Source organism: Curvibacter sp. GW821-FHT09D12 (genome assembly GCF_059416245.1).
In genome coordinates this window covers 1-55,917 of sequence record NZ_JBWKOU010000020.1, presented here as the reverse complement: position 1 = coordinate 55,917, position 55,917 = coordinate 1, and the positions used below count along the sequence as shown (strand labels likewise).

General features: G+C 66.4%; 54 protein-coding genes, 1 pseudogene and 1 riboswitch (1 of these 56 only partly in view). Of the genes and pseudogenes, 43 read left to right on the top strand and 12 right to left on the bottom strand.

The features are described from left to right. From AC07PT_RS24100 to AC07PT_RS24045, 12 genes are all read left to right on the top strand, one after another. Nucleotides 1-1,484: the 3' portion of an FAD-dependent oxidoreductase gene (locus tag AC07PT_RS24100; protein ID WP_494658392.1), read on the top strand. It extends 829 nt beyond the left edge of the window; only the last 1,484 of its 2,313 coding nucleotides appear in the window; its start codon lies beyond the left edge, outside the window; it ends in the stop codon at nt 1,482-1,484. A gap of 51 nt (nt 1,485-1,535) precedes the next feature. After that, the gene (locus tag AC07PT_RS24095; protein WP_494658391.1) at nt 1,536-3,551 is read left to right on the top strand and encodes a cache domain-containing sensor histidine kinase; all 2,016 of its coding nucleotides are present in this window, start codon (nt 1,536-1,538) and stop codon (nt 3,549-3,551) included. 211 nt (nt 3,552-3,762) lie between these two features. Further along, the gene (locus tag AC07PT_RS24090) at nt 3,763-4,500 is read left to right on the top strand and encodes a response regulator transcription factor (RefSeq protein WP_492349815.1); all 738 of its coding nucleotides are present in this window, start codon (nt 3,763-3,765) and stop codon (nt 4,498-4,500) included. Between the two features lie 197 nt (nt 4,501-4,697). Beyond that, nucleotides 4,698-5,909, top strand: coding sequence for an ABC transporter substrate-binding protein (locus tag AC07PT_RS24085; protein ID WP_492349816.1), 1,212 nt, complete (start codon nt 4,698-4,700; stop codon nt 5,907-5,909). Nucleotides 5,910-6,011: 102 nt separating this feature from the next. After that, nucleotides 6,012-6,872, top strand: coding sequence for a branched-chain amino acid ABC transporter permease (locus tag AC07PT_RS24080; protein ID WP_492349817.1), 861 nt, complete (start codon nt 6,012-6,014; stop codon nt 6,870-6,872). A 92-nt stretch (nt 6,873-6,964) separates the two neighbouring features. Next, the gene (locus AC07PT_RS24075) at nt 6,965-7,870 is read left to right on the top strand and encodes a branched-chain amino acid ABC transporter permease (RefSeq protein WP_492349822.1); all 906 of its coding nucleotides are present in this window, start codon (nt 6,965-6,967) and stop codon (nt 7,868-7,870) included. Beyond that, the gene (locus AC07PT_RS24070) at nt 7,867-8,637 is read left to right on the top strand and encodes an ABC transporter ATP-binding protein (protein WP_494658390.1); all 771 of its coding nucleotides are present in this window, start codon (nt 7,867-7,869) and stop codon (nt 8,635-8,637) included. The genes AC07PT_RS24075 and AC07PT_RS24070 overlap by 4 nt, the downstream gene beginning before the upstream one ends. Beyond that, entirely contained in the window at nt 8,634-9,335 is a 702-nt protein-coding gene (locus tag AC07PT_RS24065) for an ABC transporter ATP-binding protein (RefSeq protein ID WP_492349819.1), read from the top strand. Before AC07PT_RS24070 ends, AC07PT_RS24065 begins: the two co-directional genes overlap by 4 nt. 10 nt (nt 9,336-9,345) lie before the next feature. Next, nucleotides 9,346-10,818: a M81 family metallopeptidase gene (locus AC07PT_RS24060; RefSeq protein ID WP_494658389.1), complete on the top strand. Its 1,473-nt coding sequence runs from the start codon at nt 9,346-9,348 to the stop codon at nt 10,816-10,818. A gap of 40 nt (nt 10,819-10,858) precedes the next feature. Then, nucleotides 10,859-12,103, top strand: a complete 1,245-nt coding sequence (locus AC07PT_RS24055; protein WP_494658388.1) for a Zn-dependent hydrolase — start codon at nt 10,859-10,861, stop codon at nt 12,101-12,103. Nucleotides 12,104-12,209: 106 nt separating this feature from the next. Beyond that, nucleotides 12,210-13,361, top strand: a complete 1,152-nt coding sequence (locus tag AC07PT_RS24050; RefSeq protein ID WP_492350303.1) for an AAA family ATPase — start codon at nt 12,210-12,212, stop codon at nt 13,359-13,361. Then, nucleotides 13,358-13,957 (top strand): hypothetical protein, encoded by a 600-nt coding sequence (locus tag AC07PT_RS24045; RefSeq protein ID WP_492350302.1) that lies wholly within the window; start codon nt 13,358-13,360, stop codon nt 13,955-13,957. The genes AC07PT_RS24050 and AC07PT_RS24045 overlap by 4 nt, the downstream gene beginning before the upstream one ends. On the opposite strand, the gene AC07PT_RS24040 is transcribed toward AC07PT_RS24045, so the two are convergent. Further along, complete coding sequence (locus AC07PT_RS24040; protein ID WP_492350304.1) at nt 13,952-14,935, bottom strand: LysR family transcriptional regulator; 984 nt, start codon at nt 14,933-14,935, stop codon at nt 13,952-13,954. The genes AC07PT_RS24045 and AC07PT_RS24040 overlap by 6 nt on opposite strands. A gap of 153 nt (nt 14,936-15,088) precedes the next feature. Between AC07PT_RS24040 and AC07PT_RS24035 the strand changes: the two genes are divergently transcribed. From AC07PT_RS24035 to AC07PT_RS23985, 11 genes are all read left to right on the top strand, one after another. Further along, entirely contained in the window at nt 15,089-16,099 is a 1,011-nt protein-coding gene (locus AC07PT_RS24035) for a TRAP transporter substrate-binding protein (RefSeq protein ID WP_494658387.1), read from the top strand. An 85-nt stretch (nt 16,100-16,184) separates the two neighbouring features. Continuing rightward, nucleotides 16,185-17,966: an IlvD/Edd family dehydratase gene (locus AC07PT_RS24030; RefSeq protein WP_494658386.1), complete on the top strand. Its 1,782-nt coding sequence runs from the start codon at nt 16,185-16,187 to the stop codon at nt 17,964-17,966. Nucleotides 17,967-17,985: 19 nt separating this feature from the next. Further along, nucleotides 17,986-19,221 (top strand): fumarylacetoacetate hydrolase family protein, encoded by a 1,236-nt coding sequence (locus AC07PT_RS24025; RefSeq protein WP_494658385.1) that lies wholly within the window; start codon nt 17,986-17,988, stop codon nt 19,219-19,221. Between the two features lie 83 nt (nt 19,222-19,304). Beyond that, a complete protein-coding gene (locus tag AC07PT_RS24020; RefSeq protein WP_492350298.1) occupies nt 19,305-19,922 on the top strand; it encodes a TRAP transporter small permease in 618 nt (205 codons plus the stop codon). A 47-nt stretch (nt 19,923-19,969) separates the two neighbouring features. Continuing rightward, nucleotides 19,970-21,250, top strand: a complete 1,281-nt coding sequence (locus AC07PT_RS24015; RefSeq protein WP_494658384.1) for a TRAP transporter large permease subunit — start codon at nt 19,970-19,972, stop codon at nt 21,248-21,250. A gap of 28 nt (nt 21,251-21,278) precedes the next feature. Further along, nucleotides 21,279-22,688 (top strand): FAD-binding oxidoreductase, encoded by a 1,410-nt coding sequence (locus tag AC07PT_RS24010; RefSeq protein ID WP_494658383.1) that lies wholly within the window; start codon nt 21,279-21,281, stop codon nt 22,686-22,688. A gap of 39 nt (nt 22,689-22,727) precedes the next feature. Continuing rightward, a complete protein-coding gene (locus AC07PT_RS24005) occupies nt 22,728-23,483 on the top strand; it encodes an SDR family oxidoreductase (RefSeq protein WP_494658382.1) in 756 nt (251 codons plus the stop codon). 33 nt (nt 23,484-23,516) lie between these two features. Further along, a complete protein-coding gene (locus tag AC07PT_RS24000) occupies nt 23,517-24,380 on the top strand; it encodes a fumarylacetoacetate hydrolase family protein (protein WP_494658381.1) in 864 nt (287 codons plus the stop codon). A gap of 97 nt (nt 24,381-24,477) precedes the next feature. Further along, nucleotides 24,478-24,846 carry a hypothetical protein gene (locus AC07PT_RS23995; protein ID WP_492350293.1) on the top strand — a complete coding sequence of 123 codons (369 nt, stop codon included), beginning with the start codon at nt 24,478-24,480 and terminating at the stop codon, nt 24,844-24,846. A gap of 35 nt (nt 24,847-24,881) precedes the next feature. Then, nucleotides 24,882-27,143, top strand: coding sequence for an HD domain-containing phosphohydrolase (locus tag AC07PT_RS23990; protein WP_494658380.1), 2,262 nt, complete (start codon nt 24,882-24,884; stop codon nt 27,141-27,143). Nucleotides 27,144-27,231: 88 nt separating this feature from the next. Beyond that, nucleotides 27,232-28,398 (top strand): GGDEF domain-containing protein, encoded by a 1,167-nt coding sequence (locus AC07PT_RS23985; protein WP_494658379.1) that lies wholly within the window; start codon nt 27,232-27,234, stop codon nt 28,396-28,398. A gap of 67 nt (nt 28,399-28,465) precedes the next feature. Here AC07PT_RS23985 and AC07PT_RS23980 read toward each other — a convergent pair whose 3' ends face one another. Next, nucleotides 28,466-29,302: an inositol monophosphatase family protein gene (locus AC07PT_RS23980; protein WP_492350291.1), complete on the bottom strand. Its 837-nt coding sequence runs from the start codon at nt 29,300-29,302 to the stop codon at nt 28,466-28,468. Between AC07PT_RS23980 and AC07PT_RS23975 the strand changes: the two genes are divergently transcribed. The 15 genes from AC07PT_RS23975 to AC07PT_RS23905 all read left to right on the top strand — a co-directional run bounded on the left by AC07PT_RS23975 (nt 29,301) and on the right by AC07PT_RS23905 (nt 40,955). After that, complete coding sequence (locus AC07PT_RS23975; RefSeq protein ID WP_494658378.1) at nt 29,301-29,447, top strand: hypothetical protein; 147 nt, start codon at nt 29,301-29,303, stop codon at nt 29,445-29,447. The two genes, AC07PT_RS23980 and AC07PT_RS23975, sit on opposite strands and share 2 nt — an antisense overlap. A gap of 16 nt (nt 29,448-29,463) precedes the next feature. Next, a riboswitch (cobalamin riboswitch) is annotated at nt 29,464-29,676 on the top strand. Nucleotides 29,677-29,797: 121 nt separating this feature from the next. After that, nucleotides 29,798-30,475 (top strand): energy-coupling factor ABC transporter permease, encoded by a 678-nt coding sequence (locus AC07PT_RS23970; RefSeq protein WP_492350289.1) that lies wholly within the window; start codon nt 29,798-29,800, stop codon nt 30,473-30,475. Beyond that, nucleotides 30,472-30,828: an energy-coupling factor ABC transporter substrate-binding protein gene (locus tag AC07PT_RS23965; RefSeq protein WP_494658377.1), complete on the top strand. Its 357-nt coding sequence runs from the start codon at nt 30,472-30,474 to the stop codon at nt 30,826-30,828. Before AC07PT_RS23970 ends, AC07PT_RS23965 begins: the two co-directional genes overlap by 4 nt. 6 nt (nt 30,829-30,834) lie before the next feature. After that, on the top strand, nt 30,835-31,578 hold the full coding sequence (locus AC07PT_RS23960; RefSeq protein ID WP_494658376.1) for an energy-coupling factor transporter transmembrane component T family protein: 744 nt from the start codon (nt 30,835-30,837) through the stop codon (nt 31,576-31,578). Continuing rightward, nucleotides 31,575-32,450, top strand: a complete 876-nt coding sequence (locus tag AC07PT_RS23955) for an energy-coupling factor ABC transporter ATP-binding protein (protein WP_492350286.1) — start codon at nt 31,575-31,577, stop codon at nt 32,448-32,450. Before AC07PT_RS23960 ends, AC07PT_RS23955 begins: the two co-directional genes overlap by 4 nt. After that, nucleotides 32,443-33,252, top strand: coding sequence for a precorrin-4 C(11)-methyltransferase (gene cobM, locus AC07PT_RS23950; RefSeq protein ID WP_494658375.1), 810 nt, complete (start codon nt 32,443-32,445; stop codon nt 33,250-33,252). Before AC07PT_RS23955 ends, cobM begins: the two co-directional genes overlap by 8 nt. Further along, entirely contained in the window at nt 33,249-34,205 is a 957-nt protein-coding gene (locus AC07PT_RS23945) for a sirohydrochlorin chelatase (RefSeq protein WP_494658374.1), read from the top strand. The genes cobM and AC07PT_RS23945 overlap by 4 nt, the downstream gene beginning before the upstream one ends. After that, entirely contained in the window at nt 34,202-34,885 is a 684-nt protein-coding gene (locus AC07PT_RS23940; protein ID WP_494658373.1) for a precorrin-8X methylmutase, read from the top strand. Before AC07PT_RS23945 ends, AC07PT_RS23940 begins: the two co-directional genes overlap by 4 nt. A gap of 11 nt (nt 34,886-34,896) precedes the next feature. Then, entirely contained in the window at nt 34,897-36,135 is a 1,239-nt protein-coding gene (locus tag AC07PT_RS23935) for a cobalt-precorrin-5B (C(1))-methyltransferase (protein ID WP_494658372.1), read from the top strand. Then, nucleotides 36,132-37,469: a precorrin-6y C5,15-methyltransferase (decarboxylating) subunit CbiE gene (gene cbiE, locus AC07PT_RS23930; protein ID WP_494658371.1), complete on the top strand. Its 1,338-nt coding sequence runs from the start codon at nt 36,132-36,134 to the stop codon at nt 37,467-37,469. Before AC07PT_RS23935 ends, cbiE begins: the two co-directional genes overlap by 4 nt. Beyond that, nucleotides 37,462-38,313, top strand: a complete 852-nt coding sequence (cobI, locus tag AC07PT_RS23925) for a precorrin-2 C(20)-methyltransferase (protein ID WP_494658370.1) — start codon at nt 37,462-37,464, stop codon at nt 38,311-38,313. The genes cbiE and cobI overlap by 8 nt, the downstream gene beginning before the upstream one ends. Continuing rightward, nucleotides 38,310-39,110 (top strand): cobalamin biosynthesis central domain-containing protein, encoded by an 801-nt coding sequence (locus AC07PT_RS23920; RefSeq protein ID WP_494658369.1) that lies wholly within the window; start codon nt 38,310-38,312, stop codon nt 39,108-39,110. The genes cobI and AC07PT_RS23920 overlap by 4 nt, the downstream gene beginning before the upstream one ends. Next, the gene (locus AC07PT_RS23915) at nt 39,107-39,556 is read left to right on the top strand and encodes a cobalamin biosynthesis protein (protein ID WP_492350278.1); all 450 of its coding nucleotides are present in this window, start codon (nt 39,107-39,109) and stop codon (nt 39,554-39,556) included. Before AC07PT_RS23920 ends, AC07PT_RS23915 begins: the two co-directional genes overlap by 4 nt. Nucleotides 39,557-39,567: 11 nt before the next feature. Continuing rightward, nucleotides 39,568-40,575, top strand: coding sequence for a precorrin-3B C(17)-methyltransferase (gene cobJ / locus AC07PT_RS23910; RefSeq protein WP_494658368.1), 1,008 nt, complete (start codon nt 39,568-39,570; stop codon nt 40,573-40,575). Continuing rightward, complete coding sequence (locus AC07PT_RS23905) at nt 40,572-40,955, top strand: (2Fe-2S) ferredoxin domain-containing protein (protein WP_492350276.1); 384 nt, start codon at nt 40,572-40,574, stop codon at nt 40,953-40,955. Before cobJ ends, AC07PT_RS23905 begins: the two co-directional genes overlap by 4 nt. Nucleotides 40,956-40,998: 43 nt before the next feature. Here AC07PT_RS23905 and AC07PT_RS23900 read toward each other — a convergent pair whose 3' ends face one another. After that, nucleotides 40,999-41,925, bottom strand: coding sequence for a LysR family transcriptional regulator (locus AC07PT_RS23900; protein ID WP_494658367.1), 927 nt, complete (start codon nt 41,923-41,925; stop codon nt 40,999-41,001). A gap of 163 nt (nt 41,926-42,088) precedes the next feature. Here AC07PT_RS23900 and AC07PT_RS23895 point away from each other — a divergent pair. Then, nucleotides 42,089-42,754, top strand: a pseudogene (locus tag AC07PT_RS23895) (NADPH-dependent F420 reductase); the annotation flags it as partial. Nucleotides 42,755-42,883: 129 nt separating this feature from the next. On the opposite strand, the gene AC07PT_RS23890 reads toward AC07PT_RS23895, so the two are convergent. Together AC07PT_RS23890 and AC07PT_RS23885 are read right to left on the bottom strand one after the other, a co-directional pair. Further along, the gene (locus AC07PT_RS23890; protein ID WP_494658366.1) at nt 42,884-44,239 is read right to left on the bottom strand and encodes an FAD-dependent oxidoreductase; all 1,356 of its coding nucleotides are present in this window, start codon (nt 44,237-44,239) and stop codon (nt 42,884-42,886) included. Between the two features lie 21 nt (nt 44,240-44,260). Next, nucleotides 44,261-45,229, bottom strand: coding sequence for a Bug family tripartite tricarboxylate transporter substrate binding protein (locus tag AC07PT_RS23885; protein ID WP_494658365.1), 969 nt, complete (start codon nt 45,227-45,229; stop codon nt 44,261-44,263). A 134-nt stretch (nt 45,230-45,363) separates the two neighbouring features. Here AC07PT_RS23885 and AC07PT_RS23880 point away from each other — a divergent pair, with 134 nt between their 5' ends. Continuing rightward, nucleotides 45,364-46,245 (top strand): LysR family transcriptional regulator, encoded by an 882-nt coding sequence (locus AC07PT_RS23880; RefSeq protein WP_494658364.1) that lies wholly within the window; start codon nt 45,364-45,366, stop codon nt 46,243-46,245. 14 nt (nt 46,246-46,259) lie between these two features. Here the strand turns inward: AC07PT_RS23880 and AC07PT_RS23875 are convergent, their stop codons facing one another. The 5 genes from AC07PT_RS23875 to AC07PT_RS23855 all read right to left on the bottom strand — a co-directional run bounded on the left by AC07PT_RS23875 (nt 46,260) and on the right by AC07PT_RS23855 (nt 52,059). After that, on the bottom strand, nt 46,260-47,255 hold the full coding sequence (locus tag AC07PT_RS23875) for a Bug family tripartite tricarboxylate transporter substrate binding protein (protein WP_494658363.1): 996 nt from the start codon (nt 47,253-47,255) through the stop codon (nt 46,260-46,262). A 33-nt stretch (nt 47,256-47,288) separates the two neighbouring features. Then, nucleotides 47,289-48,539, bottom strand: a complete 1,251-nt coding sequence (locus AC07PT_RS23870) for an acyl-CoA dehydrogenase family protein (RefSeq protein WP_494658362.1) — start codon at nt 48,537-48,539, stop codon at nt 47,289-47,291. A gap of 21 nt (nt 48,540-48,560) precedes the next feature. Continuing rightward, nucleotides 48,561-50,165 (bottom strand): AMP-binding protein, encoded by a 1,605-nt coding sequence (locus AC07PT_RS23865; protein WP_494658361.1) that lies wholly within the window; start codon nt 50,163-50,165, stop codon nt 48,561-48,563. Between the two features lie 172 nt (nt 50,166-50,337). Further along, nucleotides 50,338-51,342 (bottom strand): LysR family transcriptional regulator, encoded by a 1,005-nt coding sequence (locus tag AC07PT_RS23860; protein ID WP_494658360.1) that lies wholly within the window; start codon nt 51,340-51,342, stop codon nt 50,338-50,340. Nucleotides 51,343-51,690: 348 nt separating this feature from the next. Then, nucleotides 51,691-52,059, bottom strand: coding sequence for an acyl-CoA thioester hydrolase/BAAT C-terminal domain-containing protein (locus AC07PT_RS23855; RefSeq protein WP_494658359.1), 369 nt, complete (start codon nt 52,057-52,059; stop codon nt 51,691-51,693). Between the two features lie 10 nt (nt 52,060-52,069). Between AC07PT_RS23855 and AC07PT_RS23850 the strand changes: the two genes are divergently transcribed. The 3 genes from AC07PT_RS23850 to AC07PT_RS23840 all read left to right on the top strand — a co-directional run bounded on the left by AC07PT_RS23850 (nt 52,070) and on the right by AC07PT_RS23840 (nt 53,568). After that, the gene (locus AC07PT_RS23850; protein WP_494658358.1) at nt 52,070-52,471 is read left to right on the top strand and encodes a hypothetical protein; all 402 of its coding nucleotides are present in this window, start codon (nt 52,070-52,072) and stop codon (nt 52,469-52,471) included. 420 nt (nt 52,472-52,891) lie between these two features. After that, nucleotides 52,892-53,305 (top strand): hypothetical protein, encoded by a 414-nt coding sequence (locus AC07PT_RS23845; RefSeq protein ID WP_492345614.1) that lies wholly within the window; start codon nt 52,892-52,894, stop codon nt 53,303-53,305. A 2-nt stretch (nt 53,306-53,307) separates the two neighbouring features. After that, complete coding sequence (locus AC07PT_RS23840) at nt 53,308-53,568, top strand: hypothetical protein (protein WP_494658357.1); 261 nt, start codon at nt 53,308-53,310, stop codon at nt 53,566-53,568. Nucleotides 53,569-53,951: 383 nt separating this feature from the next. Here the strand turns inward: AC07PT_RS23840 and AC07PT_RS23835 are convergent, their stop codons facing one another. After that, the gene (locus tag AC07PT_RS23835) at nt 53,952-55,667 is read right to left on the bottom strand and encodes a P-loop NTPase fold protein (RefSeq protein WP_494658356.1); all 1,716 of its coding nucleotides are present in this window, start codon (nt 55,665-55,667) and stop codon (nt 53,952-53,954) included. Between the two features lie 38 nt (nt 55,668-55,705). Beyond that, nucleotides 55,706-55,917: hypothetical protein (locus AC07PT_RS23830; RefSeq protein ID WP_494658355.1), on the bottom strand; the 212-nt coding region annotated here is incomplete at its 5' end.

Below are 55,917 nucleotides of genomic sequence, written 5' to 3'. Positions count from 1 at the left end.
TGCAGCTTGACGAGGGGGTGGTGGTCGACCGCTTTTTGCAGGCCAGCCAGCCCGGGGTGTTTGCCGCTGGCGATGTGGCCTTCTTCGACGACCCGGTGCTGGGCCGGCGCCACCGGGTGGAGCACTGGGACAACGCCATCAAGCAAGGCCGCCTGGCGGCGCGCAACATGCTGGGCCAGCGTCTGCCTTATGACGAGGTCAGCTACTTTTTCAGCCAGGTCTTCGAGCACAGCTTCAACCTGCTGGGCGAGATCGAGCCCGGTCTGCAGCGCATCGACCGGGGCTCGCTGCAAGCGGGCTCGTTTGCGGCTTTCTACCTGCGCCACGACGTGCCGCAGGCCTTGTTCTCGCTGGGGCGGCCTTCGCAGGAGACCCGGCTGGTCGAAAACCTGATCAAGCGGCGCGTCAACCTGAGCCGCCTCAAGCCGCAGTTGTCCGATCCGCAGTTCACGCTGCAGCAGATCCCCAACCAGACCTTTCTGATTCTGCAGGGCGGTGGGGCCTATGGGGCCTTCGAGTGCGGCGCGGTGCAGGCCTTGCAAGAGGCCGGCGTGCGCCCCGATGTGGTGGCCGGGGTGTCGATCGGGGCCTTCAATGGCGCCATCATCGCCGGCAACCCCGATCGGCCGGCCGAGGCGCTGCAGGCCTTCTGGGCCGAGCTGGCGACCTTGACCCCGGCGGTGCCCGACGAAGCCCTGCGCCAGACCCTGGCCTGCCAGCAGATTGCCACCTGGGGCGTGCAGCCGTTCTTCACGCCCCGCTGGCTGCAGCCCATGCTCGGCATGGCGCAGTGGCCGCAGAACTGGACCAGCCTGTACGACACCAGCCCCATGCGGGCATTGCTCGCGCGCTACGTGGACTTCAGTCGCCTCAAGGCCAGCCCGGTGCGGCTGATGGTCAGCGCGGTTGACCTGGAGACCAGCGAGCTGGTGGTGTTTGACAGCTACATCGACGAGCTCACGCCCGATCACATCCTGGCCAGCGGCAGCCTGCCGCCCGCCTTCCCCTGGACCACGGTCAACGGGCGCCATTACTGGGATGGCGGCATTGTCAGCAACTCGCCGCTGGAGCGCGTGGTCGAGCGTTGCGGTTCGGCGGGCAAGCAGGTTTACATCATCGACTTGTTCCCGGGCCAGCGCCGCCGCCTGCCCGGTAACCTGAGTGAGGTGATGGCCCGCCGCGACGAGATCCTGTACTCAGAACGGGTGCGCAGCGACGTGCGCACCCGTGAGCAGGCCCGCGACTACCAGCGCCTGGTGGAAGACCTGATGGCCGAACTGCCGCCCGACGCCGCGGCGCGCTTGCGCCATCAGCCGCGCTACATTCAGCTGATGGGTGACGACGCCCCCATGACCATCACGCGCATCGTGCGCGAGGACAGCGATGATGCCCCGTCCTCCCGCGATTACGATTTCTCGCGCGAGACCGTGGCCCAGTTGCAGGCCGCGGGTTATCGCATGACCCGCAAGGCGCTGCAGCGCTGAGGCGTCCGACGCCTTGTTGCGCCCTGTTCTTCGCGCCCTGACTTTCGCGCCATGTCCCTTCGCAGCCGCATTGCCTTCCGCACCTTTCTGATCCTGGCCTTGCTACTGGTGCTGTTGCCCATCGTGGTGGCCAGCGGCTGGTTTTTTTACCGCTCAGCCCTGAGTGCGCGTGAGGAGTTCGCGCAGCAACTGGCCGACGAGGTGTCCAGCCGCGTGCGCGAGAAGATCGTCAGTTTTTTCGACGTGCCCATGCGGGTGGTCACCTTCAACGTCGAGCAGGCCCGGGCTGGCCAACTGCTGTATGCCCAGCCCGAGGCCTTGATGCGGCAGTTTCTGCTGCAGATCGATCAGCAGCCCCAGCTCACCTTCATCTCGATGGGCTTGGCCGATGGCCAGTACTACGCTGGCAGCCGGCCCCCCATCGGTGCCAACCGCCCCTTGCAACTGCTGCGTGCGCGCATCGCCGATGGCCGTGCCATGGAGGTGCTGCGCCTGGACGAGGCCAGCCGGGCCCTGGTGCCTGTTTCGCGCAGCGAGATCGCCTACGACGCCCGCACCCGGCCCTGGTTCCAGTCGGCGCTGGCCCGCGACGGCCTGGCCTGGTACGCCCCTTACCGCTACCTGATCAACGATGCCCAGGGCGCCTATGCCGCCATCGGGATGGGGGTATCGGCCCCGGTGCGCGACCGACAGGGCGCCCTGGTGGGCGTGGTCACGGCCGATGTGGCGCTTTCGCAGATCAACGAGTTCCTGGCCCGGGTGGCCCGTGAGTCTGGCGGCCAGGCCTTCCTGGCCGATGAGCATGGGGCCCTGCTGGCTTCGTCCACGCCCGAGCCCGGCCTGCCCGCCGACGGGCTGCAGGCGCGCAAGGCCGAAGACAGTGCCGACCCGGTGTTGAAGGCCGTGGGCCGTGCCATCCGGGCCAGCGGCCAGCCCGAGGGCAACCGCTTCATCGATGTGGGCTCGACCCAGCATCTGGCCCGTTGGTGGACCCAGCCACTGCACAACGGGCCCAGCCTCACCTTGGGAGTGATCCTGCCCGAGAGCCGCTTCAACACCCCGCTGCGCGGCGTGTTGCACAACACCTTGTACCTGACCCTGGCCGTGATGCTGGCGGCCCTGCTGTTCTCGGTGCATGTGGCCAACCGCGTGGTGCGCCCGCTGGCCCGTCTGGGGCACTGGGCCGGGCGTCTGACCCGCGGCGAATGGCATGCCAGCGCGCCGGCGCCCAGCCCGATCCGCGAGCTGGGTGCCCTGTCAGACGCCATGCGCTACATGGCTCGCCACCTGCAGGAGCACGCCCAGGATCTGGAGCAGACCGTCACCTTGCGCACGCGTGAGCTGAAGGAGGCCCTGCAGGCCATCGAGCAGACCCTGACCGACCAGCGCCATTTCATCGCCATGCTGTCGCATGAGGTGCGTTCACCGCTGGCCGTCATCCACACCACGGCGCAGCTGATGTGCCTGCGTGCCAAGGATTCGCCCACCCAGCTGGCCCAGGCCGAGCGAATCCTGCGCGGGGCCATTCGCCTCAACTACTTTTTTGACAACTGCCTCACGCAGGACCGCATCGACAGCGAGAGCTTCGTGCTGGAGCCCACCCCCATTGACGTCCCCGGTCTGATGGCCTGGGTGCTTGACAACGGCTTGCAGCTGTCGCCCGGCCACCCCTTGCAGATGCAGGTCGGGTCGGGCCTGCCTGCGTTGCATGGCGACCAAGTGTTGCTGCGCATCATGCTGATGAACCTGGTGTCCAACGCCTTCAAGTACTCGCCCGAGGGGGCGCCGGTGGCCCTGCACGCCTGGCAGCAGGGCGATCGCCTGTGCCTGGCGGTCGACGATGCGGGCCCCGGCATCCCCCCGGAAGAGGCCGAGGTGGTGTTCGACAAATACCGCCGTGGCCGCGGCGCCGAGGGCAAGCCTGGCGCCGGCCTGGGCCTGGCCCTGGTCCGGCGCATCGCGCAACTGCATGGCGGACGGGTCTGGCTGGAGGCCCGCCAGCCCCAGGGCAGCCGCTTCGTGATCGAGCTGCCTTTCGGACCCGGGTCGGCCGTTCACTCGGTCTGAAGTCACTTCCAAGCCCCGGGAAAACCCCGCGCAGCAAGCCCTGCGATGCCTGTTACAACATCAGCAGCCAAAGCAAGAGGCCGGGGGCTGGCTCGAAAATCGCTTGCCCTGGCCTGAGCCCCGACCGCGACCGGCATCTGGGCCGTCATCCGCCGGGGCAGGGCCTTTGCCTTGTCCATCTGCCCGGCGGGCTTGTCCCCATCAGCGCAACATGAGCCACTCCAAACCCCGCATTGCCATCGTCGAAGACGACGCCGACCAGCTGCACAGCATCGAAGAATTCCTGCTCGACTCGGGCTACCGGGCCTGGGGCGTGGGCAGTGCCGAGGCCTTTTACAAAAAGTTCATGAGCGACCCCGTTGACGTGGTGCTGCTCGACATCGGTCTGCCCGGCGACGATGGCCTGTCGGTGGCCGGCCTGCTCAAGGCGCGACCCGAGGTGGGGGTGATCATCCTCAGTGCGCGCGATGCCCTGGGTGACCGCCTGGCTGGTATGCGTGCCGGGGCCGATCGTTACCTGGTCAAACCCGTCAACCTGCTGGAGCTGGCGGCCAACATCGACGCCACGGCCAGCCGTTTGCAACCCCGGGCAAGCGCCGCGGGCAGCCCGCCCGAGCGGCCGGAGCAGGCCCTGCCGCGCAGCTGGTCGCTGGCCCTGAAAGACTGGGTGCTGTGCTCGCCCGAAGGCCGCAGCCTCGCCCTCACCACGCACGAGTTCCTGTTCGTGCAGCACCTGGTGCAGGCCCAGGGGCAACCGGTGTCCAAGCGCGACCTCAGCGACAAGCTGTTCGGCGCTCGGGCCCAGAACGGCAGCGAGCGCCTGAACCTGCTGGTGACCCGCCTGCGCAAAAAAGCCACCGAGGCGCTGGGCGAGGCCTTGCCCATCAAGACCCTGCACCAGATCGGGTACGCGTTCACCGTGTCGGTGCGGGTGGGCGAGCTGGTCTGAACCCCTTTGGGGCAGGGAGCTTTTTAGGGCTTTCCCCAGGTCGCGCTGAATCCAAATGAAAGTTTTGGAAAGCGCACGAAGCCCCCGACCGGGCAACACTGAATGCAGCAGCGAGAGACGGACCGGCCCCTGCAGGCCGGTACCGGCTCCGTCGGCTTCACCCCATTCAGTCCACGCACCGATCCAGGAGCCCCCTCATGCAACGTCGCCAAATTCTGCAAGTCTCCGCCCTCAGCGCCCTGTCTGCCTCCCTGGGGCTGGCCGGCCGCAGCGCGCTGGCCCAGGCCGCCAGTGGCCCGATCCAGTTTGCCTGCCCGGTGCCCATGTCGGGGGCGTTTGCCGCCAACGGCAAGTTTGCCGACCTGGGCATGCGCCTGGCCATCGAGCAATATGGCTCGGTGCTCAAGCGGCCGCTGGCCTACACCGTGCTGGACACCGAGGGCAAGCCGGCCACCGCCGTGCGCAAAGTGCAGGAATCGGCCCAGCAGCAGGGCACGCGTTTCTTTGCCGGCGGCATTCTGTCGGGTGAGGCCCTGGCCATGGGCAAAGAGGCCGAGAAGGCCGGCGGCATCTTCGTGACCACCGCGGGTGCCGACGAGATCACCGGCCAGGACTGCAATGCGGCCACCTTCCGTTGGTCAGTGCCCACGTATGGCGCCATCGAGCAGACCGTGCGTCCCTTGACCGACCTGATGCCCAAGGCCAAGCGCTGGTACACCATCACGCCGCAGTACGTGTTTGGAGACGGCCTGCTGTCGGCGGCCAAGAACATCTTCAAGGAGAAAGGCATCGAGCACGTGGGCAACAGCTACCACTCGCTCGCCGAGAAGGAGTTCAGCGGCTACATCACCAACGCGATGGCCGCCAAGCCTGACGTGCTGTTGCTGCTCAACTTCGGTGCTCAGTGTGCCGACACACTGCGCCAGGCGATCAGCTTCGGCATGCACAAGAACATGACCATCCTGGTGGCCTGGGCCTCGGGCCTGGAGCAGTTCGAGTCACTCGGTGCCGACCTGTGCGAAGGCATCTATTTCGGCGCCCAGTATTGGCACACCGTCGACTCCGAGCTCAACCGCGATCTGGTCAAGCGCAGCAACGACAAGCTCAAGATCAACCCCAACTACAGCCTGGCGGGCTCCTACATCTGCACCAAGCTGATGATCGACGGCATCCTGAAGGCCGGCACGGTCGAGCCCAAGGCCGTGGTGGCCGCGCTGGAGGGCCTCAAGTACGCCGGCCTCACCGGTGAAGAGGAAGTGCGCAAGGCCGACCACCAGGTGCTCAAGAACTATTACCTGCTCAAGGGCAAGGCCAAGGCCCAGATGAAGAACAAGGACGACTACGTCGACGTGCTCAGCGCCGGCAAGTCCTTCCTGCCGGTCGACAAGACCGGCTGCAAACGGGCCTGATCCCCCCGCCGCACGCGCGCTCCCCCTTCTCCGCCGACCGCAACGCGTGCCCCCTGGGGCCGTGCGCGGTCCTGCGGACCTGTCTTTCAACCTGATCAACGCATGAACATCTACCTGCTTCAGATCATCAACGGGGTCGGCATCGGCATGCTGTACTTCCTGTTGGCCGTGGGCTTGTCCATCGTGTTTGGACTGCTGCGTTTCGTCAACTTCGCCCACGGCGCCTTCTACCTGATTGGCGCCTATGCCTGCTACCAGATGACGCGCTGGGGCGTGAGCTACTGGCTCACCCTGCTGGCCGCACCGCTGCTGGTGGGGGCCCTGGGCTGGCTCACCGAGAAGGTGGTGCTGCGCCATGTGTATGCCAAGGCCCATGAGTTCCACATCCTGGTCACCGTCGGCCTGGCCCTGGCCGTGCAGGAACTGGTGATCCTGCAATGGGGCCCCCTGGGCGATAGCGTGGCGGTGCCCGACGCCCTGCAGGGCGTGGTCATGTGGGGAAGCTTTGTCTACCCCAAGTACCGGCTGTTCGTGATCGGTTTCACCGCCGCGCTGGCCGTGCTGCTGTGGTGGGTGCTGGAGGGCACGCGGCTGGGCAGTGCCGTGCGCGCCGGCAGTGAGTCGACCGAGATGGTCTCGCTGCTCGGCATCAATGTGCATCGCATCTTCAGCCTGGTGTTCGGCCTGGGGGCCGCCACGGCGGCGCTGGCCGGGGTGCTGGCGGCACCGATCCGGGGGGCCGAGCCTTTCATGGGCATCGAAGCGCTCTCGGTGGCCTTTGTGGTCGTGGTGGTGGGCGGTATGGGCAGCTTCAGCGGTGCGCTGTTGGGGGGGCTTTTGATCGGTGTCGTGCAAAGCCTGATGAGCACGGTCTGGCCCGAAGGGGCGCGTCTGATGATCTACATCGCCATGGCCGCGGTGCTGTTGCTGCGTCCGCATGGCCTGCTGGGCCGCAAGGAGTGAGTGAGATGAGCAAGAAGCAAACCCCATCCTCGTGGCCGCGCCTTCGCGGGCCCCTGCTGCAGTTCTGGCTGGCCCTGGCCGTGGTGGCGGCCATGCCGCTGCTCATGCATTCGGGTTCACTGGCCAGTGAGGTGCTGATCTTCGGCCTGGCCGCCATGGGCTGCAATCTGCTGCTGGGCTACACCGGCCTGCTTTCGTTCGGCCAGGGCATCTTTTTTGGCCTGGGCAGCTACACGGTGGCCCTCACGCTGACCCGCTGGCCCCTGCCCATGCCGCTGGCCCTGGTGCTGGCCATGGCCGTGGGCGCCCTGGGGGCGGCCGTGGTGGGCTGGGTGTCGATCCGGCAGAAGGGCACCTATTTCGTGATGCTCACGCTGGCCTTCTCGCAGATGTTCTATTTCATCGCCTACACCGCCACCGGCCTCACCGGGGGCGACAACGGCCTGATGGACATCCCGCGTCCCAGCCTCACGCTGATGGGCCTGCCGCTGTGGAGCCTGGTCACGCCCTGGCAGTTCTATGGCTTTGTGGCGGCGCTCTTCATGTTGGTGTTCTGGGCCCTGCTCAAGGTGTCGCAGTCGATCTTCGGCCGCACGCTGCTGGCCGTGCGAGACAACGAAGAGCGCGCGGGCGCCATCGGCTACCCGCTGAAGCTGCTCAAGCTGCAGGCTTTTGTGATCTCGGGCGCCGTGACCGGTCTGGCTGGGGCCCTGCACGCCATGATGACAGGCTTGGCACCACTGTCGAATGCCGAACACCACACCAGCGAGATGATCCTGGTGATGACCGTGATCGGTGGCACCGGCAACTTGCTGGCCTCGGTGCTGGGCTCGGCCTTCTACCTGTTGCTGGGCGACTGGCTGTCGGCCCTGTGGCCGCGCTGGCTGCTGGTTCTGGGCCTGATCCTGATGGCCGTCAGTCTGTGGATGCAGCGCGGCCTGTGGGGCCTGGCCGAAAGCATTTGGAGGCGGCTGTCCCGCCAAGGAGAGCAGGCATGAGCGCCCCGATTCTGCTGGAGGCCAGTGGCCTCGAAAAACACTATGGCAAGTTTGCTGCCCTGGGGGGCGTCAACCTCAAGGTGCGTGCCCACACCGTGCACTCGGTCATCGGGCCCAATGGCGCGGGAAAGACCACGCTGTTCCACCTGTTGACGGGTACCAAATCGGTCAGCGCCGGGCGCATTGTGTTCGACGGCCACGATGTGACCCGGGAGCCCGACCACCGTCGCGTACAGCGCGGCATGGCCCGCTCTTTCCAGGTCACCAGCTTGTTTCTGAGCCTGCCGGTGCGCGAAAACCTGCGCCTGGCGGCCCAGGGCGTGACGCCGCGTGCCGCCTTCAATGGCTGGCAGGCCCCGGTGGGCCCCAGGGCGCTGGCCGAGGTGGTGGACCGCGTGCTGGCGCGCGTGGGGCTGCAAGGACTGGCCGACACGCCGGCAGGCAACCTGTCGCATGGCCAGCAGCGTCGCCTTGAGGTGGGCATGGCGCTGGCGGCCCGGCCCAAGGCGATCTTTCTGGACGAGCCCACCTCGGGCATGGGCATCGACGACCTCGAGGAGATGAAGCACCTGATCCAGAGCCTGCGCGATGAGCACACCGTGGTGCTGATCGAGCACAACATGAACATCGTGATGGACATCTCCGACACCGTCACCGTGATGCAGGCCGGCAGGGTGCTGGCCGAAGGCCTGCCGCACGACATCCGCAGTGATGACCGCGTGCGCGCGGCCTACCTGGGCAACATGATCACCGGAGGCAAGGCATGATTCTTTCGCTCAACGAGGTGCACGCCCACTATGGCAAAAGCCATGTGTTGCAGGGCGTGAGCCTGCATGTGAACAGCGGCGAACTGGTCACCCTGCTGGGCCGCAATGGGGCCGGCAAGACCACCACGCTGAAGACCATCGTCGGCGTGTTGCGGCCCAGCCAGGGCACTGTGCGCCTTTACGGGCACGAGCTGCAGGGCCTGGCCCCGCATGCCATCGCCCGACAGGGGGCCTGCCTGGTGCCCGAGCACCGCGGCATCTTCAAGCTGCTGACGGTCGAGGAGAACCTGTTGTTGGGGCAGCGCCGCCACTCACCCTGGCAGTTGCAGGACATCTATCGCATCTTTCCGCGCCTGAAGGAGCGCCGCAAGAACGGCGGCGCCCAGCTGTCGGGCGGTGAGCAGCAGATGCTGGCCATCGGCCGGGCCTTGATGAACGACCCCAAGCTGCTGATGCTCGACGAGCCGGTAGAGGGCCTGGCCCCCGTCATCGTCGAAGAGATCGTGGCCCAGCTCAAGGTGATCAAGGCCGAGGGCGTGTCCATCCTGCTGGTGGAGCAAAACCTCGAGGTCTGCACCCAACTGGCCGACCGCCACCTGATCCTGGAGCAGGGGCGCATCGTCTACGAAGCCGACAACGCCACCTTTCTGGCCGACACCGAGGTCAAGGACCGCTACCTCGGCGTGGGTCTTGCATGAGGACTCTTTCATGAAACTGCTGATTGCCCGACTCAACCACGAGACCAACACCTTCTCGCCTGTGCCCACGCCCCTGGCGGCGTTTGCCCCCACCTTTGGGGCTGAGGCGCTCCAGGCCCAGCAGGGCATGCGCACCGCGATGGCTGCGTTCCTGGACGCCGCCCAGGCCTTGGGCGCCGGGTGCATCACCCCGGTCTCGGCCACGGCCAACCCCAGCGGGCCGGTGCAGGCCCAGGCCTATACCGAGCTGTGTGACCGCATCGTGGCTGCCGCCCCGGGCTGCGACGCCATCCTGCTCGACCTGCACGGCGCCATGGTGGCCGAAAACAGTGCTGACGGCGAAGGCGATCTGCTGGCCAGGGTGCGTGCCGCCGCCCCCGGCGTGCCCATTGGCGTGGCGCTGGACCTTCACGGCAACATCACCGAGCGCATGGTGGACAACGCCGACGTGATGGTGGGCTTCAAGACCTACCCGCACATCGACATGTACGAGACCGGTGCCCATGTGGCCCGGTTGTTGCTCGCCATGCTGAAGGGCGGGCCGCGCTACGGCGTGCGCTGGCGCCCCCTGCCGCTGATGAGCCACACCCTGCGCAGCACCACGCTGGGCGGCGCCATGGCCCAGGCGGTGGAGCGCGCCAAGGCCCTGGAGGCCCAGGGCCTGCCGGCCATGACCGTGTTTGCGGGCTTCTCGCTGGCCGACATTGCGGCGCCCTGCGTCAGCGTGGTGGCCACGGTGCGGCTCGATGCCGAGGGCGAGGCCCAGGGCCAGCAGGCACTCGATGCGCTGGCCGATCAGATCTGGGCCCAGCGCCAGGGTTTCATCTATGACAGCGAGCCCCTGGCCGATTCGCTGCAGCGGGCCCAGGCCCTGGCCCAGGGGGCCACCCGGCCCGTGCTGCTGCTCGACCATGGCGACAACTGCATGTCGGGCGGCAGCTGCGACACCCTGGACGTGCTGCAGGCCGCCTGGGCCCAAGGCTTGAGTGGCATCACCGTGGGACCTTTGTGCGACCCCGAGGCGGTGGCCGCTCTGATCGCGGCCGGCGAGGGGGCAGAGGTCAGCGTGCCGCTGGGCAACAAGGTGTCGCTGGCCGGCCTGGGCCTGCTCAAGACCCCCGTGCTGGTGCAAGGCCGGGTGCGCGCCATCAGCGATGGCAGCTACACGGTCAGCGGCCCGATCTACACCGGCCAGCGCTGCCACATGGGCCGCACCGTGTGGCTGGACACCGGCAGCACGCAGATCATCGTCACCGAAACCCCGCACGAGCCCTGGGACCTCGGGGTGTTCAGCTGCGTCGGGCTGGATCCGCTGCTGGCCCGTTTTCTGCTGCTGAAGTCGCGCATGTACTGCCGCCCGGTGTTCGTGCCCCTGTCGGCCGGCCTGGTCGAATGCGACAGCCCGGGCGTGACCAGCTCCGATTTCAGTCTGTTCCCGTTCCGGCACGTGAAGCGGCCGGTGTTCCCGCTCGATGCGCTCTGAGCGTTTCGAGCGAATGATTCAAAACCCATCCTCTTTCACCATGACCACTGCCAACCCCCAAACCCTGCGCATCAACGGCGAACGCCTGTGGGACAGCCTGATGACCCTGGCCCGCATCGGCGGCACCGACAAGGGCGGCGTCTGCCGCCTGGCCCTGACCGAACTCGACCGCCAGGGCCGTGACCTGGTCGTGGGCTGGGCCCGCGACGCCGGCCTGAGCATCACTGTCGACCAGATCGGCAACGTCTTCATGCGCCGCCCCGGCCGCAACAACAGCCTGCCCCCCGTCATGACCGGCAGCCACATCGACACCCAGCCGACCGGCGGCAAGTTCGACGGCAACTACGGCGTGCTGGCCGGCCTGGAGGTGGTGCGCACCCTCAATGACCACGGCATCCAGACCGAGGCCCCGATCGAGGTCGCCTTCTGGACCAACGAAGAGGGCTCGCGCTTCGTGCCCGTGATGATGGGCTCGGGCGTGTTCGCCGGCGCCTTCACCCTGGAGCACGCCTACGCCGCCACCGACACCGAAGGCAAGAGCGTCAAGGACGAGTTGGCCCGCATCGGCTACATCGGGGACCAGGTGCCGGGCCAGCACCCCATCGGCGCCTACTTCGAGACCCACATCGAGCAGGGCCCGGTGCTGGAGGACCACGACAAGACCATCGGCGTGGTCAGCGCGGTGCTGGGCATCCGCTGGTACGACTGCACCGTGACCGGCATGGAAGCCCACGCCGGCCCCACCCCCATGGGCCTGCGCAAGGACGCGCTGCAGGTCGCTACCCGCGTGATGCAAGAGGTGGTGGCCATCGGCAACCGCTACGCCCCGCACGGGCGTGGCACCGTGGGCATGGTCAACGTGCACCCCAACAGCCGCAACGTGATCCCGGGCCGGGTCAAGTTCTCGATGGACCTGCGCAACAGCACCGACGCGCTGGTCGACCAGATGGACGCCGACATCCGCGCCTACGCGGCCCAGGTGGCCGCCGAGACCGGGCTCAAGATCGAGGTCGAACTGGTGTCGCATTACCCGGCCCAGCCCTTCCACGCCGACTGTGTCAACGCGGTGCAGCGCGCCGCCGAGCGCCTGGGCTACAGCCACATGCCCGCCGTGTCAGGCGCGGGTCACGACGCGGTCTACATGGCCAAGCTGGCGCCCACGGGCATGATCTTCATCCCCTGCAAAGATGGCATCAGCCACAACGAGATCGAAGACGCCAAGCCCGAGCACATCACCGCCGGCTGCAACGTGCTGCTGCAGGCCATGCTGGAGCGGGCGGGCTGAAGGGGCGACTGTTTTCATAACTGAATTCTTCTTGCAGGGCGTGTACAGTCTCGTTCGACGGCTTCACCCCGCACAGTGCGGGTGAATTGCCGTCGAGGATCTGGACATGCTGGTCACCCGAATCAAACTCAAGAATTGGCGCAATTTCCGGGAATTGGACATTCCTTTGCGGGACGTTACGTATCTGTTGGGTCCCAATGCATCTGGTAAATCTAATTTATTGGATGCGTTGCGCTTCCTTCGTGACGTGAGCAAGCCCAAGGGCGGGGGATTGCAAACTGCCGTGGCAGATCGAGGTGGTATCAGCAAACTGCGTTGTCTTCACGCGCGGCGTGATCCGGAGGTGCGAATTGAGATTGAGCTGGCCTCTTCCCCGGATGCACCTTCTGAGTGGCGTTACAGCCTTGGTTTCAAACCTGAGGGCAAAGGTGCTCAGCGAATCTTGATTTCCAAAGAGGAGGTATGGCGTGGTCATACACTTCTGTTCAGCCGCCCGGATCGGAATGACCAGAGCGATCCGATGTTGTTGACACAGACCCGGCTGGAGCAAATTGCTGCCAACAGTGATTTCCGTGAATTGCCGGATTTTTTTGGTGCGATCACTTACCTCCATCTGGTGCCGCAGTTACTGAAATATTCGGAGAAACTGGGTGGTCAACGAATTGAAGATGATCCCTTTGGTCAGGGATTTCTTGAGCGCGTAGCCAGAACACCGGAAAGGACACGGACCGCCCGGTTGACCAAGATTGGCAAAGCCTTGAAGCTGGCCGTTCCTCAGTTTGAAGAATTGAGGTTCGTCAAGGACGAGTTGGGACACCCCCATTTGCAGGCTCTGTATGCCCATCATCGGCCGAATGCAGGTTGGCAGAATGAAGAGCATTTTTCAGACGGTACTCTGCGCCTCCTGGGCTTGCTGTGGTCCTTGCTGGATGGCTCATCTCTGTTGTTGCTTGAAGAGCCGGAGATTTCTCTGAATGACGCCATCGTCAAGGAAATCCCTCTCATCCTTCAGCGTTTGCAGCGTGATCGCAAAAACAGAAGACAGATCGTGCTCAGCACCCACAGTGAAGCCTTGTTGAGCAATCCTGGCATTGACGGGCGCGGTGTGGTCCTGCTGGAAACGGGGTCTCAAGGGACGACAGGCCGAACGCTGGGCAACGACGAGGCGGATGCCATGGAGGCGGGCTTTTCGGTGGCCGAAGTCGTGCTGCCCAAGACCCGCCCGACTCATGTTGATCAACTGGGGCTGTGGCAGTGACGGTCCTTTCCTTGGTGACTGAGGATGTCCTCAGTGAAGCGGTTGGCCTTCGATTGTTGGGCGAGGTCGGCATTCCTGCGCAGGATGTTCAATTATTGGGGCGAAGCGGATTCGGTTATCTGCGATCCAAAGTTGCCAGCTGGAAAGAGCTTGCCAGGAGACGGTATGTTCTTTTGTTGACCGATCTGGATCAATTGGCCTGTCCTGTGGCCATGCGTCAGGATTGGCTGGGAACAGATCCGATACCGCCCAAGCTATGGATGCGCATCGCTGTGCGAGAAGTCGAATCCTGGTTGCTTGCTGACCATGAGGGAATGCGCCAATTGATTGGATCCAGCGGCAAATTCCCACCCGCCCCTGATGAATTACCTGACCCCAAAGCACATTTGTTGAGCTTGGCCAAACAGGCCCCCCGTCGGGTGCGTCAGGACTTGGTGAAGGAAAAGGGCGCTATGGCCAGTCAGGGGATTGGCTACAACAACTTGTTGTGTGATTGGGTTAGAACAGCATGGTGTGCAGAGCGAGCGGCTGAACGTTCTCCTAGCTTGGCACGAACACGCCAGCGCTTGCAGCATTTGCGCCAGAGCATTTCATGAATCCGAGGCTGGTCTGCCATGGCCAGCCGGCCCGGCCATCTGCCGCAACACCGCCATGAAGGCCAGCGTCGCCGGCGTGGGGGTCTCGCCCAGGCGGGTCAGCATGCCGTAGTCGGGCATGCGGTCGGGCAGGTCGACGGGGATGCGGGCCAGCAGGCCTTTGTCGATGTAGCGCTTGACCAAGGCGGTGGGCTGCAGCGACAGCATGTCGGTGGTCTGCATCATCTCCAGTGCAAACAGGAAAGAGGGCGTTTCCACCACCCCTGAGGTCAGGGCCAGGCCGTTGCGGCCGAAGATGTCGTCCGACACTTTGCGCACCGCGGTGGAGGCGGGGTACAGGATCCAGGGCCAGTGCGACAGCTCGGCCATGTCCAGCTCACGCGCGCCCCGCAGCGGGTGATGCAGGCCACCCACCACTTGCAGCGGTTCATCCGAAAGGCGCTCGTAGTGGAACTGGCTGCGCTGCGATTCATCGGTGAAGCGACCGATCATCAGGTCGATCTTGCGCTCGGCCAGCCACACCACCAACTGGTCGCTGCTTTGCTCCAGCACCTTCAGCACCAGCAGGGGGCGCAGGCGCTGGATCTCGGCCACCGAGGCGATCAGCACATGGGCTGCCGAACCCGTGATCGCGCCGATCGACAGGTGGCCGTGACCGCCCTGTTTGAGGGCATTGAATTCATCCACAAACTTGCGGTGCCCGGCCAGCGCGCTGGCGGCATAGCGCAGCGTGAACAGGCCCAGTTCGTTGGGCCGCATGCCGCGCGACAGGCGTTCGAACAGGCGCGCTTCCAGGATCTCTTCGATGTCCATCAGGATCTTGGTGGCTGCGGGCTGGGTGATGTGCATCTGCTCGGCCGTCAGGCGCAGGTTGCGGGTCTGGCCCAGGATGTCCAGAAACTGCAGATGGCGAAAGCGCAGGCGGGCACAGGCCTGGGCCAGCGATAGGGGTTTACCCGAAATCGGGTCTGGACTCATCAGCATTTGGAATGGATGCTAGCAAAAAAGTCAGTGGACCCAGGGGCCTTGACTACCTAATCTCTCGCCTGCATCGAGAGGATCCATCAGAGATTCCTTGCTGCCGGTGGCCTGATCCACCGTGGTCCAGACATTCCAAATTCGGAGACATTCATGCAATTCAAAGCCCTGGCCCTGGCGGCCACGATCCTGGCCGCTCTGGCCGCCCCGGTCTCGGCCCAGGTCAAGGACCACGTGTTCAAGGTGGGCATTGGCCTCAACGAAGACCACCCCCAGGCCCTGGCGGTCAAGTACTTTGCCGAGCAGTTGTCGGCCAAGAGCGGCGGCAAGCTGGTGGCCAAGCTCTATGCCAGCGGCTCGCTGGGCAACGATGTCAGCATGACCTCGGCGCTGCGCGGCGGCACACTCGAGATGACGGTGCCCGACACCTCCACGCTGATGTCGCTGATCAAGCCCTTCGGTGTGCTCAACCTGCCCCTGACTTTCAACAACGAACAAGAGGCCGATGCCGTGCTGGATGGCCCCTTCGGCCAGAAGCTGCTCGCCAAGCTGCCCGAAAAAGGCCTGGTGGGACTGGGCTATTGGGAGAACGGCTTTCGCCACGTGACCAATTCGCGCCGGCCCATCACCAAGGCCGATGACCTGGTGGGGCTGAAGCTGCGCGTGATCCAGAGCCCGCTGTTCCTTGACACCTTCAGCGCCCTCGGCGCCAACGCCACGCCCATGCCTTTCACCGAGCTGTATTCGGCCATGGAACAGGCCGCGGTGGATGGGCAGGAGAACCCCTCAGCCACCATCCTGTCGAGCAAGTTCTACGAAGTGCAGAAGCACATGGTGCTGTCGCGCCACATGTACAGCACCTGGGCCCTGCTGATGTCCAAGAAGACCTGGGACAGCCTTTCGGCGCAAGAGCAGAAGATCGTGCAGGACGCTGCCCGCGAGGCCACGCTGTACGAGCGCAAGACCATCCGCGCCTTTGGCGACAAGGCCCTGGGCGAGCTCAAGAAGGTGGGCATGCAGGTGACCGAGCTGCCGGCGGCCGAGCAGGCCAAGATGCGCACCAAATTGCAGCCGGTGCTGGCCAAGTACGCCAAGGAGTTTGGTGAAGAGACCACGGGCGAACTCAACGCAGAACTGGCCAAGGTGCGCGGCACCGCCAAGTAAGGCGCTTTCCCTTGTCGGGGCGCGGTGCGCGGGCTGAGCCTGGCGCCGGGCCCCGGTGTTTCGTCTCTTTCTCTTGCTCTACGCCATGGACAAAAAGCCCCAGCGCCCCTTCCGCTCGCGTGAGTGGTTTGCCGACCCCGAACGCTCGGACATGACCGCGCTCTACCTTGAACGCTTCATGAACTACGGGCTCACGCCCGAAGAGTTGCGCTCGGGCCGCCCCATCATCGGCATCGCCCAGACCGGCAGCGACCTGTCGCCCTGCAACCGCATCCACCTGGATCTGGCCAAGCGGGTACGTGACGGCATCCGCGATGCCGGCGGCATCCCGATGGAGTTCCCGGTGCACCCGATCTTCGAGAACTGCCGCCGCCCCACGGCCGCGTTGGACCGCAACCTGGCCTACCTGGGTCTGGTCGAGACCCTGTACGGTTACCCCATCGATGCCGTGGTGCTGACCACCGGCTGTGACAAGACCACGCCGGCCGGCATCATGGCCGCCTCCACCGTGGACATTCCCGCCATCGTGCTGTCGGGTGGCCCCATGCTCGACGGTTGGCACGATGGCGAGCTGGTGGGCTCGGGCACCGTGATCTGGCGCAGCCGCCGCCAACTGGCCGCCGGTGAGATCGATGAAGAAGAGTTTCTGCAGCGCGCCTGCAGCAGTGCCCCGTCGGCCGGCCATTGCAACACCATGGGCACGGCCTCCACCATGAATGCGGTGGCCGAGGCCCTGGGCCTGTCGCTGCCAGGGTGCGCCGCCATCCCGGCGCCTTACCGCGAACGCGGCCAGATGGCCTACGAGACCGGGCGGCGCATCGTCGAGATGGCCTATGAGGACCTGCGCCCGTCACGCATCCTGAGCCGCGAGAGCTTCCTCAACGCGCTGGCAGTGGTCAGCGCGGCAGGCGGCTCCAGCAACGCCCAGGTGCACATCATGGCCATGGCGCGGCACGCCGGTGTTGAATTGCATGGCCAGGACTGGACCCAGCACGCCTATGACCTGCCCCTGCTGCTGAATATGCAGCCTGCAGGCCAGTTTCTGGGCGAGCGCTTCTTTCGTGCCGGCGGGGTGCCGGCCCTGATGTGGGAGCTGTTGCAGGCCGGCCGCCTGAATGGCGATTGCCTGAGCGTGAGCGGCCAAAACATCGCCACCAACCTGCAAGGCCGCGAAACACGCGACCGCGAGGTGATCTACCCCTTCGCCCAACCTTTGATGCAGAAGGCTGGTTTCCTGGTGCTGGCGGGCAATCTGTTTGATTTCGGCATCCTCAAGACCTCGGTGATCTCTGAGGCCTTCCGTCAGCGCTACCTGAACCAGCCCGGGCAGGAGGGCGTGTTCGAGGCCCGCGCCGTGGTGTTCGAGGGGGCTGACGATTACCACGCGCGCATCAACGACCCCGCACTCGACATCGACGAGGGCTGCATCCTGGTGATGCGTGGTGCCGGCCCCATCGGCTGGCCTGGCTCGGCCGAGGTGGTCAACATGCAGCCGCCTGATGCCCTGATCCGGCGCGGCATCAACACCCTGCCCACCTTGGGCGACGGACGCCAATCCGGCACGGCCGACAGCCCGTCCATCCTCAATGTCTCGCCCGAGAGCGCGGTGGGCGGTGGCTTGAGCTGGCTGCAAAGCGGCGACAGGCTGCGCATCGATCTCAACACCGGTCGCTGCGATGCCCTGGTGGCACCCGAAGAGATCGAGCGCCGCCGCCGCGAGCTGCCCCCGCCGCCTGTGCCCCGCAGCCAGTCGCCCTGGGAGGCGCTGTACCGCGAGAAGACCGGCCAACTCGTGGACGGTGCCACGCTGGACTTTGCGTTGGACTACCGCCGGATCTCCGAGCACACCCCGCGCCACAACCACTGACGTTTTCAAGGATTCCGCCATGAGTTCCAACACAACGTCCACCGCAGCTGCGGTGGACGGTGCGGTCACGCACGCCCAGATTCTTCCCGACGACGGCCTGGCCGGCACCCTGGTGGGGCGCATCTGGCGCCCCGCCACCCTCCCAGGCGAACTGCCGGGCCCGGCCGTGGTGGCATTGCGCCCCGAGGGCGTGTTCGACCTGAGCCGGCGCTTTCCCACCATGAGCACCTTGCTCGATGCGCCCAACCCTGCCCAGGCCGTGCGCGAGGCACCCGGTCAGCGGGTGTGCAGCGTGGCCGACCTGCTGGCCAACAGCCAGCTTGGTGCCCGTGACAGCCAGCGGCCCTGGTTGCTGGCCCCGTGCGATCTGCAGGTGATCAAGGCGGCCGGTGTGACCTTTGCCGCCAGCCTGATCGAGCGCGTGATCGAAGAGCAGGCCCGCGGTGACGCCAGCCGCGCCCAGGGCCTGCGCAGCCAGGTGGTGGGCCTGATCGGCGAGAGCCTGGCCGACATCCGGCCGGGCTCGGCCCAGGCCATGGCCCTCAAGGCCCTGCTGCAGGACAAAGGCTTGTGGTCGCAGTACCTGGAGGTGGGCATCGGCCCCGACGCCGAGGTGTTCACCAAGGCCCCGGTACTGGCCTCGGTGGGCACGGGCGAGGACATCGGCATCCGCGCCGATTCGGCCTGGAACAACCCCGAGCCCGAGGTGGTCCTGGCCGTCAACAGCCGGGGCGACATCGTGGGCGCCACACTGGGCAACGACGTCAATCTGCGCGACATCGAAGGGCGCAGCGCCCTGTTGCTGGGCAAGGCCAAGGACAACAACGCCTCCTGTGCCATCGGGCCCTTCATCCGACTGTTCGATGCCGGATTCGGCCTGGACCAGGTGCGCCAGGAGACCGTGAACCTGCGCGTGGCCGGGCCCGATGGCTTTGAGCTGCGTGGCATCAACACCATGGCCAGCATCAGCCGCGATCCGGTCGATCTGGTGGCCCAGACCCTGGCCGCCCACCAGTACCCCGACGGCTTCATGCTGTTCCTGGGCACCCTGTTTGCCCCCATCGAAGACCGGGACCAGCCGGGCGGGGGGTTCACCCACCAACTGGGCGATGTGGTCACCATCCAGAGCCGCTGGCTGGGGGCGCTGCACAACCGCGTGACGCACAGCGAAAGCGCCGCCCCCTGGCGCTTCGGCCTGCGTGCCTTCATCGCCAACCTGGCCGCCCGCGGTTTGCTGCAGGGCGGGGCGCTGTGAGTTGGGTGCTGTGAAGCTGGCCAGACGAGACGATTGAACTCAAAAACCGCCGTGGTGGCCCAGCCACCCAAGGAGACAACAACATGCTCAATACCCTCATCGACCGGTACTGCCGGTTCATCAACCTGCTCATCGCGCTGGCCCTGGCCGTCATGGTGGTGCTGGTGTTCGGCAACGTGGTGCTGCGTTACGCCTTCAATTCGGGCATTGCCATCAGCGAAGAGCTGTCGCGCTGGCTCTTCGTCTGGATCACCTTCCTGGGCGCCGTCAGCGCCATCAAGGAGAACGCCCACCTGGGCACGGACATGCTGGTCTCGCGACTGCCGGTGGCGGGCAAGAAGGTCTGCATGGTGCTGGGGCAGGTGCTGATGCTCTACATCACCTGGCTGTTCTTTCAGGGCAGCTGGCAGCAGACCGTGATCAATTGGGACGTGGAAGCCCCGGTCACCGGTGCGTCCACGGCCATCTTCTATGCCTCTGGGGTGGTGTTCTCGGTGTGTGCCGCCGGCCTCATCGTGCTGCAGCTGCTGCGCGTGCTGACCGGCCAGCTCAGCGAGGCCGAGCTGGTGATGATCAAGGAATCCGAGGAGCAGGGCGAGCTGGAGGCCCTGCAGGCCGAGCTGGCGCGTGAGAACGCGGCCGGCCACGGCGCCAGCCACTCCCCCCTGGGCGACAAGCCCCTGCCGCACGCGGGCCGCTGAGCCGGCGCGATGCAGACAAGACCAAGAACAACACCGGAGACTGAAACATGACCGTATTGATTTTTCTGGGCGGCCTGGTGGGCGCCATGGCCCTGGGCATTCCGATTGCCTACGCCTTGCTGGCCAGTGGCGTGGGCCTGATGTGGCAGCTGGACCTGTTCGACGCCCAGATCCTGGCGCAGAACTTCATCAACGGGGCCGACAGCTTTCCGCTGCTGGCCGTGCCCTTCTTCATGCTGGCGGGCGAGATCATGAACGTGGGGGGGCTGTCCCAGCGCATCGTGAACTTCGCGCTGGCCCTGGTGGGGCATGTGAAGGGGGGGCTGGGCTACGTGGTGATCCTGGCGGCCTGCCTGCTGTCGTCCCTGTCGGGCTCGGCGGTGGCCGATGCGGCGGCCCTGACGGCGCTGCTGCTGCCCATGATGGTCAAGGCCGGGCACAAGAAAGAAGTGTCGGGCGGCCTGATCGCTGCCTCAGGGGTGATCGGCCCCATCATCCCCCCCAGCATCGGTTTTGTGATCTTCGGCGTGGCCGCCAACGTGTCGATCAGCAAGCTGTTCATCGCGGGCATCTTCCCCGGCATCATGATCGGGGCCGGTCTGGCCCTCACCTGGTGGTGGGTGGGCCGCAAGGAGCAACTGGCCCTGCCCGAGAAGAAGACCCAGGCCGAGATCTGGCGCGCCGCACGCGAGTCGGTCTGGGCGCTGACGCTGCCGGTGTTCATCCTGGTGGGCCTGCGCATGGGCGTGTTCACGCCCACCGAGGCGGCCGTGGTGGCGGCGGTGTACTCGCTGTTCGTGGCCACGGTCATCTACCGCGAGCTGCCCCTGTCGGCGCTGCTGCCCATCTTCACCACGGCGGCCAAGACCACCTCGGTGGTGATGTTCCTGGTGGCGGCGGCCATGGTGTCGTCGTGGCTGATCACGGTGGCCAACCTGCCCACCCAGATGGTCGAGCTGCTCAAGCCCTTCATGGGCAACCAGACCCTGCTGCTGGTGGCCATCATGGTGCTGGTGATGCTGGTCGGCACGGCGATGGACATGACCCCCACCATCCTGATCATGACCCCGGTGCTGATGCCCGTGATCAAGGCCGCCGGCATCGACCCGATCTACTTTGGCGTGCTGTTCATCATCAACAACTCGATCGGCCTGATCACCCCGCCGGTGGGCACCATCCTGAACGTGGTGGCCGGGGTAGGGCGCATGAAGATGGACGAGGTGACCCGCGGGGTCTGGCCCTTCATGGTGGCCGAGTTTGTGGTGATGTTCATCATGGTGGCTTTCCCCCAGACCGTGCTGGCGCCGCTGCGCTGGTTCACCGCCTGAGGCCATGACCCCGCTGATGGAGATGGTCATGACCGCAGCAACCCTTCCCCCGGCCCTGATGGCCGCCCTGCAGGCCGAACTGGGGCCCCAGGCCGTGCTGGTGGGTGCCGAGGCGCCAGAGCGCAATCACAACGACTACAGCGGCCTGCAACCCAGTCGACCCCTGGCCGTGCTGCGACCGGCCGACACCGCGGGTGTGGCGGCCGCGCTGCGCCTGTGCCGCCAGCATGGGGTGGCCGTGGTCCCGCAGGGTGGCCTGACCGGCCTGTGCGGCGGCGCCCGGGCCAGCGGATCGCAGATCGCACTGTCGCTGGAGCGCCTGGTGGGCATCGAGGAGATCGATCCGGCCGCGGCCACCCTCACGGTGCGGGCGGGCACCCCGCTGGAGGCGGTGCAGCAGGCGGCGGCCGAGGCGGGCTTTTTCTGCCCGCTGGACCTGGGGGCCCGCGGCTCGTGCAGCATCGGCGGCAACCTGGCCACCAATGCCGGCGGCAACCGCGTGATCCGCTACGGCATGGCACGCGAGATGGTGCTGGGCCTGGAGGTGGTACTGGCCGATGGCACGGTGATCACCAGCCTCAACAAGATGATCAAGAACAACGCAGGCTTTGACCTCAAGCACCTGTTCATCGGCAGCGAAGGCACGCTGGGGGTGATTACCCGCGTGGTGCTGCGCCTGTACCCCAAGCCGGCCTCCACCCTGGTGGCGATGTGCGCGGTGCGCGACTACGCCGGGGTGCTCACCTTGCTGAACTCGGCGCGCCAGAACCTGGGGCCGTTGCTCTCGGCTTTCGAGGTGATGTGGCCCGAGTACTGGCAGTTCGCCACCACTCGGGTGCCTGGGGTGCGCAACCCCCTGCAGGGCGACAACAGCCCGCACGGCGCCTATGTGCTGGTCGAAGCCCTGGGCACCGATGAAGTCCACGACGCGCCACGCTTCGAGGTCTGGCTGGCCGGCCTGATGGAGACCGGCGTGCTGCCCAATGCGGCCCTGGCCCAGTCGTTGGCCGATGTGAAGGCTTTCTGGGCCGTGCGTGACGCCACGGGCGAGTTGCACCCCCAACTGCCCCACCATCTGGCCTTCGACGTCGGCCTGCCCGTGGCCCGCATGGACGACTACGTGAGCCGCTGCCGCCAGGCTTTGCAGGCGCGCATTCCCAACGCCTGCACCCTGTTCTATGGGCACGTGGGTGATGGCAACCTGCACATCATCGTGCACCAGGCGGGCGTGGCCGAACAGCCCAAGAGCCTGGTCGACGGCATTGTCTATGGGCTGGTGCGCGAGTACGGCGGCACGGTGTCGGCCGAGCACGGCATCGGCACGCTCAAGCGCGCCTGGCTGGGCCATGCGCGCAGCCCGGCCGAAATCGCCCTGATGCAATCCCTCAAACAGGCCCTGGACCCACAAGGCCTGCTCAACCCCGGCAAGGTGATCTGAACCCGGCCCCCCTCCATCCAACCCGAGGATCTGTCCCCCATGACCCAACGACTTGCAGGCAAGACCGCCTTTCTGACCGCCGCCGGCCAGGGCATCGGCCGCGCCACCGCCGTGGCCTTCGCTGCCGAGGGCGCCCGTGTGATCGCCACCGACATCAACCCCGAGGCCCTGACCTCGCTGCAGCAGCAGACCGGCTGCATCACCCGCGTACTGGACGTGACCCGAAGCGAGGCCGTGCAGGCCGCCGCGGCCGAGCTGGGCCCGGTGGACGTGCTGTTCAACGGGGCAGGCTTTGTGCACGCCGGCACCCTGCTGGACTGCACCGATGAAGAGTGGGACTTTGCGTTTGACCTCAACGTGCGCTCGCAATGGCGCACCATCCGCGCCTTCCTGCCCGGCATGCTGGCGCAGGGGCGGGGTTCCATCATCAATGTGTCGTCGGTGGCCGGCAGCATCAAGGGCGCGCCGCGCCGCTTTGTCTATGGCACCACCAAGGCCGCCGTGGTGGGGCTGACCAAGTCGGTGGCGGCCGATTTCGTGGGCCAGGGCATCCGCTGCAATGCGATCTGCCCCGGCACCGTGATGTCGCCTTCACTGCAGGAGCGCATCCAGGCCCAGGCGCAGGCCAGCGGCCAGTCGCTGGCCCAGGTCGAGGCCGGCTTTGTGGAACGCCAGCCCCTGGGCCGGTTGGGCCGGGCCGAAGAGATCGCGGCCCTGGCGGTCTACCTGGCCAGTGACGAATCGTCCTTCACCACCGGCACCGCCCAGGTCATCGATGGCGGCTGGTCGAACTGAGCTTTCTTTCACCCTTCACGCGGAACCCTGTTCATGAAATTGCTTCGCCACGGCCCCAAAGGCCAAGAGAAACCCGGCCTGCTGCACAGCGACGGCACCGTGCGTGACCTCAGCGCGGTGCTGGCCGACATCGGCCCGGCCACCTTGTCGCCCACCGGCATGGCCGCACTCGCCAGCCTCGATCCCAACACCCTGCCCGTGGTGCCCCAAGGCCGCCTGGCCGTGCCCTGGACCGGCATGCGCAAGTTCATCGCCATCGGCCTCAACTACGCCGACCACGCGGCCGAAGCCAACATGCCCATTCCGCAAGAGCCCATCGTCTTCACCAAGACCGTGGACAGCGCGGTGGGCTGCCACCACCCCGTGGTGCTGCCCCAGGGCTCGGTCAAGTCCGACTGGGAGGTGGAACTGGGCGTGGTGATCGGCAGCCGCGCCCGCTACGTCAGCGAAGCGGATGCACTGGAGCATGTGGCCGGCTACTGCACCATCAACGACATCTCCGAGCGCGAATACCAACTGGAGCGCGGCGGCACCTGGGACAAGGGCAAGGGCTGTGACACTTTCGGCCCCATCGGCCCCTGGCTGGTCAGTGCCGACGAGGTGGGCGATCCGCAAGACCTGGCCCTGTGGCTGGATGTGAACGGCCAGCGCCAGCAGACCGGCCACACCCGCACCATGATCTTCACCGTGGCCCAGTTGGTCAGCTACCTGAGCCGCTTCATGACCCTGGAGCCCGGCGACCTGATCACCACCGGCACCCCACCCGGCGTGGGCATGGGCAAAAAGCCGGCCCCGCAGTTCCTGCGCCCGGGGGATGTGATGACGCTGGGCATCGAGAAACTCGGCACGCAGCAGCAGACGGTGTTTGCCTGGGATCCGGCGCTGATCGACGGTTGAAGGGCGGGGGCGCCTGCCCCTTGTCCGTTCATGGTCAAATAGCGACCGACGGGCGAATTTATGGCGTCCAGACGATCAGATTTGCAGTTTCCAGACCATGCCCTACGAAATCATCCGCGAACCCCAAGGTATCCACAAACGTTTCTGGGGCATCGTCACGGCTGAAGAATTTCTGTCGTCCGTGGGCCAGTTCCACAGCGACCCGCGCTTCGAGAACATCCGCTACACCATCAACGATTTTTCGGAGACCGAGGCCTTCACCATGGGCGAGGGCGGCATTGTGGACACGGCTGCCATCAACATCGGGGCCACCTTCGTGAATCCCAAATACCGCATCCTGGCCGTCACCGTGGACCCGGTGATCATCGCCATGGCCCGAAAGTACGACCAGATCACCCAAATGCCGCCGATCCTGCTGTTTGCGACCCTGGCCGAAGCGAGGGAGTGGGTTCGGGCGTCGGCCTGAAACGGGGCCCCGGCCGGCTGGCCGGAGCACTTCGAATGCCCTGCTGGGCGTACTGCCTGTCAAAGACCGGAGGCTTGTCGATGGTGTCGCCGATTGCTTCGCTCAGTGTCCGTTGGCGTTTTCTGGTTCTGTTGCTGTGCACCTGTGGTGCTTTCCTGTTCGCGTCGGCTTATCGGGCCATGGAGCGCCGATCTGCCGACATCGCGGCGGCCATGGCGCAGCAGGGTGTGCTGTCCTCGGCCATGGCCGACCGGCAAAGGTTGGGGTTTGACAACACCCGGCGTCTGCTGGCCCTGCTGACCCAGGCGGTGGACCTGGCCGGTCTGATCAACGATCCCCAGTGTGATCGCCGGCTGGCAGGCCTGGTGTCCCAAGACCCGCAGTTGGCCAATGTGTTCATGGCAATGCCGAATGGCGATACCCGCTGCCACCTGGTGCGAGGGGCCAAGGCGCTCAACATCGCCGATCGTTCCTTCATGCCGCGGGCCCTGGCGCAAGACGATCCCGTGGTCGGGGCCGCTCAAATCGGAGGCTTCACCGGCAAGCATGTGCTGCCCGTGGCTCAGCGCATCCGGGATGCCGAGGGCCGGGTGCAGGGCGTGATCGTGGTGGCCATGGACCTGAGCTGGGTGACCCACGAGGCGTCTGGTGCTCGGGCGCCCGGCCAGTCGATTTCGGGCCTGGTCGATGCCCACGGCTGGGTCATCACGCGCCGGCTCGGCCCGGTCCCGCAGGCCGACACCGAGGTGTTCGACCCAGCGGCTTTCGAGCAGGTGCGCCAGCAAGGCCTGGGTGTGGCGGTTAGCCTGGTGTTCCAGGATGGGGTCAGGCGCCTGGTCACCCTGTACCGGTTTGCCGACACTCTGGCCGGCCCGATCTATTTCTATGTGGCCGAGAGCGAGTCGGCGATCACCGCGGCGGCCGACCGGCAGATGACGACCGATATCGCCCTGATGGCCCTGTGGGTGGCCTGCGCGTTTGCCCTGGTCTGGTGGGGTGGCGAGCATTGGCTGATGCGACCCTTGCGCCGCATCGTGGCCGCGGCACGGGAGCTGGGTGCCGGCAACCATCTGGCGCGCACGGGGTTGGCGCCCCGCTCGGACGAGATGGGCACGCTTGCTTCGGCCTTTGATCACATGGCGGAGGCCCTGGCCTCGAACAACGACGTGGTGCGCCTGAACCGGGCCTTGCAGTTGCTCAGCAAGTCCAATCAGGCGGTGGTGCACGGTCAGCAAGAGGACGCCTTGCTCGACGAGGTCTGCCGCATTGCCGTGCAGGTGGGTGGATACCGGCTCGCCTGGGTCGGCTTTGCTGAACACGATGCGCACCAGTCCGTCAGCCAGATTGCCCAGTTCGGTGTGAACGACGGCTACCTGAAGGCCGCCCAGATCAGTTGGGGGGACAACGCGCTGGGGCAGGGGCCCACGGGCATGGCGATCCGCCTGGGACAGGCGCAGATCAACCGCGATTTCAGCACTGAAAAGAAGATGGCACCCTGGCGTGTGGCCGCTCTGGCCCACGGCTTTCGCTCCAGCGCTGCGTTTCCGCTGATGGTCGACGGGCGCACTCTGGGGGCGCTGACCATCTACTCGGCCGCCCCCGACGCCTTCAACGAGAAGGAAGTGGTCTTGCTGGGGGAACTGGCGGATGACCTGGCCTTTGGCATCCATTCGCGCCGAGTGCAGCAGGCCCATGTGCAGACCCTGCGCCATCTGGAGCACGTGTTGGAGGCCACGGTGCAGGCAGTCGCTACCACGGTGGAGTTTCGCGACCCCTACACCGCCGGTCACCAACGCCGTGTGGCCTCGCTGGCCGTGGCCATGGCGCGCCGCATGGGTCTGTCGGAGCACGAGGTGCAGGGTATCCACCTGGCCGGTATCGTGCACGACATCGGCAAGATCCAGGTGCCGGAGGCGATTCTGACCAAACCCGGGCGCCTCACCGAGGAGGAGTACCAGGTGTTGCGGCGCCATCCGCAGGCCGGTCACGACATCCTCAAGGACATCGTGTTTCCCTGGCCGATTGCCGACATGGTGTTGCAGCACCATGAAAGGCTGGATGGCAGCGGCTACCCGCAGGGCCTGCATCAGGACCAGATCATCCTCGGCGCCCGCATCCTGGCCGTGGCCGACGTGGTCGAGGCCATGTGCCTGGACCGTCCCTACCGGGTGGGCCTGGGGCTGGAGGCGGCCCTGGCCGAAATACAACGCGGGCGCGGCCGGATCTATGACCCCCAGGCCGCTGATATCTGCGTTGAACTGCTGAGCCATGGCGGGTTTTCCTTCGAGGCCGCCTGAGCCGATCAGGTGCTGGTGGCCTGTTGCGGCGCAGGCCGGCGCACCCGGTTTCGGTGTAGAGTCAATTTCAAACACGGACGTCTGATTCATGACCTTGCATCTGCCGACCTTGCTCATGGCGCTCACCCTGGCCAGTGGCGTGCTTGCCGGTGCCGTGCTGGCCGTGGCCTGGGGCAGCCGCCTGCACAGGGGCCTGTCGCTTTGGGGCCTGGGCCTGGTCGTGAATGCCCTGTCCTACCCGGCGTTCGGTCTGCGAGACGCGGGCTGGCCAGGCCTGTCCATCGTGTTGACCAATGCCTTGACAGCGCTCAGCCTGGTCATCCACACCCTGGCGCTGATGGCCTTCCAGCGGGGCCGTTGCGACACCTTGCCGCGCTGGGTGGTGTGGTTGCCGGCGGGGCTGAACATGGTCGCGGCCGTGGCTTTGCTGCATGACGATCGTTGGCGTAACGTGTGGGTGGCGGGCCTGCAGGCCGCCTTGGCGCTCGTGTTGCTGTCGCAGGCCTGGGCGCCCGGCCTGCATGGGCGCCGCCTCACGGGCCGCTGGGTGGTGATCGTGGGGGCATCGCTGCTCTTCGTCACGCTGGTGGCGCGCACGGGCTCGATGCTCGGCGCCTCGGATTGGGACATCCAGTTCAACGTACCGACCCAGGTGCAGGTGGTCACCTACTTTGCCGTTCTGGCGGTGTTGCTGCTCAACAGCATGGGCTTTGTCCTGATGCAGATGGAGCATGCCGTCAGCCAGCAGCATGAGCTGGCCAGCCACGATCGCCTGACCGGTCTTTACAACCGCCTTGCCCTGATGGAGCTCATGGACCACCACCTGGCCCTGGCCCGGCGGCGTCACAGTCCTCTGGCCCTGCTGATGCTCGACATCGATCATTTCAAGGTTGTCAACGATCAGCATGGCCACCTGGTGGGTGACGAGGTGCTGCGCCAGGTGGCGCAGCGGGCCCAGACCCGCTTGCGCAGTGCCGACATGCTGGCGCGTTTTGGCGGTGAAGAGTTTCTGGCCCTGTTGCCCGCCACCACGATCGAGGGCGCCCGGGCGGTGGCTGAGGACATCCGTCGTGCCGTGGGCGATCTGGCCATGGTGGTCAATGGGGTGAGCATCCCGGTGACGATCAGTATCGGCGTGCATGCCAGCATACCCACCGAAGGCCCGACCGCCGCCGAATCGATGATCGATCGCAGTGACCAGGCTCTCTACCAGGCCAAGCACCAGGGGCGCAATCGGGTGGTGGCGCTGGCCTGAGGGCCGCAAGCCAGCGCCTGGTTTGGCCGCTGCGCGGGTCTGGCAATGGCCTGACCCCGCGATCACGCTACAAGGGCGCACCCAGCAGGGCGTCCCTGATGAGTTCCCAGGCGTGTCGATCGGTGGCCAGGATCAGACCGCCGCTGGTGTGTGTTGGCAGGTAAGGGCTGCCATCGAACCGGGCGCTGTACCCGCCCGCCTCGTGGTGCAACAGCCAGCCCGCCGCATGGTCCCAAGGCATGAGCCTGTTGTAGACCAGCAGGTGGCAATGGCCGTCCGCAATCATTCGATACTCGTGAGCAGCGCACCGCAACCAGAAATTGAGTGCCAGACGAGACAGGTTCCGTGCCACGGTCGTTCGCAGGGGTTCGGGCAGGAAATTGGTCCCGACCACGCCTTGCATCTCGGCCAGGGGCACGGTCTCGGCGACCTTGAGCGAGGTCGGCGGCCGCCCCGGCCCTTGCTTCCAGGCCCCTTCTCCGCGCACCGCGAATGAGGTGTCCTGGCAGACCGGGTCATGGATGACCCCCATCACCACCTCACCCCGCACCGTCGCAGCCACCATGACCCCAAACAGCGGCAGGCCCGACGCAAAATTCTTCGTTCCGTCAATCGGGTCGATGATGAACGCCAGGTCGGCAGTCGCCATTTGGGTCAGCAAACCCGGATCCCGCCCCGTGGCCTCTTCTCCGACGATCAATGCCGAGGGGTAGGCCTTGCGCAGGCGCGCCGTGATCTCACGTTCGGCCGCCTCATCAGCGTCCGTCACGATGTCGAAGGCCGACGTTTTTTCGCGAACCCGGTTCGACTGCGTGCCAGAGAACCTTGGCATGATCTCGGTGCGCGCCACGTCGGCCAGGATCTCGCCGATGTGCTCGGCTTGGGCGCGGCTGATTGATTTCATGGCCGCAGTCTACCTGCCGCCTGCACTTGCTGACGCCAGCGGCGGCCCCCCTGGCGCCAAGGTGCGACTGGCACATGGCGAAGTCCTGTCGGCGCACCTGCGCCCCTTCCCGGGCCTTGAAATCGATTTTCGAGTGGCCTCATGATCTGCGGGTTTCTGCAGTTAAGATCGCCGCTTCGGGTGCGTGACCTCTTCAGGGGGCACGTTAAACGGGAAGCCGGTGACGCCGCACAACAACCCTGTGTGGCCATTCCGGCGCAGCCCCCGCTGCTGTAAGCCAGACGACTCCGCCAACACACCACTGTGCATGACACGGGAAGGTGCGGAGAAGGATGAAGGCGAGCCAGAATACCGGCCCGAAAAAGCGCCAGCACCATTCCCCGGGGTGACGGGAAGATTGCAGCCAACATGCCCCGGCTCGCCTGCGGGCGTCTGGCCGCCTTTTTCATCCTCCGCGTGGTGCCTTGACAGGAACCATTCGACGGGAGGATTCGAATGCACATCATGGAAGGCTTTTTGCCGCCAGCGCACGCGCTGGGCTGGTCAGCCGCCTCTTTACCCTTTGTGATCTGGGGCCTGCGCTCCATGCAGCGCAGCGTGCAGGCGCAGCCCGAGCAGCGCATGCTGCTGGGCGTGAGCGCGGCCTTTGCCTTTTTGTTGTCGGCACTCAAGCTGCCTTCGGTCACCGGTAGTTGCTCGCACCCCACTGGGGTGGGCCTGGGCGCCATGCTGTTCGGGCCGGCAGCGATGGTGCCGATTGCGCTGGTGGTGCTGCTGTTCCAGGCCTTGCTGCTGGCCCACGGCGGCCTCACCACGCTGGGGGCCAATCTGTTCTCGATGGGCATCGTGGGGCCGCTGGTGTCTTACGGCGTGTTCCGGCTGGCCCGCGCCTGCGGCCTGGGGCGTTCGGGTGCGGTGTTTGGCGCCGCCTGCCTGGGGGACCTGGCCACCTACCTGTGCACCTCGGTGCAACTGGCTTGGGCCTTTCCCGACGCGGTCGGCGGCATGGCCGCCTCGCTGCTCAAGTTCGGCGGCATCTTCGCGCTCACGCAGATCCCGTTGGCCATCAGCGAAGGCTTGCTCACTGTGCTGGTGGTCAATGCCATGGCCCGCTTCAATGCGGCAGAGCTGCAGGGCCTGCCCTTGTTTACCCGGCGCGGGGTGGAAGCATGAGCCGTCGCAACCTGATGCTGCTGGCCGGTGTGGTGCTGCTCACCGCCTTGCCGCTGTGCTGGGTGGCCCAGCCCAACGATGCGGCGGCGCTGGCCGAGCACTTTGGCGGGGCCGACGCCCAAGCCCAGCAGGCCATTGCGCAACTGGCGCCGCATTACCAGCCCTGGTTCAGCCCGGTGCTTGAGCCGGCCAGCAACGAGATCGCCTCGCTGCTGTTTGCGCTGCAGGCCGCATTGGGCGCCGGGGTGATCGGGTTCTGGTTGGGGCTGTCCGTGGCGCGTGAGCGTGCTGCACGGCAGATCCAGCCCCCGGCCCATGATCGCCCGGCAGACCCTGCACTCCCCAAGCCCTGATCCGCCATGTTGATTGAACATTGGGCCTACGCCAACCGCTGGCGGGGCGTGTCGCCGGCCGCAAAGGGCTTGTGGGCGCTGGCCGGTCTGGCTGCCGCCCAGGGCGCGGCCACGCCCGGGCGGGCCCTGGGCTGCACGGCGGCCCTGGTCACTGCGTGCCTGCTTGGGGCTGGCGTGTCCTGGCGTGCCTATCTGCGCGCGGCCTGGGCACCGCTGGGCTTTCTGGGCCTGTCGGCCGCATCGATGGCGGTGTCGCTGGGCTGGAATGGCCCTGGGCTGCCTGCCTTGCAACTGGCGCCCGACGCCCTGGCCTTGTCGGCCCGCACCAGTGCGCGGGCGCTGGCCTCGCTGGCGGCCTTGCTGGGCCTGACGCTGACCACGCCGCTGCCCGATCTGATGGCCCTGCTGCGCCGCCTGCGGGTGCCGGCCTTGCTGCTGGAGCTGATGGTGCTGTGCCACCGCCTGCTGTTTGTGGCCCTGGCGCTGTTCCATGAGGCCAGCCGTGCCCAGCGTGCCCGCCTCGGTTACGCGAGTCGGGCCCAGGCCGTGCGCTCGATCGCCTTGTTGCTGGGCCACCAGGCCGTGCAACTGTGGCAGCGCGCCCGGGTGCTGCAGGCCAGCGCCGAGGCGCGCTGCGGCGGGGCTGGGCTGCGTTTTCTGCCGCCGGTCTATCCTCATGCGCGGCGCGATGTCGGGCTGGCGGCGTTCGCCTCGCTGGGCCTGTTGGTGGCGACCTGGGGCCTGCCATGAGGACGGCATGGCCTGTCTTTGAACTGCAGGGCGTGGGCTTCCGTTACCCCGACGGCCCGCAGGGCCTGCACGACTGCAGCCTGCGCCTGGCCCGTGGGCGCCGCCATGCGCTGCTGGGCGCCAATGGCGCCGGCAAGACCACCTTGCTGCAGCAACTCAATGGGCTGCTGCGGCCCAGTGCGGGCCAGATCGTGTTCGATGGCCAGCCGCTGGACGCCAGCCGTGCCGGCCTTCGCGCGTTGCGCCAGCGCGTGGGGCTGGTGTTCCAGAACCCCGAGCACCAGCTGTTCTCGGCCCAGGTGTTTGAAGACGTGTCGTATGGCCCGCTCAACCTGGGGCTGGACGAGGCCACGGTGCGCGAGCGCGTGCGCGCTGCCCTGGCCGATGTGGGCCTCAGCGAGCAGGCGCTGGCACCCGTGCACCAGCTCAGCTTTGGCCAGAAGAAACGCGTGTGCCTGGCCGGCGTGCTGGCCATGCAGCCTGAGGTGTTGTTGCTCGACGAGCCCATGGCCGGCCTGGACGCCCCGATGCAGTTGGCGCTGACCACCTTGCTCGACGGCCTGGTGGCGCGCGGCGTGACCGTGCTGCTGTCCACCCACGACATCGACTTTGCCTACGCCTGGGCCGACCACCTGCATCTGATGCAGGCCGGCCGCTGCACCGCTTCGCTGCCCGCCACCGAGCTGCCGGGGCAGGCGGCAGGCTGGCGCCGCCTGGGCCAGCCCTTGCCCCGCGTGCTCGAGTTGCACCAGGCCCTGCAAGGCCGGGGCCTGCTGCCCGAGACCGACCCACCCCGCAGCCACGAAGCGCTGCTCGGCCTGCTGCGGCAGGCCGCCTCTTGTGATCTGGTGACCTCGAATGCCCATGACTGAAGCCCCACTGCCCGCATCGCGACCCTTGGGCAAGGTCTGGTTTGTGGGGGCCGGCCCGGGCGACCCCGAGCTGATCACCCTCAAGGGCCAGCGTCTGCTGGCCCAGGCCGGGGCCGTGCTGTTTGCCGGCTCGCTGGTCGACCAGGCCGTCACCCTGTATGCGCCCGCGGGCTGCCTGGTGCGCGACTCCAAGGACATGACCTTGGAGCAGATGAGCGACTGGCTGTCCGAGCAGGCCGCTCGCCATGCCACCGTGGTGCGCCTGCAGACCGGCGACCCCAGCTTGTACGGTGCCTTGATCGAGATGACCCGGCCGCTCACCGCGCTCGGCATCGGCTGGGCCGTGGTGCCCGGTGTGTCGTCGGCCATGGCGGCGATGGCGGCCGCCGGCGAGGCCATGACCTTGCCCGAGGTCACGCAGACCGTGATCCTGACCCGGGTCGAAGGCCGCACTCCCATGCCCGAGGGCGAAGACCTGGCTGCGCTGGCCGCGCACCGCAGCACGCTGTGCATCTTTCTGTCGATCACCCTGATGCACAAGATCGAAGCTGGCCTGCGGGCCGCCGGCTGGCCCGAGGACGCCCCCATGCTGGTGGTGCACAAGGCCAGCTGGCCGGGCCAGGAGCGCATCGTGCGCGGCACCCTGGCCGACATCAAGCAGCGCTGCCGCGAGGCCGGCATCGTCAGCCAGGCCATGGTGGTGGCCAGCCCCACGCTGGGCGCCGCCGACTGGGAGACGCTGGCCCGCTCCAAGCTTTACGACCCCACCTTCACCCACCGCTTTCGAAAGGCCACGGCATGAACAAGCTCACTACCATCACCTCAGAGGACACCGTGCTGTTGGTCGGCCACGGCTCGCGAGAGGCCGCCGGCAACACCGAGATCCTCGACTTCGTGGCCCAGTGGCGCGCGCGCCGACCGCAGTGGCGCATCGAGGTGTGCTTCATCGAGTTTGCCTCGCCCTCGCTGCACGACGGCCTGCTGAGTGCCGCGCAAAGCGGGCGCCGGGTGCTGGTGCTGCCGCTGATCCTGAACGCCGCCGGCCATGTGAAGATGGAGATCCCCGAGGCCATCGAGCACACCCGTGCCCACTGCCCCGGCAGCCAGATTTTGCTGGCGCCCCACCTCACGGCCTGTGACCCCATCCTGGCCATCCTCAAGCGGCGCCTGCGACAGGCCATGCTGGGCCTGGACATGCCCGACCCGCGCAGCACCGGCGTGATCGTGCTGGGGCGGGGCTCGTCCGACCGGGGCGCCAATGGCGACATGGCCAAGATGGCGCGCTGGCTGCTGGAGGAGGGCGACCACGAACTGGTCGACCTGGCCTTCACCGGCATCACCTGGCCGCGACTGGAGCGCGTGGTGCAACGCCAGGTGCTGCTGGGCATGGGGCAGATCGTGGTGTTGCCCTACTACCTGTACACCGGCACGCTGATGGAGCGCATCCACCGACAGGTGCAGCACCTGCGTGGCCAGTACCCGCAGCTGCGCCTGGCCTGCAGCACGCACTTCGGCTTCGAGCCCGAGATTTTCGAGCTGCTGGAGCAGCGCGCCCTCGATCTGCTGGCCGGCACCCCCGACAGCCGCCTGCCCTGCGACGGCTGCAGCTACCGCGAGATCGCGCACGACATGGGCCATGGGCATTCGCATGAGCACACCCATGCACCGGCGCCCGTTCATGTTCACGCCCACGCGCCCGAAGCCACAGCACCGGCCGCAAACGCAGCACAGGCCCCACAGGCCCAACCCGCATGAGCACCGTCAACACCGTCACCGAGCAGCTCACCCGCGCCGGCCAGGCCATCGAGCACGACAGCTTTGCCATCATCGACGCCGAGGTGGGCCCACACGCGTACGACCCGGGCCAGTGGCCCATCGTGCGCCGCATGATCCACGCGAATGCCGATTTTGAGTTCAACGGCCTGACCGACTTCCACCCCGGCGCGGTGGAGGCCGGCCTGCAGGCCATGCTGCGCGGCGGCACGCCCGTGGTGGCCGATGTCGAGATGATCTGCTCGGGCCTCTCGCAGCCGCGCCTGGCCCACTTTGGCATGCGCACCCACCAGTTCATCAGCGATGCGGACGTGATCGAGGCGGCCCGCGCCCAGGACACCACCCGCGCCGTGCAGGCCATGCGCAAGGCGCATCGCCAGGGCCTGCTGCAGGGCGCCATCGTGGGCATCGGCAACGCGCCCACCGCGCTGATCGAGCTGGTGCGCCTGATCCGCGAGGAGGGCGTTCGCCCGGCCCTGGTGGTGGGCATGCCGGTGGGCTTTGTGGCGGCGGCCGAATCGAAAGACCTGATGGCTGAGCTGATCGAGGTGCCCTGGATCGTGATCCGGGGCCGCAAGGGCGGCTCGACCCTGGTGGTGGCGGCCCTGCACGCCCTGCTGGCGCTGGCCGAGGCGCGTCAGAAAGCCGCCGGGGCCGCGTGATGGCAGCAAAGATGGACAGCAAAATGGAGGGCAAGGGCACCCCGCCCCGCGGCACCCGCACCGGCTTCACCACCGGCGCCTGCGCTGCGGCCGCGGCCCGCGCCGCCGTGCAAGGCCTGTTGAGCGGCCAGGTGCCCGACGCGGTGGAAAGCCTGCTGCCCAATGGCGACCGGGTGCGCTTTGCGGTGCACGACGGCCGCTGCGACCCGGTCAGCGCTCACGCCATGGTGGTCAAGTTTGCTGGCGATGACCCCGACTGCACCGATGGCGCCCACCTCACGGTGGACCTGCGCGTGCTGCCCGGCCAGGCCGGTGTGCTGAACTGGCGCGCCGGCGAGGGCGTGGGCACGGTCACCTTGCCGGGCCTGGGCCTGGAGGTGGGCGGCCCGGCCATCAACCCGGTGCCGCGCCAGAACATCGCCGACAACCTGCGCGAGGTGGCCCCGGCGCTGCTGGCCGAGCATGGGCTGGAGGTGTGCATCAGCGTGCCCGGTGGGCAGGAGATGGCCAAGAAGACCACCAATGCCCGCCTGGGCATCCTGGGCGGCATCAGCATCCTGGGCACCACCGGCATCGTGCGGCCGTACTCCACCGCCGCCTGGCGTGCCAGCGTGGTGCAGGGCGTGCAGGTGGCGGCCACGCTGGGCCACGGCGTGGTGGCGCTGACCACGGGCGGCCGCACCGAATCGTTTGCCATGGCCACCCTGCGCGCCGAGCAGCCCGGCCTGCCCGCCGCCAGCTTTGTGCAGATGGGCGACTTTCTGCGCTATGCGCTTGACGAGGCGGTGGCCCAGGGCCTGCCGCTGGTGGTGTTGGGCGTGATGGTGGGCAAGCTCACCAAGATCGCCCAGGGCGAAACCATCACCCATGCCAACCGCAACGTGGTCGACACCGAGCTGGTGGCGCAGATCGGCCGCCAGATCGGTGCCAGCGAGGCCGACTGCCAAGCCATGGCCCAGGCCGAGACTGCCCGCTTCGGCGCCGAACTGATGGTGGAGCGTGGCCTGGGCCCCGCCTTCCATCAGGCCCTGGCCCAGGCGGCCATCGACACCCTGACCGACCCGCAGCGCTATGGCCGCGCCTTTCAGCTGCGCGTGCTGGTGTGCGACTTTGCCGGGCAACTGGTGGCTGATGTGCTCTCGCCCCCGGCGCTGCCCCCGTCTGAGAGACCGGCCCTTCCGGCCCGGGCCCTTCTGCTCGACACCGACAAAGACAACGACACCGACACCAACGAGGACCCCGCTCCGTGACCCCCGAGAAAGACCCCAACCCCTGCCGCGTGATCGGTGTGCTCGATGACGGCGTGGCCAGCCTCAGCGCCACCGCGCTGGCCCATCTGCGCACCGCCGATGTGGTGATCGGCGGGGCCCGCACCCTGGCCCTGCTGCGCCACGAGTTCAAGCCCCAGGCCCGGCTGCACGATCTGGGCGGCCAGCTCAAGGCCGTGCCCGGCTGGGTGCGCGCGGCCCGCGAGGCCCACCTGGCCTGCGTGGTGCTGGCCACCGGCGACCCGCTGTGCCACGGCATCGCGCCCTATCTGGCGCAGCACCTGTGCGTGCAGGCACTCGACATCCTGCCCAACCTGTCGACCCTGCAACTGGCCTGCGCCCGCATCGGCCTGGCCTGGCAGGACGCCCGCATTGTCTCGGTGCACGGCACGGACGCCGGCGAGTGGGCAGTGGGCAGCCCGCCCGGCCACGGCCTGTACGCGCTGGCCCAGGCCTTGCGCGGCGAGCGCCGCCTGCTGGTGCTGACCAGCCCGGCCAACAGCCCCGACCGCATCGCCCGCCTGTTGCTGGCCGAGGGCCTGGGCGACGACTACCAGATGGCCGTGGCCGAGAACCTGCTGCAGGCCGAAGAGCGCCTGCACACCGAGCTCAGCCCGGCCCAGGCCGCCACCCTGCGCTTTGCCGAGCTCAATGTGGTGCTGCTGTGGCGCTTGCGGGCCGCGCCCCAGCCCCCATGCCTGGGCCTGCCCGACAGCGCCTATGAGCAGCGCCAGCCCGACAAGGGCCTGATCACCAAGCAGGAGGTGCGCGCCGTCAGCCTGGCCCGCCTGCAATTGCGACCCGCCAGCAGGGTGTGGGACATCGGGGCCGGCTCGGGCTCGGTGGGGCTGGAGGCGGCGCGCCTGTGCCGGCGCGGCCATGTGTGGTCCATCGAGAAGAACGAGGCCGACCATGCCATTGCCAGCCGCAACCACGCCCGCGCCGGCCTGAGCAACTACAGCCTGCAGCTGGGCCGCGCCCCCGAGGGCCTGGCCGACTGGCCCGACCCCGATGCGGTGTTCATCGGTGGCTCGGGCGGCGAGCTGGCCGAGCTGATCACCCTGGTGCTGCAGCGCCTGCGCCCGGGCGGCCACCTGGTGATGAACTTCGTGACCCTGGAGAACCTGGCCAGCGCCACCGCGGCCTTGCAGGCCGCAAGCACCCAGGCCGCCCCCGGCACCCTGAGTTGGGACGTGCTGCAACTCCAGGCCGCGCGCAGCAAACCCATTCTGCACATGCACCGCATGGCCGCCGAGAACCCGGTGTGGCTGGTCTGCGCCCGGCGTGCCCACCCTGAGGAAGCCTTCCATGACTGAGCCCACGAGTTTGCCGTCTGCCGCATCGACCGCGGAGCCTCGGCGCGGCACCCTGTGGGGTGTCTCGCTGGGCCCCGGTGACCCGGGCCAGATCACCCGTGCCGCCTGGGCCGCCCTGCAGCGCCGCGACGTGGCCTGGGCCTACCCGGCCCGCAGCGGCAAAACCCCCAGCTACGCGCTCGACATCGCCACCCGCGCAGGCCTGAAGCCCCCCGAGCAGCACAGCCTGCTGCTGTTTCCGATGACCCACGACGGCGAGAAGCTGGCCCGCGCCTGGCTCAAGGCCGCGCAAGCCCTGCTGCCCTGGCTGCAGGCTGGGCGCGATGTGCTGTTTCTGGTGGAGGGCGACGCCAGCACCTATGCCACCTTTGGCCACCTGGCCCGCACCCTGAAGGCGCTGGACGCCGAAGTGCCGGTGCAGGTGCTGCCCGGCGTCAACTCGTTCACCGCGGCCAGCGCCCGGGCTGGGGTGCCCTTTGCCGAGCAGGACGACACCGTGGCCATCGTGCCCGCCGCCTACGGCCTGAGCGCGGTCGATCGCCTGCTGCCCGACTTCGACACCCTGGTGCTCATGAAGATCAAGCCCCTGCTCGACGAGCTGCTCGACTGGCTGCAGCGCCGCGGCCTGCTGGAAGGCGCGCATTTCATCGAGCGCGTGGGCGCGCCCGACGAGCGCCGGGTGTCTGGCATCGACCTGCTGGCCTTGCGCGGTACCCGGGTCAGCTACCTGTCGCTGCTGCTGATCAAAAACCCCGGCCGCGTGCGCGGCGAGCGCATCAAGGGCTGCCTCAAGAAGAGTGCCCCGCCCGCATCGGCCACCCCCTCATTGCTGGAGCACCCATGATCGAACCCACCCCAAGCGCCCAGCCCCCCGTGGTGCTGTCAGCCCCGGCCAAGGCCGCCGAAGACGTGCACGTGTGCCTGGTGGCCATCACCCGCCACGGCGCCAGCCAGGCGGCCCGTCTGGCGCAGGCCCTGCCGCAGGCCGACATCTGCACCTCGGCCAAGTTTGCCGCGCAGTTTGCCGGCCTGCCCAACCGGGTGCACGCCTACGAGGGCGCGCTGCGCGACGAGATCGGCCCCCTGTTCGAGGGCTGGGACCAGCTGGTGTTCTTTGTCTCGCTGGGCGCCGTGGTGCGCCTGATCGCGCCGCACCTGCGCAGCAAGGACGAAGACCCCGGCGTGATCGTGGTGGACGATGCCGGCCAGTACGTGATCCCGGTGCTGTCGGGCCATGTGGGCGGCGCCAACGAATGGAGCGAGCGCGTGGCCGAGGCCTTGCAGGCCCGCCCCGTGCTCACCACCGCCTCCGACGTGGGCCGCACCCTGCCGGTCGACATCCTGGGCCGGCACCTGGGCTGGCGCGTGGAGGCGCCCAAGATCAACATCACCCGCGTGTCGGCCCATGTGGTCAATGGCGAGCCCATCGCCTTCGTGCAAGAGGCCGGACGCCCCGACTGGTGGACCCGGCCCACGCCGCTGCCCGCCAACATCCATTGCTTCAGCCAGTTCGACGCGGTGGACCTGAGCCGCTTTGCCGCCGTGCTGTGGGTCACCCATGCCGAGGTGGACGAGGCACGCTGGGCCCAACTGAGCGAGCGCCTGGTGGTGTACCGGCCACCGCTGGAGGCGAGTGCATGAACCCCTCCGGACACCACGCCAGACACCGTCCCACCGTGGCGCTGGGCCTGGGTTGCGACCGGGGCTGCAGCCTGGCCACGCTGCGCCAGGCGGTGGAGCAGGCCCTGGCCCAGGCCGGCGCCGGCTGGGCCGATGTGCAGGCCGCCGCCAGCATCACCCTCAAGGCCGACGAGGCTGGCCTGCTGGCGCTGGCGGCCGAGCAGGGCTGGGCGCTGCGCTTCCACCCACCCGAGGTGCTGGCGGCCGTGCCCGTGCCCAACCCTTCGGAGACCGTGCGCCACTACACCGGCACCCCCTCGGTCAGCGAGGCAGCCGCCTTGCTGGCCGCCGGCTGGCCCGGCCCGCCCGCGCCGGCCCTGCTGCTGGAAAAGCACAAGCACTGCGGCCCCGACGGTCGCAACGCCACCGTGTCGGTGGCGCTCATGAACCCCACCCCTGAAGGCTGAGAACCCAGACCATGAACCCTGAACCAACCCATCCCGAGCCCCTGGCGGGCAAGATCATGCTCGTGGGCATCGGCCCGGGCAGCGTCGAGCACATGACGGCCCGCGCCCGCTCGGCCATCGCCGAGGCCGACGTGGTGATCGGCTATGTCACCTACATCAAGCTGGTGGCCGACCTGCTCGAAGGCAAGGAGATCATCCGCAAGTCGATGACCGAAGAGCTGGACCGCGCCATCAGCGCCCTCGAATGCGCCCGCGCCGGCAAGAAGGTGGCCTTGATCTCGTCGGGCGATGCCGGCGTGTACGGCATGGCCGGCCCCACCTACGAGGTGCTGTTTCAGGCCGGCTGGACGCCCGACGACCCGGTGCAGCTCGAGATCGTGCCCGGGGCCTCGGCGCTGAACAGCTGCGCGGCCCGCGTGGGGGCACCGCTCACGCACGATTTCTGTGCCATCTCGCTGTCGGACCTGCTCACGCCCTGGCCCACGATTGCGCGCCGGCTCGATGCGGTGGCCATGGCCGATTTCGTGGTGGCACTCTACAACCCCAAGAGCGGCCGGCGCACGCGCCAGATCGTCGAAGCGCAGCGCCTGTTCTTGCGGCACCGCCGCGCCGACACCCCGGTGGCCATCGTCAAGAGCGCCTACCGCCGCCGCGAGAACATCGTCTTCACCACGCTGGACCAGATGGCCGAGGCCGACATCGGCATGCTCAGCACCGTGCTGATCGGCAACAGCAACACCTTTGTGCGCCACGGCCTGATGGTCACCCCGCGCGGCTACGCCAACAAGTACGACATGGACGACGGCGGCAGCACCCGCGAGGGCGAAAAGGCTGGCCGCTCGCTCTCCACCGGCCTGCTGGGCTGGCTGGAATCGTTGCAGGCCGACCACCAGGCCGGCGCCAGCCTGGAGGCCCTGGCTGCGCTGCATCGCCTGCCGGTCGACTACATCCGCGACACCCTGCAACACCCGCCCGAGGCGCACGATGCCACGGCCCCTGCCGACGAAAGCGAAGCATGAGCAGCCCCACCGAACAGGACATGGCGGCCCAAACCGCTGATGCAGCCAGCCCCGCCGTCGTCAAGCCCAAGATCGGCACCTACAAGCGCCACCTGCTGATCTGCACCGGCCCCCGCTGCAGCCCCGGTGGCGAATCGCAAGACCTGTACGACAGCCTGGGCGCCAAGTTCAAGGCCGCCGGCCTGGACGCTGGCGAACTGCGCGTGAAGCGCAGCCGCGTGAGCTGCTTTGCGGCCTGCAAGGGCGGCCCGGTGCTGTGCGTGCAGCCCGACGGCACCTGGTACTACAACGTCACCCCCGCCAACATGGATCGCATCATCGAGGAACACCTGGTGCAGGGGCGGCGGGTGGAGGATCTGGTGTTCCATCAGGCGGGGTAGGGGGGCTCAGCCCTTCTCCAGGCGGCGTTGGCCGCTGCATCCATCAGGACGTGGCGCAGGTCGGCTCGGGCAGCTCTTCAACCCCGCCCAGCTTCTCAATCACCAGCTCGATGAAGGCCGACACGGCGCTCGGCAAGTGTTGCCGACTCGGGTACACCAGGTGCACACCGTGCCCGAGGCGGTGGTGGTCGGGCAGCACCGGCAGCAGCAGGCCGGCGCGCAGGTCTCGGCGCGTCAGCGTGGCCGGCAACAGCGCAATGCCCAGGCCGGCCAGCGCCGCCTTGCGCAAGGCCTGTACGGTGTTGCCACTGAAGCGGCCCTTCACTGGCACCTCTGTTTCTTGGCCATCGGGTCCGGTCAGCCACCAGCGGGCCTCACCGCTGCTGTGGCTGAAGCCCAGGCAGTCGTGCTGTTGCAACGCCGCCAAGGTCGCCGGTGCGCCCCGGGATTGCAGGTAGGCCGGGCTGGCCACCAGGTTGTCCAGGCCCGCGTCGAGCACCTTTCGTGCATACAGGCTGGAGTCTTCCAGCACACCACCCCGAATGGCCACATCGATGCGATCGGCAATGAGGTCGGCGCGCGCGTCGCTGAGCACAAAGTCAACCCTCACCTTGGGGTGGGCCTGCAGAAATTCGCTCAGCCACTCCATCTGAAAGAAGTCGAAAAAGTCGGCGGGTGTCGCGACCCGCACCAGCCCGCTGGGCTCCTGCCCATCGGTCGTCAACGCGGCACCGGCATCGAACAAACCGTCTACCGCGCCGGCACAGCGGTCATGGAAGGCCTGACCTGCCTGTGTCGGGGCCAGGTGGCGTGTGGAGCGTTGCATCAACCGCGTACCCAGCTGTGCCTCCAGCAATTGCACGCGCCGGCTGAGTGTGCTGGGCGGAACACCCAGGCGCCGCGAAGCCTCTGCAAAGCTGCCGCAGCGCACAACCTGGATGAAGGTGGCAACGTCGTTGAGGTCCAGCATGGCAATTGGCAATAAAAATGAACGAGTTCATGCCAATTAAACCATCTAGTCAGGCAATCAAGCGGTTTTTAAGCTACCGCCATGCCTTCGGATCTTCATCGACCTCGCTTTGAACCCTTCAGCGCGGGGTGGCTAGGGTTCGAAGGCATGCCCCAACACCTCTGTTCAAACCAAGGAAAACACAATGACGATCGGCATCATCGGTTCTGGCGGCTTAGGCTCCAATGTGGCTCGTGCACTGGCCAAAATGGGCCAGAAGGCCATTCTCTCCAATCGGCGCGGCCCGGCCTCGCTGGCTTCGCTGGTGGTCGAGCTGGGCCCCAACATCCAGGCCGGCACGGTGGCTGAGGCGGCTGCCGCAGACATCGTTCTGGTGGCCGTGCGTTGGGCTGATCTGCCCACGGCGCTGAGCGGCCTGCCGGCCTGGAACAACCGGATCGTCATCGATGGCACCAATCCGGTCGAGTTTCTGGACCCCGATTCGCCAGACGCCAAAGACCCCGCCAATCCCCTCGCGGCCTACGGCATCAAGGCCATCGACCTGGGCGGCCGCTACTCCAGCGAGGTGTTTCGTGATCTTGTGCCCGGCGCCCGGGTGGTGAAAGCGCTCAATCACCTGGACGTGAATGTGTTGCCTCAGGCTGAGGTGTCAGGTGGGCAGCGGGTTCAGTTCTACTCGGGTGACGATGCAGCAGCCAAGGCCGCAGTCCGCCAGGTGCTGGAGGCGATGGGCTATTTTCCGGTCGATCTGGGCTCACTGGACGTGGGCGGGCGCCTGGCCGAGCTCCCATTCGGATCCTTGGCCGCCACGAACTTCATCAAGATCTGATCACCACCCACCTTGGGCTGGCGCCGCAGCGAATGGCTGCCGCGAAGAGGGCCCTGCGCGAGGCTGGCGCCCGGCAATGGCCCCGGGTTGCCGCTTGTTCGAGGCTCAAGCACCGGGGTGGCCAATCCGTCAGGCCTGCAACAGGCTTCCATCTGCCAGCAGGGCCTGCTGCAGGCGCGCGATGTCGATCTGCTGTACCGGGGTGCTGCCGGCCAGGGCGGCGGCGGTGCCGGCGGCCTGGCCCATCACAAAGCACCCACCGCTGGCGCGGGCGGCTGATTGACCCTCGTGCGTCATCGAGGCGCAGCGGCCGGCCACCAGCAGGTTCTCGACCTTTTGCGGAACGATCATCCGCCACGGCAGGTCGTTGTAGGTCCGGTTGTCATCGGACGGAAACCCCCAGGAGATGCCCCCGGCGCGGTGCAGCTCCATCGGCCAGGCATTGATGCCGATGGTGTCCTCAAAGCGGGCCGAGTTCAGGATGTCGTCCCCCGTCAGGGCGTAAAGGCCCTCGATGCGGCGGGTTTCGCGAATGCCCACCTGGGGCGCGATTTCGACGATGCGCGACTCTGCGAAGCCAGGCACCTGTTCACGCAGAAATCGGAAATACTCGGCGATCTGGCGCCGGCCCTCCACCTCGCCGGCGCTGAGTTCCGCGGCGTCCACGGCATTCATGGCGCGGCCTTCGGCATTGGCGATCTGGGTGACGTTGGCACGCCATTCAGAGGGGTGAATCTGCGGCCGAAGGATCGCCCCTTCGCGCGGAAACCGGTAGCGGCCGGGGTGCGCCTGGCGGGCCCGTTCCATGTAGTCGTTGATGGCCTTGAACTCGCCCACGGCAGCCAAGGCCGCCGAGGCATCCACCTGACCCACGCGAAACATGGTGCTCGGGAAGAGCCCGCTGCCATGGCCGTCACCCACGGCATAAGGCACGCCGGCAAAGGCCGCCACGTCGGCATCGCCCGAACAATCGATGAAGACATTGGCGCGGATCGCCTGCCGGCCCGATTTGCTCTCGACCACCAAGGCGGCGATGCGTGGGCCCTGCATCAGCACCGAGGCCGCCTGGGCGTGAAAGAGCAGCTTCACCCCCGCGGCGAGCATCCACTGGTCGGCAACGCATTTGTACAGCGAGGTGTCGTAAGAGCGCACGCGAATCCGGCCTTGCATGCCGTCCTGCGGTTGGTTGAGGCCTCCCATGGCCTCCAGGCGGGCCAACAGCTCGTCTACAGCGCCCCGCACCAGTTGTCGCATCTCGCCCTGATGGCGGCCGTACAGACCCGCGAAGTTGGTCACCCCACCTGCGGTCCCCATCCCGCCCAGAAAACCATAGGCCTCCACCAGCAGGGTGTGGGCCCCGCGGCGAGCCGCACTGGCGGCCGCGGCCAGCCCGGCCGGGCCGCCCCCGATCACCACCACGTCATATTCACCGAGAACCGGCAGTTGTCGAGCCGGCTCCAGCAGGCTTGTTTGCAATGAGGTCATGCCTTTTGTCCTTTTCAGTGCTCAGTCCAGGGAGATCTTGTTTTTTTCGATGACGGGCTTCCAGCGCGCGACGTCAGCGGCCAGCAGCTTGCGAAACGCATCGGGTGAGTTGCCCACGGGATCCATGTATTGCGCTCGCAGCTTTTCCTTCACGGCAGGCTCGTCCAGCACCTGCACGATCTGGTCGTGGAGGGCCTTGACGATGGCCGGATCGGTTTTGGCCGGCGCGATGAACCCAATCCAGGCATCGCCCTTGATGTCCGGCAGGCCGCTCTCGGCCAGGGTAGGCAGATCGGGCAGCGAGGGCGAGCGGGCGGGTGAGGCCACGGCCAGGGCGCGCAATTTGCCGGCCTTCACGTGTGGCATCACGGCCGCCGCAGGCAGCAAGGCCATGTCGACCTCGCCCGACAACAGGGCCGTGACGGCCGCCCCTGAACCCCGGTAGGGCACATGGACTGCATTGGCGCTGGTCTGCGCCACCAAAGCCGCCATCGCTAGGTGGGAGATGGAGCCGGCACCGATCGAGGCGAAGCTGAGCTTTGACGGGCCCTTGAGCAGGGCGGCCAATTGCTGGGTGTCGGCTGCCGGCGACTTGCTGCCGACCACCAGCACCGAAGGCTGCGAAACGGCCTGGGTGATCAGCGCGATGTCCTTGGCGGTGTCGTAGGGCATCTTCTTGAACAGGAGCGAATTGGTGCCCAGCGGCCCGGCAATGCTGACCCCGATGGTCTTGCCGTCGGCCTCGGCCTTGGCAAGGGCGTCGGTGCCGATGTTGCCGGCGGCGCCGCTCTTGTTGTCCACCACAAAGGGCTGGTGCAGCCGCGTGGCCAGGCGCTCGGCGATGAGCCGGGCGGCCAGGTCGGGCGTGGAGCCCGCGTCAAACGGAACAATCACTTTGACAGCGGATTTCGGCCAGTCCTGGGCCGGCGCTTGAGCACCCATGAGGGCAAGGCCGGCCACTAGAATGGCTTGCGACAAGGTCAATTTCACGGTGAAGTCTCCGGGTTGTTTGAGTGGGTCACCCAGCCGTCTCGGCCGGGTGTTGGCACGCACTGTAGGCAGCCCGCTTCATGGCGTCGATCGATGAACCCCAATAAGTCTCAGCGGAAATTCGAATAATGGACATGAAGCTGCTCGCCGTTTTCGACGAGATCTACAAGACCCGCAGCGTGAGCCGGGCCGGCGAGAACCTGGGGCTGCCGCAAACCTCGGTCAGCCTGGCGCTGGGGCGCTTGCGGCGGTGCTTCAACGACCCGCTGTTTGTGCGCACGCGCGACGGCATGCAGCCCACCCCGCGGGCTGCCCAATTGGTGCAGCCCTTGCGCCAGGCCTTGCTTTTGCTGCAATCGGCCACTGAGCAGCAAGATGAGTTCGACCCGGCCTCGTCATCGCGAACCTTCCGCATCGCCATGACGGACATCAGCCACCTGGAGTTCTTGCCGGCGCTGGTGAACAAGGTGTCAAAGGAGGCGCCGAACGTCTGCATCGAGGTGCTGCGCATCACATCCGAGACCACGCCATTGCTGGAGTCGGGTGAGGCGGATCTGGCGATCGGCTACATGCCCGAGCTGGACGCGGGCTTCTACCAGCAAAAACTGTTTCAGGACGGGTTCGCCTGCGTGGTGCGGCGTCAACACCCGCGCATCGATGCCAAGCTGAGCGAAAGCCGCTTCCGCAGCGAAAGGCATGTGGTGCTCACCGCGCCCGGCACCGGCAATGAGATCGTCGAGCAAGAGCTGAAGCGCCGGGGCAGCCAGCGCAAGGTGGCCTTGTCATTGCCCACCCTGCCGGGCGTGGGCAACCTGCTGGCCAACACCGACCTGATTGCCACTGTGCCGCAGCGGGTGGCCCAGACATTGATGAAGATCGCCCGCGTCAGGGCGCTGGCGCCTCCCTACCGGTTTCCCGACTTCGCCATCAAACAGCATTGGCACGAGCGCTATCAGCAGGACGCTGCCAACCGATGGCTTCGCTCGACAGTGGCCGGGCTGTTTCTGGAGATCTGAGCTCGGCCTGCAGGCTACATCGGCTCCAGCTGTGTCTTGCGCATCATGGCCTCGGTGAAGGCGATCTCGCGGCCAAAGGCCCGGGTGAAGGCCTCGCCGTCTTGCGGCAGCACCTGGCCACCCTGTTCCTCCAGGGCCGCGATCACCTGAGGCTGCTTGAGCGCGGCCTCCAGGGCGGCACGGATCCGGGCCACGATGGCCTCGGGCGTGCCGGCCGGCACCGACACCCCGCCCCACGAGGTCAGCTCGACCCCGGGCACGCCCGCCTCGGCCAGCGTGGGCACGTTGGGCAGTTTGGGGTTGCGCCGGGGGCCGGTGATGGCCAGCGCGCGCAGCCGGCCCGCCTGGATGTTGGCATAGGCCACGGTGCTGATCGGCGCGCCGAAGGTGACCTGCTTGCCCAGCACGGCGTTCACGATCTCCGAGGCGCCCTTGTATGGCACATGCAGGGCCTGCGCCTTGGCCACGCTCAGCAGCAGCTCCACCCCCAGGTGCGAGGGTGTGCCCGTGCCCCCTGAGGCGTAATCCACCTTGCCGGGCTGGGCCCGCATCCGGCCCAGCAACTGGTCCAGGGTGTGGATGTCGGAGTCGGCATGCACGATCAGCACCGTGTCGGCGCTGGTCAGCCCCATCACGTGCCGGAAATCCTTGAACACGTCATAGCCCGGTGATTTGTACATGCGCATGCTGGCCGCCATGGGTGAGCCCGAGTAGATCCAGGTGTAGCCGTCAGCCGGGGCCTTGGCCACCTGGCGGGCGCCCAGGTTGCCACCCGCACCGCCCCGGTTGTCGATCACCACGGGCTGGCCCAAGGCTTTGGCAGCCGCTTCGGCCACGATGCGGGCCGTGGTGTCGGGCCCGGTGCCGGCCAGGTAGGGCACCACCCACTTGATGGCCCGGCTGGGCCAGGGCTCGGCAGCCCGCGCGCCCACCAGGGGCAGGGCGCCGAGGGCGGTGGCCTGCGCCAGAAAGGCGCGCCGGCGCAGCGGTGGGCAGGGGGTCGCATTCATGATGACTTGTCTCCATTGTGTGTTCTTGTCGGCTCAGGCCTGGCCCAGCAGCTCTTTGGCAATCGTGTTGCGCTGGATCTCGCTGGTGCCGGTCAGCACGCGGTACATGCGCAGCATGCGAAACAGAAACTCGACCCGGCTGCCCTGCACAATGCCCTCGCCACCCAGGATCTGCACCGCCCGGTCGGCGATGCGGAAGGCCGCCTCGGAGCAGAACAGCTTGGCCATCGAGGCCTCTGCCCGGGGCTCGCCCCCGGCGTCGATCTGGCGCGCGGTGGCCAGCATCAGGCCGCGCGCGGCGGCCCAGTCGGTGGCCATGTCGGCCAGCAGGTGCTGCACCGCCTGGAACTGCCCGATGGCGCGGCCGAACTGCTTGCGGCGCAGCGCGTGGTCGCGGGCGTCGCGCAGCGCCACCTGGGCCAGGCCCAGCATGGCCGGGCAGTGCAGCAGGCGGTTGACGGTGATGCGGCCCAGGGCCAGCGCCAGGCCCCGGCCGGGCTCGCCGATCAGGTGGGTGGCCGGCACGCGTGCGCCTTCGAGCACGATGTTGCCCGTGCTGGTCTGGCCCGCCATGGTCTTGTAGCCCGACTCCACCCGCATCCCTGGCGCGTGCAGGTCCACAAAAAACGCCGACACCTCGCGCTGGGCAGGGTCGGTGGCGGTCGAGGCCATCAGCACCGCGTAGTCGGCAAAGGGCGAGCCCGAGATGAAACGCTTTTCGCCGGTGATCTCGTAATGGTCGCCCACCTTGACGGCGCGGGTCTGCACATTGCCCGCGTCCGAGCCGGCCTCGGCCTCGGTCAGCGCGAAGCAGATGGCCATGTCGGCCCGCGCCACGGGGGCGATGAAGTTTTCAAGCTGGAACGGCGTGGCCACCCGGGCCAGCGCCCCCACGCGCGGTGGGCCGCTGAGCTCGCCGAACACATGGGGTGAAAAGGGCGAGCCGCTGGCGTAGATGGCCTCTTTGATCAGCACATGGTCGAGCACCGACAGGCCCAGGCCGCCCAGGGGGCGCGGCAGCGTCATGCCGTAAAAGCCCAACGCCTGCGAGCGTTTCCAGACCTGGCGCAGCAAGGCTTTGTCGGGGGCGTTTTCGTGGTCGATGCCGTGTTCTTGAGCCAGCGCAGCCAGCTCGCCGTACAGGTAGCCGTTGATGCGTTCGATCAGCTCGGCCGCCTGGGCCGAGCCTTCGAAGGGCACGCCTGCAAACAGCGGGGCCGGGTGGGGCGGGGTGACGGTGGCCGGGGCCGTCGTTGAAGCGGAGGAGGATGGGGTGGTGGTCATGGTTCAGGTTCCGTGTCGGTTTCAGTTCACCATCCGGGCGCGGCCTTCCCAGTAGGGGGCCTGCACGGCACGGCGCATCACCTTGCCGTTGGGGTTCTTGGGCAGGCCGGCCACGAACTCGATGCGCCGTGGCCGCTTGAAGCCGCCCAGGTGCTGGGCGCAGAAGGCGTCGATGGCGGCGCCCAGCTCGGCGCCCGCGTCGCGGCCCGGCTTGAGCACCACATGGGCGGCCACCGCCTCGCCCCATTTGTCGTCCGGTACGGCAAACACGCAGGCATCGGCGATCGCATCGTGCTGGTACAGCACCGCCTCCACCTCGGAGGGGTACACATTGAAGCCGCCGCTGATGACCATGTCTTTCTTGCGGTCGACGATGTAGACATAGCCCTCTTCATCCATGCGGGCCAGATCGCCGGTGTGGTAGGCGCGGTCTTTGAGCACCTCGGCCGTCAGCTCGGGGGCGCGCCAGTAGCCGGCAAACACATCGTCGCCCCGCACCACGATCTCGCCGATCTCGCCCACGGCCAGGGGCTGGCCGTCGTCGCCCACGATCTGCACATCGCATTCGAGAAACGGCCGCCCGCAAGAGGCCAGGCGATCAGGCCGGGCCGCTCGTGCGAACAGGTGGTCTTCGACCGACAGCCCGCACACGCCCGAGGTGGTCTCGCCCGCGCCATAGCCCTGCTGCAGCACGGGCCCGAACACATCCATGGCCTTGAGGATGCGCGCCGGCGCCATGGGCGCGGCCCCATAGCCCAGGCGCAGCAGATCGGGCAGGGGGCGGTAGCGCCCCTCCAGCTCGGCCAGCAGCATGTTGATCATGGTGGGCACCATGAAGGTGTGCGTCACCCGGTCGGCCCGCATGTCGGCCAGAAAGCGCGCCGGCTCGAAGCCATTGAACAAGCGGATCGTCACGCCCTGGCACAGCGCCGGCACGATCTGCATGCCCGAGGCATGGGTGATCGGCCCCACCAGCCCCAGGATGTGCCCGGGCTGCTGGCCATCCGAACGGGTCAGGAACTTGCGCAGTTGCGCCAGCCGGTTGCCAAAGGTCTGCATGGCTGCCTTCAGCACCCCTGACGAGCCCGAGGTGTAGTGCAGCACCGCCACCTCGTCGGCCTGCACGGCCACCGGGGTGAATTGGTCGCTGGCGCGGGCCAGCAGGGCCTCGTAGCCCGTGCTCACAGGCCCGTCGACCAGCCGCACGATGGGCGTGGCCCCCCCGGGCAGGGCCTGCAGCAGGTGCGGCTCGATGGCCTGGGCCCGCTCGGCGGTGGTGATGATCAGGCTGGCCTCGGCATTGGCCGCCACGGCACCCACCTCGGTCGGTGACAGGCGCGCATTGAAGGGCGCCTTGACCAGCCCGGCCTTGTAGCAGGCGATCTCGATCTCGACGATCTCGACACAGTTGGGCAGGTAGATGCCCACCCGGTCGCCGCGCTGCAGGCCCAGGCCCAGCAGCGCATTGGCCAGCCGGTTGGAGCGGTGCTCCAGCTCGGCATAGCTCACGCTGCGGCTGGGGGTTTTGACGGCGGTGCGTTGCGCATGGGCGCGGGCGCTGCGCGCCACCAGCGCGCCCACATTGAGAACCTGGCGCCCGGCCAGGGGGGGATGGCTTGTTGTCATGCGGTCTCCTGAAAATCCGCCCTGCGCTGCAAGGGGTGCAGGCCGGGGGTGCGGGTGCACTGTTCCAGAAGACCGGGGTATCAGGGAAATACCGATTGCTGATGGGGTGCCATCAAAATGTTTGATGGCCTGCGCCGAGGCCGGTGTAATGAGGGCGTGTGGGCGTGTGGGCTCAGGCCGGCAAGCGGGCCTCCCAGCGCCCATCGTCCACCAGTTGCTGCACCAGTTGCAGCAGCGCGGCCATCACCACCTGCATCACCGCGTTGGGCTCGCGCTCGGCGCTGCAGGCCAGGCTGTAGTGGCGCAGCAGATCGGGCCCCGTCACCCGGGCCACCCGCCAGTCTGCGCTGGCCGCACTGCCGGCTGGCGCCTCGCCCAGTGCGCAGGCCGGCGTGAACGTGAAGCCCGCGCCGCTGGCATACAGCGACCGGATCACGCGGGCCGAATCGTGCTCGTGCACGATGTTCAAGGCCACCCCGCGCGCCGCCGCCGCCTCTTCTACCCGCTGGCGGATCGAGTAGCGCCGCGACTGCAGCACCAGGGGCTGGGCCGCCGCATCGGCAAAGTCAATCTCGGGCCGGGGGTGGCCTGGGCCGCCAGGCGCCGACGCGCCCTTCTCGGCCACGGCAGGTGCGCGCAACAAGGGCAACACCCGCCCCTCGGGGTCGTGCCCGCAAAAGTACATCGCCTCGGTCGCCAGGGGCTGGCAATGCAGGCCGTCGACCTGCGGCGTGTCCACCAGAATGCCGATGTCGGCCCGGCGGTCCAGCATGGCCTTCTTCACCATCAGGCTCAGGTCATCGAGCACAAACACCCGGATGCGCGGGTGCGAGGCCTTCAGCCGGGCCAGCAGCGGCCCCATCAGCAGCGACGACAGCAAAAACGGCACCGCCATCGTCACCGATCCCTCGGGCTCTTGCGGCATGCGCTGGATGCGCTCACGCATCGCCGCCGCATCACTCAACAGCCGCCGCGCATCCTCATACAGCTGCAAGCCCGCCGGCGTGGGCGTGACCCCCACGTGCGAGCGCTCAAACAAGGCCGCCCCCAGCTCGGCCTCCAGCTTCTTGATCTGCGCCGTCAGCGCCGGCTGGGCGATGTAGAGCGACCCCGCGGCCCGTGACAGGCTGCCGGCTTCGAGCACGGTGATGAAGTAGCGGAGGGCGCGGAGGTCCATGGAGGTTAGGGGGTGGGGGTGGGGCGAGAGGGTTACCGGCAGTGCGTAAGTGGCGCGTGCTTGGATGGCTGGCGATTGGTAGGTGGGGGAGAGGCCGTTTTAGGCATATTTTGTTAAAAGACTTGGAAAGTTCCCGAGTGCTCTACGTTGGCAAAGAAATCGACCTTCCAGATCGCTCCAGCATCGACGATCTCACATGCGGGAAAGGGTAATGCACCCTCGGAAACATCGCTCAAGGCGGGGGTAGGGAGTCTTTCAACCAAATTGGCCCCGAACGGTCATCGCGCCTGCTCCGAAGCGGCCATTCGGATGCAATAGTTCCACGATGCAAATAGACCAGAGACACGGTTAACGGCCACCCAGTGCACTGCTCAGGAACTCAAGCATTCGAGGCCATGAGTCTTGTCTTGCACGTGCCGTCCCCTCTGGCGTTCCACCCATATCCATTTCTTCGCCCGATACCGGATGCTTCGACTTGAGCATAGTCGTTGGGCCGTTTGGCCAAGCGATGCTGTGTCCCGCATCTGCATAGGCCAGGTGCGTGACCGGATAGTGAAATCCGAGTCGTTTCAAGCGCTCCGCCTCGGACCGCCACACAACATCACTAAAGCAACTCCACAGCTTCAGGTTCAACCGTTCGCCGGCACAAAGCCCCAGCACCCGAATCTGGAGCATCTCGTCCACAAGACATTGATGAGGCAGTGTGTCGAACTTCATGAAGTAGAGCTTGGGAAGACTGGTTTGGACGATTCTGGCGCCGATGGTTGTCGATGAGCACGCATCTATCTTTGCTCAGTGGGCGGCCAACAAGGAAGGACTGGTTGTGGCCGCATTCTGTCTACTGCAGCGTATGCCACCCTCGTCCTACGCCGTTAATTGCCACCTCTGCAAAAACTGTGAACTCACGATTCGCGATTCGAATGTTGCCGCGGCAGACCTGGCTTCGGAGGTAAGGGATGACCGAATCAATGGGCAACTGGTTACCCACCTTCCGATGAACCTCGACCAGCACTTCTTCAACACCTCGCTCTACGAAGTGCGCCAAAAGAACAACTCGCGCCCGGCCTTCCATGAGAAGCCCCTGTTCGTCAACGAGGTTGGTCCACGTCACCTCTGCAGCACCAACTGACGGAAAGTTAGCACTCATGAGTTCGTGAACGCGACGTGGATTCATTTTGCTCCGTTAGTTCGATGGGACCAGTCGAAGGTCGGCTTACTGGCTTATATCGGCCCGCAGCAAGCATAGCGCCAAGGTCAGCCCCGCTGCAGAGCCGACGTCCACAGATGAAAGGCTGCTCAAGGCTGGCGGCGGGCTTTCAATTGCCCACCCTTGGCAGGCCCGGTCCATCGCCGTGCCATCGGCATCTGCCACCGGCGCTCGTTCAGTTAAAGTCTGCACCCGCTGGGCGGTTTTTGCCCGCGCGCTCAACCCGTACTGCCTGGGGCACCCGGCTCCCGGTTGAGGTCTTTTGAAAACAAAATCTGCTGTCTGCGATGTGCCGGCTGATGCGATCATGCAAGCAGCAGCGCTCGGAGCTAAAAGAAAAACATGCTGTTAACCGATATAGCCGTCGAGCACACCTGGATGTCCAAAAAGGATGGCGTTCGTCAGACCTTCTTGCTGCATCCGTTCACCGATACCCAGCGCGATTCACTCGGAAAATTCGAACTCGTTCGCGACGTCAGCCAACCAGGGCGTAAAGACGTGAAACGCTCCACCTACGTGTCGTTTCAACAATTGGCAGAGTTGTATGCGAAAGGCGTGCTCGAAGAATTCGGGTTTTCTGTTCGCATGTGTCCGCGTCAAGGGACGTACCCAGGCAAGCTTCCGGCTAAAAAGATACTGCCCACCCACATCAAGCCAGCCTCTTCGTTCGACCTGGCGGTTCAAAAGGTGGATATTTCCAAAGAAGCCACGCGCGAATTGAGAACCGCCTTGCTTCGCGCCAACGTCAAAATTTAAGCATGACGACGTCGATTGATAAGGGAGTTGCTGTGAATCCATCCGTGGCCCACGCTGAACTCATCGCCACGTTCAAGCGGGCCGAGGCGGATGCCGCTCACAAGTTCGGGTTGATCCAGGCGGCTGCCCACAAAGGGCCCAAGGCCATACAAACCGCCACCGAGACCGCGATAAAGGCCGCCAAACGCAGGGACACGTATGCGAAAAAGCTGGAAGTTCTGGGCGTGAACCCCAAGGATTTCGCGACCCAGCCTGCGGCGTAACACTCGCCCTTGGCGGCTGGGCACAACGAAGACTGATCGCCCAAATGATTCCATCACCTGACAACAAAATCGGTTGTGGGATTTGTATTGATGGGCATGTGTTTGAAGTGCGGTTGGTGAGGCGTCGGTGTTTTGGGGTGCGAACGTGTGGAGAGGGATAAATTGCCGCTTCAGGCTGGGTGCAGACATACGGGACGCGTCCGCGAATGAGTACTATCGGCCGACTTGCAGTCGGCCGCTTTCGTCGACCGAGCGACCGCTTCGAGCTAAAGGCTGTCGGGTTAGGCATAGCCCCAACGTCATGCGATTGGCACCCGCTACGGCCAGTTCTCGACAGGGGCGCCTCAATGCACTTGAGAGTTCTGACATTGAGTCAGCGATGCTTACACCTCTACAGCTCCCGCGGCAGGGGGCTCCACCAAGTGGCTCAGCTTCGAATCGGCGAACACCTTCTTGATCAGCGTGCCAAGGCGACCTGAATTTGGGTCTTGCGCGATGTTTTTGCAGGCGTCTGCAAACCGATCCGTCGCGTGGCCGAAGTGCTCACGATAGCCGCCGGGCTGCATAGTCATTTCCAACATGCGCCGCATGAACAGCCGCAGGCCCTTGATGTCGATGGTCTTGATAGCGGCCTCGAAGTCGGCCACGGTCGCGGCCTTCATCGCCAGTTCTTGGCGCGCGTTCCAACCGCTGTTCTTGACGATGAACTCGCATGCGTCGAACACCGTCAGCTTAGCCTGGGCTTTAGTCTTGATGGCGTCGAACTCAGCTTGGATCGCTGGATGCACTTTGCGCCCGAACGCGTTCTCGTCATCGAAGTCGTTGAAGTTCTTCGCTTTGAACGCCGCGATCCAGCCATCTAGCATTGTCTTTGCCAGATCCTTCCCTCCGGCGAGTTCCTCGACCGCATCATGGAGGGAAGCGAAGTTGTAGACATCGATCAGGTGGACTCTTGGCGCAAGCTTCTTGGCTCCGGCAAGCAAATCTGCCTCGGTCAGGCGGTGGTCCCAAATCAGTTGCTCGAAGAACTTGTCGAGGTCGCTCCGAGCCGTCATCGCGTCATTTTCCGCTGCGTATCGGTCGATGATCACGGCCACAGCGCTCGCGTCGAACAGGCCCGACTGCAAGAACTCGATCACCAGCAACTCGTATTCATCGCAGCCATGAATGCCAAGATCATTGAGAAGCAGCTTCCACTTGGATTTGCGATTGCTCTCTTCGTCCTCCAGTTTGTCCCTATCGGAAAACATGCTCCAATCGTTGGGCGTGCCCTGAGACAGGACGAAATCGAAGTCGGGACCGTCCTTGATGCCTTTGTAGTGAATGGCGGCGAGCAGAACGGTCGAGGGCACGACCCGCGACTGCAGCGCATCCGACAAGCCCGTCCGAGTCCCGATGATGCGATTAACTGCCTTGATGACCTTGCGGATGATCCGGATGTTCGTGAGATCGCAACGTTCGGCGGCCGCCCGAATACCGTCCGCGTACGTAGATGGGGTAAGCCCGATGGCGATAGCGAAGGCCTCGCTGGTTGACGTGCTTAGGCGAATCTCTTGGTCGACGACCTTCTCTCGAAGCGTATCCCAAACACTTCGGTCGTCGAGTTGGTCGCTGTTGAGGATCAGAACGAAACGAGCCCCGTACTGCTGCGTAAATTCGTCGATGAAGCCTAGGACCTCGTCAATGCTGAGCTTGTCATGCTTGCGCTCGATGTCATCGAGAACGATGACCTTGTCCTTGAGCAGGCTCGGCACTGCAAGCAGCGCGAGCTCGTCCAATGCGGAAAACCCCTTGTGCAGCGAAGTGAGAACCTTCTTGGCCCCCTCCATGCCGACCCGCACCTTCTCCCATGCTGCAGAGTGCCTTTCCGCGCTGGGAAGTGCGCTTTGCACGACCTTGAGCTTGATCTGATTCATATCGCGCAAGCCAAAGAGCGAAACATACAAAGCGCCCTTGACGGCTTCGTCTTTCGATGCGGCCTTGACCTCGCGCCAAAGGTGGCTCTTCCCAGTGCCCCACTTTCCCGACAGGGCGATCACCTTGTTTTCCTGATCCGCGAGCAGCTGGACCAAATGGTCCTTGGTCGTCTTCAATGTCATGTCTTCCCTTGAGTTTCATCCGCTGGGTCTATCATGCGCTATGCCTGCACGCCCCAACGTACTTGTTGCGTCGTCAAACTGTGCAGTCCATATTGTGAGATCAGGGCTCGGCGATGACTGACCGCGACCATTGAAGAGCGGTCATTGGTGTTGGCTTGCCGAATGCCTGCAAAGGGCGGCGGATTCAACCGGTCGATGCAACACATTCTTGAAACATCTCGGCCGGTGTCCGGTACCCCAGTGTCTTTCT

Bases quoted from the DNA above. Each gene is read 5' to 3' on its own strand.
- AC07PT_RS23945 (WP_494658374.1), top strand. From the start codon at position 33,249: ATGAACAAGCTCACTACCATCACCTCAGAGGACACCGTGCTGTTGGTC.
- AC07PT_RS23940 (WP_494658373.1), top strand. From the start codon at position 34,202: ATGAGCACCGTCAACACCGTCACCGAGCAGCTCACCCGCGCCGGCCAG.
- AC07PT_RS24015 (WP_494658384.1), top strand. From the start codon at position 19,970: ATGACCGTATTGATTTTTCTGGGCGGCCTGGTGGGCGCCATGGCCCTG.
- AC07PT_RS24095 (WP_494658391.1), top strand. From the start codon at position 1,536: ATGTCCCTTCGCAGCCGCATTGCCTTCCGCACCTTTCTGATCCTGGCC.
- AC07PT_RS24085 (WP_492349816.1), top strand. From the start codon at position 4,698: ATGCAACGTCGCCAAATTCTGCAAGTCTCCGCCCTCAGCGCCCTGTCT.
- AC07PT_RS23970 (WP_492350289.1), top strand. From the start codon at position 29,798: ATGCACATCATGGAAGGCTTTTTGCCGCCAGCGCACGCGCTGGGCTGG.
- AC07PT_RS23900 (WP_494658367.1), bottom strand. From the start codon at position 41,925: ATGCTGGACCTCAACGACGTTGCCACCTTCATCCAGGTTGTGCGCTGC.
- AC07PT_RS23955 (WP_492350286.1), top strand. From the start codon at position 31,575: ATGAGGACGGCATGGCCTGTCTTTGAACTGCAGGGCGTGGGCTTCCGT.
- AC07PT_RS24080 (WP_492349817.1), top strand. From the start codon at position 6,012: ATGAACATCTACCTGCTTCAGATCATCAACGGGGTCGGCATCGGCATG.
- AC07PT_RS23960 (WP_494658376.1), top strand. From the start codon at position 30,835: ATGTTGATTGAACATTGGGCCTACGCCAACCGCTGGCGGGGCGTGTCG.
- AC07PT_RS23985 (WP_494658379.1), top strand. From the start codon at position 27,232: ATGACCTTGCATCTGCCGACCTTGCTCATGGCGCTCACCCTGGCCAGT.
- AC07PT_RS24040 (WP_492350304.1), bottom strand. From the start codon at position 14,935: ATGAGTCCAGACCCGATTTCGGGTAAACCCCTATCGCTGGCCCAGGCC.
- AC07PT_RS23920 (WP_494658369.1), top strand. From the start codon at position 38,310: ATGATCGAACCCACCCCAAGCGCCCAGCCCCCCGTGGTGCTGTCAGCC.
- AC07PT_RS24025 (WP_494658385.1), top strand. From the start codon at position 17,986: ATGAGTTCCAACACAACGTCCACCGCAGCTGCGGTGGACGGTGCGGTC.
- AC07PT_RS23965 (WP_494658377.1), top strand. From the start codon at position 30,472: ATGAGCCGTCGCAACCTGATGCTGCTGGCCGGTGTGGTGCTGCTCACC.
- cobI (WP_494658370.1), top strand. From the start codon at position 37,462: ATGACTGAGCCCACGAGTTTGCCGTCTGCCGCATCGACCGCGGAGCCT.
- AC07PT_RS23865 (WP_494658361.1), bottom strand. From the start codon at position 50,165: ATGACAACAAGCCATCCCCCCCTGGCCGGGCGCCAGGTTCTCAATGTG.
- AC07PT_RS24065 (WP_492349819.1), top strand. From the start codon at position 8,634: ATGATTCTTTCGCTCAACGAGGTGCACGCCCACTATGGCAAAAGCCAT.
- AC07PT_RS24005 (WP_494658382.1), top strand. From the start codon at position 22,728: ATGACCCAACGACTTGCAGGCAAGACCGCCTTTCTGACCGCCGCCGGC.
- AC07PT_RS24060 (WP_494658389.1), top strand. From the start codon at position 9,346: ATGAAACTGCTGATTGCCCGACTCAACCACGAGACCAACACCTTCTCG.
- AC07PT_RS23990 (WP_494658380.1), top strand. From the start codon at position 24,882: ATGCCCTGCTGGGCGTACTGCCTGTCAAAGACCGGAGGCTTGTCGATG.
- AC07PT_RS24030 (WP_494658386.1), top strand. From the start codon at position 16,185: ATGGACAAAAAGCCCCAGCGCCCCTTCCGCTCGCGTGAGTGGTTTGCC.
- AC07PT_RS23840 (WP_494658357.1), top strand. From the start codon at position 53,308: ATGACGACGTCGATTGATAAGGGAGTTGCTGTGAATCCATCCGTGGCC.
- AC07PT_RS24035 (WP_494658387.1), top strand. From the start codon at position 15,089: ATGCAATTCAAAGCCCTGGCCCTGGCGGCCACGATCCTGGCCGCTCTG.
- AC07PT_RS23870 (WP_494658362.1), bottom strand. From the start codon at position 48,539: ATGACCACCACCCCATCCTCCTCCGCTTCAACGACGGCCCCGGCCACC.
- AC07PT_RS24090 (WP_492349815.1), top strand. From the start codon at position 3,763: ATGAGCCACTCCAAACCCCGCATTGCCATCGTCGAAGACGACGCCGAC.
- AC07PT_RS24020 (WP_492350298.1), top strand. From the start codon at position 19,305: ATGCTCAATACCCTCATCGACCGGTACTGCCGGTTCATCAACCTGCTC.
- AC07PT_RS23975 (WP_494658378.1), top strand. From the start codon at position 29,301: ATGGCCGCAGTCTACCTGCCGCCTGCACTTGCTGACGCCAGCGGCGGC.
- AC07PT_RS23880 (WP_494658364.1), top strand. From the start codon at position 45,364: ATGAAGCTGCTCGCCGTTTTCGACGAGATCTACAAGACCCGCAGCGTG.
- AC07PT_RS23905 (WP_492350276.1), top strand. From the start codon at position 40,572: ATGAGCAGCCCCACCGAACAGGACATGGCGGCCCAAACCGCTGATGCA.
- AC07PT_RS23845 (WP_492345614.1), top strand. From the start codon at position 52,892: ATGCTGTTAACCGATATAGCCGTCGAGCACACCTGGATGTCCAAAAAG.
- AC07PT_RS23995 (WP_492350293.1), top strand. From the start codon at position 24,478: ATGCCCTACGAAATCATCCGCGAACCCCAAGGTATCCACAAACGTTTC.
- AC07PT_RS23875 (WP_494658363.1), bottom strand. From the start codon at position 47,255: ATGAATGCGACCCCCTGCCCACCGCTGCGCCGGCGCGCCTTTCTGGCG.
- AC07PT_RS24000 (WP_494658381.1), top strand. From the start codon at position 23,517: ATGAAATTGCTTCGCCACGGCCCCAAAGGCCAAGAGAAACCCGGCCTG.
- AC07PT_RS24050 (WP_492350303.1), top strand. From the start codon at position 12,210: ATGCTGGTCACCCGAATCAAACTCAAGAATTGGCGCAATTTCCGGGAA.
- AC07PT_RS24070 (WP_494658390.1), top strand. From the start codon at position 7,867: ATGAGCGCCCCGATTCTGCTGGAGGCCAGTGGCCTCGAAAAACACTAT.
- AC07PT_RS24055 (WP_494658388.1), top strand. From the start codon at position 10,859: ATGACCACTGCCAACCCCCAAACCCTGCGCATCAACGGCGAACGCCTG.
- AC07PT_RS23835 (WP_494658356.1), bottom strand. From the start codon at position 55,667: ATGACATTGAAGACGACCAAGGACCATTTGGTCCAGCTGCTCGCGGAT.
- cobM (WP_494658375.1), top strand. From the start codon at position 32,443: ATGACTGAAGCCCCACTGCCCGCATCGCGACCCTTGGGCAAGGTCTGG.
- AC07PT_RS23980 (WP_492350291.1), bottom strand. From the start codon at position 29,302: ATGAAATCAATCAGCCGCGCCCAAGCCGAGCACATCGGCGAGATCCTG.
- AC07PT_RS24010 (WP_494658383.1), top strand. From the start codon at position 21,279: ATGACCGCAGCAACCCTTCCCCCGGCCCTGATGGCCGCCCTGCAGGCC.
- AC07PT_RS23890 (WP_494658366.1), bottom strand. From the start codon at position 44,239: ATGACCTCATTGCAAACAAGCCTGCTGGAGCCGGCTCGACAACTGCCG.
- AC07PT_RS23935 (WP_494658372.1), top strand. From the start codon at position 34,897: ATGGACAGCAAAATGGAGGGCAAGGGCACCCCGCCCCGCGGCACCCGC.
- AC07PT_RS24075 (WP_492349822.1), top strand. From the start codon at position 6,965: ATGCCGCTGCTCATGCATTCGGGTTCACTGGCCAGTGAGGTGCTGATC.
- AC07PT_RS23855 (WP_494658359.1), bottom strand. From the start codon at position 52,059: ATGAAGTTCGACACACTGCCTCATCAATGTCTTGTGGACGAGATGCTC.
- AC07PT_RS23915 (WP_492350278.1), top strand. From the start codon at position 39,107: ATGAACCCCTCCGGACACCACGCCAGACACCGTCCCACCGTGGCGCTG.
- cobJ (WP_494658368.1), top strand. From the start codon at position 39,568: ATGAACCCTGAACCAACCCATCCCGAGCCCCTGGCGGGCAAGATCATG.
- AC07PT_RS23860 (WP_494658360.1), bottom strand. From the start codon at position 51,342: ATGGACCTCCGCGCCCTCCGCTACTTCATCACCGTGCTCGAAGCCGGC.